This window comes from Microbacterium keratanolyticum (assembly GCF_016907255.1).
In the GTDB taxonomy this organism is placed as follows: Bacteria; Actinomycetota; Actinomycetes; order Actinomycetales; family Microbacteriaceae; genus Microbacterium; species Microbacterium keratanolyticum.
Genome location: NZ_JAFBBQ010000001.1, coordinates 337,056 through 394,726 on the forward strand (window position 1 = coordinate 337,056; position 57,671 = coordinate 394,726).

Annotated in this window: 51 protein-coding genes (2 of these 51 cut by a window edge); 7 read left to right on the forward strand and 44 right to left on the reverse strand. The window is 67.2% G+C overall.

Annotation, left to right across the window (positions count from 1 at the left end; all coding sequences use genetic code 11):
* The 5 genes from JOD62_RS01710 to truB form a co-directional block, all read right to left on the reverse strand.
* Positions 1–797 carry the 5' end (the start) of a DEAD/DEAH box helicase gene (locus tag JOD62_RS01710; RefSeq protein WP_204937613.1) on the reverse strand. It extends 1,345 nt beyond the left edge of the window, so only the first 797 of its 2,142 coding nucleotides appear in the window; it begins with the start codon at positions 795–797; its stop codon lies beyond the left edge, outside the window.
* Between the two features lie 234 nt (positions 798–1,031).
* Positions 1,032–2,003 carry a bifunctional riboflavin kinase/FAD synthetase gene (locus tag JOD62_RS01715; protein WP_204937614.1) on the reverse strand — a complete coding sequence of 324 codons (972 nt, stop codon included), beginning with the start codon at positions 2,001–2,003 and terminating at the stop codon, positions 1,032–1,034.
* On the reverse strand, positions 2,000–2,392 hold the full coding sequence (locus JOD62_RS01720; protein WP_204940010.1) for a hypothetical protein: 393 nt from the start codon (positions 2,390–2,392) through the stop codon (positions 2,000–2,002). Before JOD62_RS01720 ends, JOD62_RS01715 begins: the two co-directional genes overlap by 4 nt.
* Positions 2,393–2,453: 61 nt before the next feature.
* Positions 2,454–2,822, reverse strand: a complete 369-nt coding sequence (locus JOD62_RS01725) for a hypothetical protein (protein ID WP_204937615.1) — start codon at positions 2,820–2,822, stop codon at positions 2,454–2,456.
* A complete protein-coding gene (gene truB, locus JOD62_RS01730; RefSeq protein WP_204937616.1) occupies positions 2,819–3,712 on the reverse strand; it encodes a tRNA pseudouridine(55) synthase TruB in 894 nt (297 codons plus the stop codon). The genes JOD62_RS01725 and truB overlap by 4 nt, the downstream gene beginning before the upstream one ends.
* Positions 3,713–3,776: 64 nt before the next feature.
* Here truB and JOD62_RS01735 point away from each other — a divergent pair, with 64 nt between their 5' ends.
* A complete protein-coding gene (locus JOD62_RS01735) occupies positions 3,777–4,676 on the forward strand; it encodes an A/G-specific adenine glycosylase (RefSeq protein WP_204937617.1) in 900 nt (299 codons plus the stop codon).
* A gap of 99 nt (positions 4,677–4,775) precedes the next feature.
* Here JOD62_RS01735 and JOD62_RS01740 read toward each other — a convergent pair whose 3' ends face one another.
* The 10 genes from JOD62_RS01740 to JOD62_RS01785 all read right to left on the reverse strand — a co-directional run bounded on the left by JOD62_RS01740 (position 4,776) and on the right by JOD62_RS01785 (position 20,510).
* Positions 4,776–6,743 (reverse strand): glycosyl hydrolase family 18 protein, encoded by a 1,968-nt coding sequence (locus tag JOD62_RS01740; protein WP_239526511.1) that lies wholly within the window; start codon positions 6,741–6,743, stop codon positions 4,776–4,778.
* Positions 6,744–6,854: 111 nt separating this feature from the next.
* Positions 6,855–9,545 (reverse strand): glycosyl hydrolase family 18 protein, encoded by a 2,691-nt coding sequence (locus JOD62_RS01745; protein ID WP_204937618.1) that lies wholly within the window; start codon positions 9,543–9,545, stop codon positions 6,855–6,857.
* A 146-nt stretch (positions 9,546–9,691) separates the two neighbouring features.
* The gene (locus tag JOD62_RS14970) at positions 9,692–11,821 is read right to left on the reverse strand and encodes a helix-turn-helix transcriptional regulator (protein WP_271171585.1); all 2,130 of its coding nucleotides are present in this window, start codon (positions 11,819–11,821) and stop codon (positions 9,692–9,694) included.
* A 184-nt stretch (positions 11,822–12,005) separates the two neighbouring features.
* On the reverse strand, positions 12,006–12,431 hold the full coding sequence (rbfA, locus tag JOD62_RS01755; RefSeq protein WP_204937619.1) for a 30S ribosome-binding factor RbfA: 426 nt from the start codon (positions 12,429–12,431) through the stop codon (positions 12,006–12,008).
* Between the two features lie 124 nt (positions 12,432–12,555).
* Positions 12,556–15,291, reverse strand: coding sequence for a translation initiation factor IF-2 (gene infB / locus JOD62_RS01760; RefSeq protein WP_204937620.1), 2,736 nt, complete (start codon positions 15,289–15,291; stop codon positions 12,556–12,558).
* A 61-nt stretch (positions 15,292–15,352) separates the two neighbouring features.
* The gene (locus JOD62_RS01765; RefSeq protein WP_204937621.1) at positions 15,353–15,625 is read right to left on the reverse strand and encodes a YlxR family protein; all 273 of its coding nucleotides are present in this window, start codon (positions 15,623–15,625) and stop codon (positions 15,353–15,355) included.
* 49 nt (positions 15,626–15,674) lie between these two features.
* On the reverse strand, positions 15,675–16,658 hold the full coding sequence (gene nusA, locus JOD62_RS01770) for a transcription termination factor NusA (RefSeq protein WP_204937622.1): 984 nt from the start codon (positions 16,656–16,658) through the stop codon (positions 15,675–15,677).
* Positions 16,659–16,771: 113 nt separating this feature from the next.
* Positions 16,772–17,830, reverse strand: coding sequence for an LOG family protein (locus tag JOD62_RS01775; protein ID WP_204937623.1), 1,059 nt, complete (start codon positions 17,828–17,830; stop codon positions 16,772–16,774).
* Positions 17,831–17,940: 110 nt separating this feature from the next.
* On the reverse strand, positions 17,941–19,695 hold the full coding sequence (locus tag JOD62_RS01780) for a proline--tRNA ligase (protein WP_204937624.1): 1,755 nt from the start codon (positions 19,693–19,695) through the stop codon (positions 17,941–17,943).
* Positions 19,696–19,739: 44 nt separating this feature from the next.
* Entirely contained in the window at positions 19,740–20,510 is a 771-nt protein-coding gene (locus JOD62_RS01785) for an isocitrate lyase/PEP mutase family protein (RefSeq protein ID WP_204937625.1), read from the reverse strand.
* Positions 20,511–20,610: 100 nt separating this feature from the next.
* On the opposite strand from JOD62_RS01785, the gene JOD62_RS01790 reads away from it, so the two are divergent.
* On the forward strand, positions 20,611–22,038 hold the full coding sequence (locus tag JOD62_RS01790; protein ID WP_204937626.1) for an RNB domain-containing ribonuclease: 1,428 nt from the start codon (positions 20,611–20,613) through the stop codon (positions 22,036–22,038).
* Positions 22,039–22,141: 103 nt separating this feature from the next.
* Here JOD62_RS01790 and JOD62_RS01795 read toward each other — a convergent pair whose 3' ends face one another.
* The 3 genes from JOD62_RS01795 to ispG form a co-directional block, all read right to left on the reverse strand.
* Positions 22,142–22,909 carry a lytic polysaccharide monooxygenase gene (locus tag JOD62_RS01795; RefSeq protein WP_239526513.1) on the reverse strand — a complete coding sequence of 256 codons (768 nt, stop codon included), beginning with the start codon at positions 22,907–22,909 and terminating at the stop codon, positions 22,142–22,144.
* A 138-nt stretch (positions 22,910–23,047) separates the two neighbouring features.
* Positions 23,048–23,914 carry an alanyl-tRNA editing protein gene (locus tag JOD62_RS01800; RefSeq protein ID WP_204937627.1) on the reverse strand — a complete coding sequence of 289 codons (867 nt, stop codon included), beginning with the start codon at positions 23,912–23,914 and terminating at the stop codon, positions 23,048–23,050.
* Positions 23,915–23,983: 69 nt separating this feature from the next.
* Positions 23,984–25,135: a flavodoxin-dependent (E)-4-hydroxy-3-methylbut-2-enyl-diphosphate synthase gene (gene ispG, locus JOD62_RS01805; RefSeq protein ID WP_204937628.1), complete on the reverse strand. Its 1,152-nt coding sequence runs from the start codon at positions 25,133–25,135 to the stop codon at positions 23,984–23,986.
* A gap of 205 nt (positions 25,136–25,340) precedes the next feature.
* Between ispG and JOD62_RS01810 the strand changes: the two genes are divergently transcribed.
* Positions 25,341–27,272, forward strand: coding sequence for a chorismate-binding protein (locus JOD62_RS01810; RefSeq protein WP_204937629.1), 1,932 nt, complete (start codon positions 25,341–25,343; stop codon positions 27,270–27,272).
* Between the two features lie 65 nt (positions 27,273–27,337).
* Here the strand turns inward: JOD62_RS01810 and JOD62_RS01815 are convergent, their stop codons facing one another.
* From JOD62_RS01815 to JOD62_RS01825, 3 genes are read right to left on the reverse strand one after another with little or no spacing between them, the layout of a single operon-like run.
* Positions 27,338–28,651 carry a M50 family metallopeptidase gene (locus JOD62_RS01815; protein ID WP_204937630.1) on the reverse strand — a complete coding sequence of 438 codons (1,314 nt, stop codon included), beginning with the start codon at positions 28,649–28,651 and terminating at the stop codon, positions 27,338–27,340.
* Positions 28,652–28,705: 54 nt separating this feature from the next.
* Complete coding sequence (gene dxr, locus JOD62_RS01820; RefSeq protein WP_204937631.1) at positions 28,706–29,788, reverse strand: 1-deoxy-D-xylulose-5-phosphate reductoisomerase; 1,083 nt, start codon at positions 29,786–29,788, stop codon at positions 28,706–28,708.
* Between the two features lie 37 nt (positions 29,789–29,825).
* Positions 29,826–30,791 (reverse strand): FKBP-type peptidyl-prolyl cis-trans isomerase, encoded by a 966-nt coding sequence (locus tag JOD62_RS01825; protein ID WP_204937632.1) that lies wholly within the window; start codon positions 30,789–30,791, stop codon positions 29,826–29,828.
* 143 nt (positions 30,792–30,934) lie between these two features.
* On the opposite strand from JOD62_RS01825, the gene JOD62_RS01830 reads away from it, so the two are divergent.
* Positions 30,935–31,714, forward strand: a complete 780-nt coding sequence (locus JOD62_RS01830) for a lysophospholipid acyltransferase family protein (RefSeq protein ID WP_204937633.1) — start codon at positions 30,935–30,937, stop codon at positions 31,712–31,714.
* 6 nt (positions 31,715–31,720) lie between these two features.
* Here the strand turns inward: JOD62_RS01830 and JOD62_RS01835 are convergent, their stop codons facing one another.
* Positions 31,721–32,242, reverse strand: coding sequence for an OsmC family protein (locus JOD62_RS01835; RefSeq protein WP_378788327.1), 522 nt, complete (start codon positions 32,240–32,242; stop codon positions 31,721–31,723).
* A gap of 82 nt (positions 32,243–32,324) precedes the next feature.
* Here JOD62_RS01835 and JOD62_RS01840 point away from each other — a divergent pair, with 82 nt between their 5' ends.
* Positions 32,325–33,329: an asparaginase gene (locus JOD62_RS01840; protein WP_271171586.1), complete on the forward strand. Its 1,005-nt coding sequence runs from the start codon at positions 32,325–32,327 to the stop codon at positions 33,327–33,329.
* Between the two features lie 6 nt (positions 33,330–33,335).
* On the opposite strand, the gene JOD62_RS01845 is transcribed toward JOD62_RS01840, so the two are convergent.
* The 17 genes from JOD62_RS01845 to prmC form a co-directional block, all read right to left on the reverse strand.
* Positions 33,336–36,206, reverse strand: coding sequence for an FtsK/SpoIIIE domain-containing protein (locus JOD62_RS01845; protein WP_204937635.1), 2,871 nt, complete (start codon positions 36,204–36,206; stop codon positions 33,336–33,338).
* A gap of 57 nt (positions 36,207–36,263) precedes the next feature.
* Positions 36,264–37,091, reverse strand: a complete 828-nt coding sequence (locus JOD62_RS01850; RefSeq protein WP_271171587.1) for a PP2C family protein-serine/threonine phosphatase — start codon at positions 37,089–37,091, stop codon at positions 36,264–36,266.
* Between the two features lie 76 nt (positions 37,092–37,167).
* A complete protein-coding gene (locus JOD62_RS01855) occupies positions 37,168–38,148 on the reverse strand; it encodes an aldo/keto reductase (protein WP_204937637.1) in 981 nt (326 codons plus the stop codon).
* 66 nt (positions 38,149–38,214) lie between these two features.
* Entirely contained in the window at positions 38,215–38,961 is a 747-nt protein-coding gene (locus JOD62_RS01860; protein ID WP_204937638.1) for a large exoprotein, read from the reverse strand.
* 94 nt (positions 38,962–39,055) lie between these two features.
* Positions 39,056–39,811: a YaaA family protein gene (locus tag JOD62_RS01865; RefSeq protein WP_204937639.1), complete on the reverse strand. Its 756-nt coding sequence runs from the start codon at positions 39,809–39,811 to the stop codon at positions 39,056–39,058.
* A gap of 85 nt (positions 39,812–39,896) precedes the next feature.
* Positions 39,897–40,157, reverse strand: a complete 261-nt coding sequence (locus tag JOD62_RS01870) for a F0F1 ATP synthase subunit epsilon (protein ID WP_204937640.1) — start codon at positions 40,155–40,157, stop codon at positions 39,897–39,899.
* Positions 40,158–40,159: 2 nt separating this feature from the next.
* The gene (gene atpD / locus JOD62_RS01875; RefSeq protein ID WP_204937641.1) at positions 40,160–41,614 is read right to left on the reverse strand and encodes a F0F1 ATP synthase subunit beta; all 1,455 of its coding nucleotides are present in this window, start codon (positions 41,612–41,614) and stop codon (positions 40,160–40,162) included.
* A 23-nt stretch (positions 41,615–41,637) separates the two neighbouring features.
* Entirely contained in the window at positions 41,638–42,537 is a 900-nt protein-coding gene (locus tag JOD62_RS01880; protein ID WP_204937642.1) for a F0F1 ATP synthase subunit gamma, read from the reverse strand.
* A gap of 18 nt (positions 42,538–42,555) precedes the next feature.
* Positions 42,556–44,196, reverse strand: a complete 1,641-nt coding sequence (gene atpA, locus JOD62_RS01885; RefSeq protein ID WP_204937643.1) for a F0F1 ATP synthase subunit alpha — start codon at positions 44,194–44,196, stop codon at positions 42,556–42,558.
* A gap of 53 nt (positions 44,197–44,249) precedes the next feature.
* Positions 44,250–45,038 carry a F0F1 ATP synthase subunit delta gene (locus tag JOD62_RS01890; RefSeq protein WP_204937644.1) on the reverse strand — a complete coding sequence of 263 codons (789 nt, stop codon included), beginning with the start codon at positions 45,036–45,038 and terminating at the stop codon, positions 44,250–44,252.
* Positions 45,038–45,583 carry a F0F1 ATP synthase subunit B gene (locus tag JOD62_RS01895; RefSeq protein ID WP_204937645.1) on the reverse strand — a complete coding sequence of 182 codons (546 nt, stop codon included), beginning with the start codon at positions 45,581–45,583 and terminating at the stop codon, positions 45,038–45,040. The genes JOD62_RS01890 and JOD62_RS01895 overlap by 1 nt, the downstream gene beginning before the upstream one ends.
* A gap of 30 nt (positions 45,584–45,613) precedes the next feature.
* A complete protein-coding gene (gene atpE / locus JOD62_RS01900; protein WP_204937646.1) occupies positions 45,614–45,850 on the reverse strand; it encodes an ATP synthase F0 subunit C in 237 nt (78 codons plus the stop codon).
* 45 nt (positions 45,851–45,895) lie between these two features.
* Positions 45,896–46,702, reverse strand: coding sequence for a F0F1 ATP synthase subunit A (atpB, locus tag JOD62_RS01905; protein WP_239526514.1), 807 nt, complete (start codon positions 46,700–46,702; stop codon positions 45,896–45,898).
* A 139-nt stretch (positions 46,703–46,841) separates the two neighbouring features.
* The gene (locus tag JOD62_RS01910; protein ID WP_204937647.1) at positions 46,842–47,387 is read right to left on the reverse strand and encodes a hypothetical protein; all 546 of its coding nucleotides are present in this window, start codon (positions 47,385–47,387) and stop codon (positions 46,842–46,844) included.
* Positions 47,384–48,547, reverse strand: a complete 1,164-nt coding sequence (locus JOD62_RS01915; RefSeq protein WP_204937648.1) for an MraY family glycosyltransferase — start codon at positions 48,545–48,547, stop codon at positions 47,384–47,386. Before JOD62_RS01915 ends, JOD62_RS01910 begins: the two co-directional genes overlap by 4 nt.
* Positions 48,544–49,227 carry an L-threonylcarbamoyladenylate synthase gene (locus JOD62_RS01920; protein ID WP_204937649.1) on the reverse strand — a complete coding sequence of 228 codons (684 nt, stop codon included), beginning with the start codon at positions 49,225–49,227 and terminating at the stop codon, positions 48,544–48,546. The genes JOD62_RS01915 and JOD62_RS01920 overlap by 4 nt, the downstream gene beginning before the upstream one ends.
* Positions 49,228–49,286: 59 nt before the next feature.
* Positions 49,287–50,165: a peptide chain release factor N(5)-glutamine methyltransferase gene (prmC, locus tag JOD62_RS01925; protein WP_204940014.1), complete on the reverse strand. Its 879-nt coding sequence runs from the start codon at positions 50,163–50,165 to the stop codon at positions 49,287–49,289.
* 126 nt (positions 50,166–50,291) lie between these two features.
* Between prmC and cysK the strand changes: the two genes are divergently transcribed.
* The gene (gene cysK, locus JOD62_RS01930; RefSeq protein WP_204937650.1) at positions 50,292–51,230 is read left to right on the forward strand and encodes a cysteine synthase A; all 939 of its coding nucleotides are present in this window, start codon (positions 50,292–50,294) and stop codon (positions 51,228–51,230) included.
* A 3-nt stretch (positions 51,231–51,233) separates the two neighbouring features.
* Entirely contained in the window at positions 51,234–51,803 is a 570-nt protein-coding gene (gene epsC / locus JOD62_RS01935) for a serine O-acetyltransferase EpsC (protein WP_204937651.1), read from the forward strand.
* Between the two features lie 3 nt (positions 51,804–51,806).
* Here epsC and JOD62_RS01940 read toward each other — a convergent pair whose 3' ends face one another.
* From JOD62_RS01940 to JOD62_RS01960, 5 genes are all read right to left on the reverse strand, one after another.
* A complete protein-coding gene (locus JOD62_RS01940) occupies positions 51,807–52,208 on the reverse strand; it encodes a phage holin family protein (RefSeq protein WP_204937652.1) in 402 nt (133 codons plus the stop codon).
* A gap of 59 nt (positions 52,209–52,267) precedes the next feature.
* On the reverse strand, positions 52,268–53,350 hold the full coding sequence (gene prfA / locus JOD62_RS01945; RefSeq protein WP_204937653.1) for a peptide chain release factor 1: 1,083 nt from the start codon (positions 53,348–53,350) through the stop codon (positions 52,268–52,270).
* Between the two features lie 23 nt (positions 53,351–53,373).
* Positions 53,374–55,362 carry a transcription termination factor Rho gene (gene rho / locus JOD62_RS01950; RefSeq protein WP_204937654.1) on the reverse strand — a complete coding sequence of 663 codons (1,989 nt, stop codon included), beginning with the start codon at positions 55,360–55,362 and terminating at the stop codon, positions 53,374–53,376.
* Positions 55,363–55,523: 161 nt separating this feature from the next.
* On the reverse strand, positions 55,524–56,480 hold the full coding sequence (gene thrB, locus JOD62_RS01955) for a homoserine kinase (protein ID WP_204937655.1): 957 nt from the start codon (positions 56,478–56,480) through the stop codon (positions 55,524–55,526).
* Between the two features lies 1 nt (position 56,481).
* Positions 56,482–57,671 carry the 3' portion of a homoserine dehydrogenase gene (locus JOD62_RS01960; protein WP_204937656.1) on the reverse strand. 115 nt of this gene lie beyond the right edge of the window, so the window shows 1,190 of its 1,305 coding nt (coding positions 116–1,305); the start codon falls outside the window, past its right edge; it ends in the stop codon at positions 56,482–56,484.

Genomic DNA, 57,671 nt, shown 5'->3' on the forward strand with positions numbered 1-57,671 from the left:
GCGACGGATGCCGCGAGCACCGACTGTGCGGTCTTTCCGAGACCGGGCTCGTCCGCGAGCAGGAAGGTGCGGTGGCCGGCGCGCACGGACTCGAGGAAGCGCGACTGGTGCACCATGACCTCGAGCCCCTTGGGCGAGATGTGGTCGTACTCGGGAACCGGCGGCAGCTCCATCGAGGCGGCGGCACCTCCGGCCCCCGTCTCGAACGCCTTGTACAGCGGGCTCATGAGCTCCCAGCCATCGAGCCGACGTCGCGGCGTGCTCGTCGCACGGGGCGTCAGGTCGGGCGCGAGGAACGGGTTGGCGAGCTGGCGGGCCTCGATCGACGGCGGGATGACCTGACGCTCGGCGATGGCCGCCGGCACCACGGGCGCCGCGACGGGGGCGATGTCGGTGATGATGAGCTCTTCCGGCGCGAGCTCGGCACCGGATTCGAGCAGCCAGTCGCGTCGCATCCGCTTGGCGACCGGACTCGTGGCCTGGTCGGCTTCCAGCAGCTGGATCAGCGAGGTATCGCGCGCCGCGGTCTTCGCGAGGATCGTTGCAACGCCGTCGAGGCGCTTGAGCAGCTCGGCGCGCGCGGCGTCGGCGATGGTCGCGTCGGCCTTGACCCGCGCACGCTCCTCCCGCACCAGGAACGCGATGACCTGGAACTTGACACGATTGGTGGGTCCGAGCTTTCCGCGCTGGGACTTTGCTTCGATCTCACGCACCTTGCGGGCGAGGATCGGAATCAGCGGCGCCTCATCGTCACGACGTGACGTCTTCTTGCGCCGGGCTGGGGCCGTGGTCGGCATGCTCCTCCTGAGCGTGAATGCCAGAACGCCTGCTGCACAGGCGAACACTGCGAATCGTCGCCCGCATGCGGCATACGCCAGGACTGCGCGGGCTTTGCGTGTCTCTCCGAGCGGGCAAGGGGCACGCAGATCGGAAAGAACCTGCCGTCAGTTTACGGCATCACGCACCAAGAGTCCGCGAAACGTCGCCGGAACGCGCCGATGCTCGAGGAATGCGTCAGGTCTGTGCCCGCGTCACCGCGCGGCGGCGTCGCGGTCTGCCGCATCCGCGAGCAGAGTTCGCGCCTGCACGACATCGCTTGCGATGCTCTCTTTGAGCGCTTCGATCCCCGCGAAGGCGGTCATGCCACGCAGGCGATGGGTGAACTCGACGGTGACGGAATGCCCATAGAGGTCGAGACTCGTCTCATCGATCACGTGCGCCTCGACCTGGCGGGCGTGCACGTCGTCGAAGGTCGGATTGACGCCGACGGAGATCGCCGCCGGATAGCGCACATCGTCGGTGTGATCGACGAGCCAGCCCGCGTAGATCCCGTCAGCGGGGATCATGTCGTCGAGCACCTCTGGCAGGTTCGCCGTCGGGAAGCCGAGTTCGCGCCCGCGCTTGAATCCGTGCACGACCTCACCGCGCACACTGACCGGACGGCCGAGCACAGCGGCCGCGAGCGCCACATCGCCCGCGGCGAGGAGTTCGCGAATCCACGTCGAGGAGACGCGACGGTCAGTTCCCTGCAGGAACACGTCCTCGACGATGTCGACCGTGAAGTCGTACTCGGCGCCCAGTTCGACGAGCAAGGCGGGCGTGCCCGCGCCGCCCTTGCCGAATCGGAAGTCCCGGCCGACCAGCACCGTCGACACGTGCAGAGCGTCCACGAGCAGTGCGCGCACGAAGTCCTCGGCGCTGCGCTCCGCGAGCTGCTCATCGAAGGTGAGCACGAGCACGGCGTCGATCCCGGTCGCTTCCAGAAGTTCGAGCTTGCGATCGACAGTTACGACGTTGTCGGGGCAGCGGTCCGGGCGCAGGATGCTGAGCGGGTTGCGGTCGAACGTCACGGCGACCGTCTTGTGCCCGAGCTGCGCGGCGTCTTCCTTGGCGCGCTCGACGATCGCCCGATGTCCGGCGTGCACGCCGTCGAACTTGCCGATCGCGACGACCGTGCGTCCGAAATCGGCGGGGATCTCGCTCGGGTCGCGGAAGACGATCATCGAGCGTCCCGTCGGGGGTGGTGCATGCGCAGCCACCAGATTCCGAAGACCGGCAGCAGCAGCGGAATGAACAGGTAGCCGATTCCGAACTGCGACCACACGGTCGGGTGCTGGAACAGCGCGGGAAGGATCAGGCTCAGGGCTCCGACCACGATCACGCCGGAAAGTTCGAAGACGATGGCGATCCATGCCACCGTGTACCAGCCGGGCCGCCCGGCCCGTATGAGGGCGACGGTCGCGACGATGTAGACGACGGCGGCGACCGCGGACAGCACATAGGCCAGCGGCGCCTCGTCGAAACGCTGCACGATCTGGACGAACGAGCGCCCCGTCGAAGCCAGCGCCATGACGGCGTACACGATCACCAGAACGCGCCCGATGCCGGTCATGCGGGCGGTCGGTGCGGTCTGCGCGGAATCCTGGGGGGCGATGCTCATAGCGCCTTCCAGTCTAAAGCGCAGGGAGGGTCCAGATGACCTGCATGCGCCAGAGCATCACGGCGACCGAGAGTCCGACCACTCCCATGATGACGGTGCTCCACTTGCTGCGCTCCAGCAGAGCCCACGCGGCCCCGCCGATCGGCAGGAGCGCGGCGGAGATCAGGTACGTCCAGAACTCCAGCAGGTCTCCGGTCGGCGCGTTGCCGACGAACGGTGCGACGATCGCGACGATGATCTGGAGGATGAGTCCCAGCTCGATCAGGGCGAGCGCGCCGACGGAGAAATCGCTGGGGCGACGTCCGAGGAATCCCGCGCCGAGACAGAAGAGGCCGCCGATGACGGCGATCGCGATCTGGACGATCGTGAACCACAGGATCATGCGCTGACCTCCGGCATGTTCATGGCGCTCTTCAGGTCTGCGCCGCGCTTCTCGACGACGCCGACGAGGACGCCATCCGGATCGATCGCGGCGGCCTGGGCATCGGCCATCCGCTCTGCCTGTCTGCTGAGTCGTTTCCCATGGCGCAGATCGCGTGCCTCTTCAGCGGTCACGGTCAGCACCGGCAGCACGCGCGCAGCGGCCTCAGCTGGAGTGAGTGTCGCCGCCCCGCCGAGGGCGTCGATCGCGACGGCATCCGCGACATCGAACGCACCCACGCGTGTGCGGCGCAGCGCCGTCAGGTGCCCACCCACCCCGAGATGTGCGCCCAGGTCGCGAGCGAGCGAGCGAATGTAGGTGCCCGAAGAGCATTCGACGATGACGTCCAGGTCGTGGAATCCCTCTCCCGCACGTTCGGCGATGACCTCGAAGCGCGAGATCGTCACACGACGCGAGGTCAGCACGACGTCCTCCCCCGCCCGCACTCGGTCGTACGCGCGCTTTCCGTCGACCTTGATGGCCGACACCGCGCTCGGCACCTGGTCGATCTCGCCGCTCAACGAAGCGATTCCCGCGGAGATGCGCTCAGCGGTGACCTCGTTCCAGGCGTCCGCCGACGCCGTCTCGGTGACCTCGCCCTCTGCGTCATCAGTGTGCGTGGACTGTCCGAGACGGATCGTCGCGTGGTAAGTCTTGTCGGCGCCGACGATGTAGGTCAGCAGTCGTGTGGCCCCCTCGATGCCGATGACCAGAAGACCCGTCGCCATCGGGTCTAGCGTGCCGGCATGCCCGACCTTGCGGGTTCCGAACGCTCGCCGTGTGCGGGCGACGACGTCATGACTGGTGAGCCCCCCGGGTTTGTCGACGAGGAGGATGCCGGGTGAGACCATGCATCCAGCCTATTCGGTCGGCCGCAGCGCTTCCGCCCGGCCGCACCGGCCATACGCTGGAGAGATGCGTGCGACAGCAGAGGCCCTTCCCGAGGGGATCGACGACCTCATCACCTGGTATCAGGACAACGCGCGCGATCTGCCCTGGCGGCGCGCCGAATTCCACGAGCGCTATGGCGCATGGGGCGTGCTCGTGAGCGAGTTCATGTTGCAGCAGACCCCGGTGAACCGTGTCATTCCGCATCTCGCTGCGTGGCTCGATCGCTGGGCGACGCCCGCGGCGCTTGCCGCGGCCAGCCCCGCGGAAGTGGTGCACCAGTGGGCGAGCCTCGGATACCCGCGGCGGGCGCTGTGGCTGCACGGCGCTGCATCGCGCATCGTCGCCGAGCACGAGGGGCAGACGCCCCGCGATGTCGACGCGCTCCTCGCTCTCCCGGGCATCGGCGACTACACGGCACGGGCGGTGGCGGTCTTCGCATTCGGCGATCATCACCCCGTGGTCGACACCAACACCCGTCGCGTTCTGGCGCGCGCGATGCACGGCCAGCCACAGCCCGCTCCCCCGTCCCGGCGAGATCTCGACGACATGCGCGCCCTGCTGCCCGAGGATGTCGGCGATTCCGCGATCGTGAACGCCGCGATGATGGAGCTCGGTGCCACGCTGTGCACCGCCCGCGCGCCCCGTTGTGCCTCGTGCCCGCTCGCCGCGCAGTGCGCGTGGCGGGCCGCGGGCTACCCGGCGGGCGAGGACCGACGACGAAAGCAGGCCGCCTACGAGGGCTCCGACCGGCAGACACGCGGCGCGATCCTGCGCGCACTGCGCGGGGCTGTCGACCATGCGCTCCCGGCCGAACTCACGATCGCGGATTGGCCGCGACCTGAACAGCGCGACCGCGCGATCGATTCGCTCATCGCCGACGGGCTCATCGAGGCGGACGAAGGGATGCTGCGCCTGCCGCACTGACCCGCGGACGCACGGATGCCCCGAAGAGAGGATCTCTCCGGGGCACCCGCATGGTCACGGTGAGAGGTCAGGAGCGGCCCTGATCTCCCTCACACGGGATCACGCACAGGCGGCGACGAGCTCCCATGCACCCCAGGCGGAAGAGCCGGGACGCTCGCCCTGCGACCACCACTTGGCCTTGTAGTTCGACCCCTGGTAGCTCACGGTCGAACCACCCGGGTAGGCAGACCCCGAGGCCCAGGCTGCGACGCACGCCGTACCGGTCGAACCGTCGGTGGATCCATCCGTTGCGCCGTCGGTCGTCCCGTCCGTCGTACCGTCGGTCGTGCCGCCGTCCGTCGTGCCATCCGTCGTGCCGTCGGTCGAACCGGGTGCGCAGGCGGAGACGAGGTTCCAGACACCGCCGTTGCCGGGGGTCTCGTTCTGCGTCCACCACTTCGCGGTGTACTCGGAACCGTTGTGCGACACCTTCGCGCCACCGGTGTACACCGCCGAGGCCGACCATGCCGGGCTCGTGCAGGCGCCGGTCGTTCCGTCGGTCGAGCCGTCGGTGGTTCCGTCGGTCGTGCCGTCCGTCGTCCCATCCGTGGATCCGTCGGTCGTGCCATCCGTCGTGCCGCCGCCGTTGCCGGGATCCGTCGCAGGTCCTGTGGGCGCAGCGCGCAGCGCATCGGCCATGGTGCCGACGAGCTCGCCCTGACGGTCACCGGTGAGGTCCCACCACATCGCGCCGCCGAGACCGAGGTCCACGAGGTACTGCGCCTTCTGCGCGGTCGTGCGGGTGTCGTCGTAGCTCCACCACTGGTTGCCGTCGTAGCGCCATGCCGCACCGATCGCAGCGTCGTAGTACCCGGTGCCGAGGTTCTTCAGCTTGTCGTAGTCCTCGTTGCCCTTCTCCCACGTGCCAGGGCCGGCCGCCGTCGCAGGACCCCAGGCGTTCGCCGAGGTCGCGCCCTGCCAGCCGCGACCGTAGGCCGCGAGGCCGATGCCGAGCTGCGCCGGGTTGATACCGGTCTTCAGATACTCGCGCACGCTCTTGTCGACGCTGAACTGACGGTGCGCGGGGCGCGTGTCCGTCGGGTCGTCGTACAGGTTGCCCTGGTGCCCGGTGAGCGACGGGTCCCATGCACCGTGAAGGTCATACCCCTGGATGTTGCCGAAGTCGAGGTAGTTGTAGAGCTCGGGGTCGTTCCAGCCACCCGCGTTGATGTCCTCGACGTTCGCCGGGAGGAAGGCGGAGAGCTGGTACTCCTTGCCGGTGGTCGCCGTGATGGCGTCCAGCTGGGTGCGGAACTCCTTCAGCAGCGCCTTGAAGTTGGCCTTGTCGTTGACCTCGTCGACGATGTTGCCGACCTCGCCGTTGTGCGAACCGGGCCACTCCCAGTCGATGTCGAAGCCGTCGAACACGCCGGCGGCGGCACCTGCGCCACCACGACCGTCGATCACCGGCAGGTTGCCCTTGATGTAGAGGTTGATGCAGCTCGAGACCAGCTTCTTCCGCGAGGCATCCGTCGCCGCGGCTGCAGAGAAGTTCTTCGACCAGGTCCAGCCGCCGAGCGACAGCATGACCTTCAGGTTGGGGTTCTTCGCCTTCAGCTGCTTGAGCTGGTTGAACGAGCCGGCGAGCGGCTGGTCCCACTTGTCCGCGACGCCGGCGACCGAGTTGGCTGCCGTGTACCCCATGCCGAAGTCGGCCCAGGCGTCACCGGCGCCGTCGGAGCCGTTGGGGCCCGTCCCCTGCGCCTTGTTGGCGATGAAGCACTCCAGCGTCTGGTGGTGGATGTTGCCGAAGGAGTAGTTGATGTGGGTCAGGTCCGCTGCGGTGCCGGACACATCCAGCTGCTTGGCCTGGAAGTTACGGCCGTACACACCCCACTGGGTGAAGTAGCCGACGTTGCGGTATCCGTTGACCGCGCTCGGCACCTGCGCCTGCGCGCTGACACCCGGCTCGGTGGTGGCGGCTGCAGCGGGAACGCTGGCAACCGTGGCGAACGTCGCGACCGTGGCCGCCGTGGCCAGTGTCGCGATCGCGGCGGCGATGCCGCGACGTGGTTTTCTCAGTGTCATTATCTTCTCTCTCTGAGCGGATGCGGGGGCATCCGCATGGTGTTCCACCCGGCTGACGGCCGAGGGACGTCAAGAAGGTGGGGCGACGTCACCGTCGCCCCACCCGCGTTCTCAGCAGCGAGCGCCCTCGCCCCACACCGCGTTGGTGCCGGGGGTGTCGCCCTGCGTCCACCACTTGGCTGTGTAGACCGAACCGCCGTGGCTGACCTTCGCGCCGCCGGTGTAGACCGCAGAAGCGCTCCAGGCCGCGACCGTGCACGAGCCTGTTCCGCCCGTGCCGCCACCCGGCGTCGTGCCTGCACTCGGCTCGACGACCGTCACACCGCGCGGCAGGTCGTAGAGCGTTGCGAACGTCTGGTCGCCGACCGTGACGCGCAGGTTGGAGATCTGCGTCATCGGCAGACGCCAGGAGAACTTCGTCCACACCGATCCGCCTGCGGGGATGCCACCTGCGGGCACCTTCAGCGAGTAGGTGTGGAAGTCGCCCTTGAGGCCGCCGACATTGCTGCCCGTGTGATCGCTGGACAGCTTGGTGATGCCCCATCCGCCCTGCTCGCCCAGTGCGCCGGTGTCGCTCGTTCCGGTGTCGAAGGTGATCGTCGCGCCGGCCGGGATCGCGGTCGCCGAGTTGTTCGTGAAGGTCACCTTGGGATTGATTGGGTAGTTGTTGTCACCCAGCGCGAACTCCGTGAACTTCACATCGAGCTTGATCGCCTTCGTGGGCATCGCCACGTTGGCCTTGGCCGCGTCGTACGGCTGAGAGGCCGACAGGCGCGTGTGCAGGATGTCGACGAGCGTGGAACCCATCTCGTACTGCCCCTTGGCCTGGTTGTAGCCGTAGTCACCGGCGAGCTCCCAGATCATCACGCCGCCGATGCCGTTGTCGGCGACGTAGTTCGCCTTGGCCGTGGTCGCCTGGTCGGCGTCACCCGAGAGGAACGTCTTGGTGGTGTTGTTCCACCACCACTCGACCTTCGTCGTCGGGTCGAAGTGACGCGTGTACGAGCCGTTCAGGGTCGTCGGTGCGCCGTAGGACGCCGCGTAGTCACCGGCGATGCCGTTCTCGAGGTTGAGCACGTGCCAAATGGGGTTCGCACCCGCGCCGATCTCACCGCCGTGCTTGTCGAGGTCCCGCCACAGGTTGTTGATCCCCACGGCGCCGGCGCCGCACTTGGAGTTTCCGCCGTTCGACGGACCGGTTCCCGGAGGGCACTTCGACTGATCTGCCAGCGGCGCCGAGCCGTAGAGACCGTTGGTCCCGCCCTGCACGCCATCCCAACCGCGCGTGTACATCGGCATGCCGATGTTGATGCGGCCCGCCGGCATCGCACCACGGAAGTAGTGGTACGCCCAGTCGGTGTTCAGGTAGCCGATGTTGCTGTAGGCGTTGTAGACACCGCCGGCTGCGAGCTCCGGATCCTTGCCGTCATCGAACAGCGCACCGTTGCCGCCGACGAAGTTGTTCCACGATCCGTGCAGGTCGTAGCTCATGATGTTGACGTAGTCGAGGTACGGGAGGATCTGGTGCACCTCCGCACCGCGCAGCAGCCAGCCGGAGGCGGGAGCTGCGACCGTGAGCATGTAGTGCTTGCCGTCGGCAGCGCCCGCGACGTCGAGCTTCTCGCGCAGCGTCTTCATGAGTGCTTCGTAGCCCGACCACAGCTTCGCGCGGCGCGGCTCGGAGAACGAGAAGTCATCCGGGCTGCCGGCCTTGCCGTTGCTGTTGGCGTATTCGTAGTCGATGTCGACGCCGTCGAACCCGTAGGTGCGGATGAACTCGACCGCGGAGGTCGCGAAGGTGTCGATCTTCGCCTGCGTGTCGGTCATCGTGTAGAAGCCGCCGTCAGCGACGCGGTTGCCGTCCGCCCCGAAGTGGCCTCCGGTCTCAGCCCACCCGCCGACGGAGACGAGCGCCTTCACGCCCGGGTTCTGCGCCTTGTAGGTGTTGAGCATGTTGAAGTGCCCCGTGTACGGAAGCGACGCGGTCATCGCAGCGCCGGGCTCTTCGGGCCAGGTCATGTCGGTGGCCGCGTTGCCGGGGACCTCCGCGTTGACCGAAACCTTGCCCTGCGAGTTGATGTGCGCGAAGGCGTAGTTGATGTGGCTGAGCTTCTTCCATGGAATGTCGCTGGCCAGGTAGCTGGGCTGGCCGTTCTTTCCGGTGCGCCAGCTCGTGAAGTAGCCGATCACGCGGTGCTCGAGACCGTTCGGAAGGATCTCGCGACCGTTCGTGTCGTAGATCGAGCAGTAGGGGACGTTGACGCCCGGGGTCTGGTAGAGACCATCGGGGCGGCAGGTCTCGTCGGGATTGGAGGTCCACGGCGTGCCCTCGGTCGCCCCGTCGGTGCTGCCATCTGTGGTGCCGTCGGTGGTGCCGTCCGTCATCCCGTCCGTCGTCCCGTCCGTCGTCCCATCGGTGGTTCCATCGGTCGCACCATCGGTGGTGCCGTCGGTCGCACCATCGGTGGTGCCGTCGGTCGTCCCGTCCGTCGTCCCGTCGGTCGTCCCGTCCGTGGTTCCATCGGTCGTGCCCGTGCTGCACGCCCCCTGGTTCTCCCACGCGCCCCAGGCACTGCTGCCCGGAACCTCGTTCTGAGTCCACCACTTCGCGCGGTAGTTCACCCCGTTGTGGGAGGCGAGTCCGCCTCCCGTGTACACGGCGGTTGCTGACCACGGCGTCTGGCACTCCGCTGTCGCCGCGGAAGCGGCGGTGCTCGTCGCGACAGCGAATCCTGCTGTCACGATCGCGGCGGTCGCCAGCGCGCCTATGCGCAGGCGAACCGATGAGCGTTGTCTTGCCATGAATGACCTTCTCTACTCTGGCTGCGGCGCCCGCGAAATGACGGGTCGTGATTGCAACCTAGTGAGAAGGATCCGGGGCGCACATTAGGGGTTTCCACATTCCTTGCAACGCCGATATATCAGAATGCGCGGCAGTGAGCAGCGGATCAGGCGTGCTGGTTCGTGCGGTGTGCCAGTGCGGTGAGCTCGCCGCGGCTCTTCACATCGAACTTCGTGAACAGCCGCCCGATGTACACCTCGACCGTGCGCACGGAGACGCGCATCTGCTCGGAGATCTCCCGGTTCGTCCGCCCTTCGGCGACGAGCATGGCTGTCGCGAGTTCCCGCTCGGTCAGCAGCGGCTCCCAGGCGGCCCGACAGGTGGCCAGCGGCTCTGCGGATGCCACGGCAATGGGCATTGTGGGAAGCTGCAGGTTCTCGGCCAGCTGCTCCCCCAGGCGCGCGAGACGCACCTCGATCGCCGCACGCCATGCCCCGGCGCCCGCCTCGGTGAACAGGCTCTGCGCGGCACGCAGATGGCGCTGCCCTGCGCCGCGATCGCCGCGGGTGACACAGGTGATGCCGAGCATCGCCTCGACCCGCCCGCGCTCGAACGGCGAGACGATACGGCGACTCTCTTCCGCGGCATCCTGATAGTCCTGCATCCACGCGTTTTCCCGCGCGGAGCGAATTCGCAGCCGCACGGCACGCGCACGCGCAACATCCGGCGGTTCGATGACGGAAGGAGGATCGATCGGCCCGACCTCATCCAGGCCAGGAAGACCCAACGGCGCTGTGGGCGCACCGCGCTCCGCCCACAGCCGCACATGCACGGCCGCCTCTTCCACACGCCCGGAGAGATAGCTCTCGAGGCCACGGTCGACCAGCCGGTCCTGCGGCAGGGGTGTCGGCAGAGCCGCGGTCAACGACTCGGAGAGCGGACCGGTGTGCCCGTCGATCGCCAGTTCGAGGCGGCGCGCGAGCTGCACGCCGAGCCCCGCGAAGGGCAGAGCGAGCGGCAGCGTGTAGGCACCCTGCTTGAGCGTGCGGGATGCGCCGGTCACGTCGCCCTGCCACAGCCGCAGCAGCGCCTCGATCACAGCCCTGTGCGCCCGCGCGTAGGGACTGCGTCCGAAACCGAGCGCGAGAGCATCTTCCAGATCGACGCAGGAGCCTTCATCGTGGAGGACGATCTGCAGACCGCCGGCGATGTCGCCTTCGAGTGCCAGGCGCAGCGCGCGGCAGAGGTTGTCGATCAGTCCCTGGCGCTCGTCAGCGTTCAGCTCGTCGATCGGCTCGCCCAGGAACAGTGAGCTCCATCCGACTGCCGGCTCGCGCAACGCGCCGTCCGCGCCCGCGGCGGCATCCGCCTCTCGCGTCGCCGCCAGCCAGGTCCGACTCTCGCTCTTCGCCCCACGCTCCGCACAGAGTCCCGCCGCGAGCCCCGCAGCCCGGCCGTAGGAGAACCACTGCTCCGCATCCGCCGTCGTCGGGCGATGCTGAGCCAGATCGGCCGCCGGCACGACACCCGCCTGAAGCGTCGCCGCGACGATGTACGACGGCAACGTCATGGCGCGGGCGGCATCACCGCCGGAGATGATGACGGGCGACAGCCAGTCCAGCGCATCCGCGACCCATCCTGCGTTGAGCGCTGCCCGACCTGCAAAGGAACGCGCGGCATCGACACACGTCTCGTCGGCGTGGCTCGCCGCCTCCCGCGCGATCACATACGCGCGCTCGGCGTTGCCGCTCTCCAGCTCTTCTCGTGCCACATCGAGCATCGCCGGAACGATCGACGTATCGCCGCTCATCGAGCTCAGCGCCCGGTGCCACAGCGCGCGTGCATGATCGCCCTGCTCCTCGTAGATCTCCAGGAGAGCATGGTGCAGCCGGGTGCGCTCCCCCAGGCTCGCGCTCTCATGCACCCAAGTGCGCACGCGCGCGTCGGCGAAAGCGAAGCGTCCCGCGACCATCATGAGCAGCCCACTCAACGGACTCTCGATGAGCGCGTCCATCGACCGCTCCGCGATCGCGAGCAGCACATCGATGCGATCGTCGACGCACACAGATGCAGCCAGAAGCGTTCGAGTCTCCCAGGCTTCGAGCGAGACCTCGGAGAAGTGCTCCACGATCGCCGGAACGAGCGGAAGCGGATCCGGCAGACACCGTTGCCCCGCGCGCTGGTCTGCCGTCAGGCGCTCGACGGTCTCGAGGAAGGCCTGAGGATCGCCATGACATCCGGCGACCAGCCGCGCCACGACGGTGGGCGCCGAACGGTGCCCGTGCGCGCGCAGCAAGGCATGCGCTTTCGCGAAGGATGACAGCGAACGACTGGAAGAAGAAGATGCCCCGAAGTCATTGCCACGCGGAACTGCGAATGTCGTAACCACGCTATCCCCCGCTCACTCCATTGGACCGTGAGCGATATGTTAGCAAGCTTTACAAAGCAGTGCCGGATTTTGTCCGACGCGCCGCGACGACCTACTCTTCGTCGTCGCTGCGGATGTACGGGTCTTCGTCACCGGCGGGTTTCGCCCCCGCTGCGAGACGCGAAACCTCGGCGTCACGCTCGCGCGCCTCACGCAGCAGACCGGAGATGTGATCCGCGTTCTCCGGCAGTGCGTCGGCGATGAACTCGAGCGTCGGCACCAGTCGCACGTTCAGGTGACGGCCGACCTCAGAGCGAAGCATCCCCGTCGCCGACTTCAGCGCCTCACCGCTGGCGACACGCTCCGCGTCATCACCGAGCACCGTGTAGAACACCGATGCGTGCTGCAGGTCGCCCGTCACGCGGACATCCGTGATCGTGACGAAACCCAGGCGCGGGTCGCGCAGTCCCTTGTCGAGACGCTCCGCAAGAATCACGCGGATGCGATCCGCCAGTCGTGCCTGTCGTTCCCCGGCCATGGCCTTCTCCTTCGTTGCTGCTTTCGTGCCCGAGCATAGCCCGAGGCCACGGATGCCTCGCCCTCCGCAGCGCGGAGAGACGAGGCATCCGAATGGGTGTCGCTGATCTCTCAGCGATGTGCGATCAGGCGCGCGGCTTCTCGACCATCTCGGTGGTCTCGATCTCGTCGCCGATCTGGATGTCGTTGTACTTGCCGAGGCCGATACCCGCCTCGTAGTCCGTACGCACCTCGGTGACGTCGTCCTTGAAGCGACGCAGCGACTCGATAGCCAGGCCGTCTGCGATGACAACGCCATCGCGGATGACGCGTGCCTTCGCGTTTCGCGTGATCGTTCCCGAGCGGACGATGACACCGGCGATGTTGCCGAACTTGGAAGAGCGGAACACCTCGCGGATCTCGGCGACGCCCGACTGGACCTCTTCGAACTCCGGCTTGAGCATGCCCTTGAGCGAGCTCTCGATCTCTTCGATGGCGTGGTAGATCACCGAGTAGAAGCGGATGTCCACGCCCTCACGGGAAGCACGCTCACGTGCCTTCGTGTCGGGACGGACGTTGAAGCCCACGATGATCGCGTTGTCGATCGTCGCCAGGTTCACGTCGGACTCCGTGATCGCACCGACGCCGCGGTGGATGATGCGCAGCTGCACCGAGTCGTCGACCTCGATCTTGAGCAGCGACTCCTCCAGCGCCTCGACGGCACCGGACACGTCGCCCTTGATGATGAGGTTGAGCGACTCGACCTTGCCCTCTTCGAGAGCGCGGGTGAAGTCCTCGAGCGAGATGCGCTTGCGGGCCTTGGCCAGCTGTGCGTTGCGCTCGACAGCCTCACGCTTCTCAGCGATCTGGCGAGCCATGCGGTCTTCGTCGGTGACGATGAACACGTCACCGGCGCGCGGCACGGAGTTCAGACCCTGCACCTGGACCGGACGGGACGGTGCCGCCTCGGCCACAGCCTCGCCGTTCTCGTCGATCATGGCGCGGACGCGGCCGTAGGCCGTACCTGCCACGATCGCGTCGCCGACGCGGAGGGTTCCGGACTGGATGAGGACGGTCGCCACCGAACCGCGGCCCTTGTCGAGCTTTGCCTCGATCGCGATACCGCGCGCTGCCTTGTTCGGGTTGGCCGTGAGGTCCAGACCTGCGTCAGCCGTGAGCAGCACGGCGTCGAGGAGCTCCTGGATGCCCGTGTTCTGGCGTGCCGAGACGTCGACGAACATGACGTCGCCGCCGTACTCCTCTGCGACCAGACCGTACTCGGTGAGCTGCTGACGCACCTTGGCCGGGTTGGCTTCGGGCTTGTCGACCTTGTTCACCGCGACGACGATCGGCACACCGGCCGCCTGCGCGTGGTTCACAGCCTCGACCGTCTGCGGCATGATGCCGTCATCGGCCGCGACCACGAGGATCGCGAGGTCGGTCACCTGCGCACCACGGGCACGCATGGCGGTGAACGCCTCGTGACCCGGGGTGTCGATGAAGGTGATCGCGCGCTCGATGCCCTCGTGCTCGGTCCAGACCTGGTAGGCACCGATGTGCTGGGTGATGCCACCGGCTTCGCCCTCGATGACGTTGGTCTTGCGGATGGCGTCGAGGAGGCGGGTCTTACCGTGGTCGACGTGACCCATGACTGTCACGACCGGCGGACGGATCTCGAGGTCGTCTTCGCTCTCTTCCTCCAGCTCCTGCTCGAGGTTCAGACCGAAGCCCTCGAGGAGCTCCTTGTCTTCGTCCTCGGGCGAGACCATCTGGATCTTGTAGCCGAGCTCAGCGCCCAGCACCTCGAAGGTGGCCTCATCGAGCGACTCCGTCGCCGTGGCCATCTCACCGAGGTTGAAGAGGATCGTGACGAGGGTTCCCGGCTGCACGGTGTAGCCGGTGAGATTCTCGATCTTGTCCGCGAAGTCTGCGATCGAGGCGCCGCGACGCATGCGGATGACCTCGCCGTTGCCGCGCGAGACGTTGACGCCACCGACGACCGGGGCATCCCGCATCTCGAACTCTTGCCGCTTCGCCCGCCGCGACTTGCGCTGCTTGCTCTTGCCGCCGCCCTTACCGAACGCACCAGCGGTACCTCCACCGGGACCACGGCCACGGCCGCCGCCGCCACCGGGACGACCGGCGAAGCCGCCGCCACCGGGACGTGCACCGGGACCGCCGGCACCGGGGCCACCTGCACCGCCGGGACGACCGGGACCGCCGGGACGCTGCTGGAACGGAGCGCCGGGACGACCGCCGCCACCCGGGCGCGGTGCGCCGGGACGCGGAGATCCGGGGCGAGGAGCACCCGGGCGCGGTGCGCCGGGACGCGGTGCCTGCGGACGGGGGATGTTGCCCGGAGTCGGGCGCTGGCCCATGCCCTGCTGCGAGGCGAACGGGTTGTTACCCGGACGCGGTCCTGCCGGACGCTGGCCCATGCCCTGCGACGAGGCGAAGGGGTTGTTGCCCGGACGCGGTGCGCCGGGACGCGGTGCGTCGCCCTTGGGACGCTCGTCTGCTGCCGGAGCCGGAGCTGCCGGAGCCGGAGCTGCGGGCGCCGGAGCGGGAGCAGCCGGAGCCGCCGCCTCGGGGGCGGGTGCCGCGGGAGCGGGCTTCGCGGGTCCTGGACGCGGGCCGGGCTTGGCCGTCGTCGCGGGGGCCTTTGCCGCGGCCGGAGCCGCGGGTGCTGCGGACTCCTTCGCTGCGGGCTTCGCGGAGCTGTCAGCCTCGATCGCCGCTCGCAGCTTGCGGGCGACGGGGGGCTCGATGGTCGAAGAGGGGCTCTTGACGAACTCGCCGAGCTCCTTCAGCTTTGCAAGTGCGAACTTGCTGTCGACGCCGAGTTCGGCGGCAATCTCGTGTACGCGTGGTTTGGCAGCCACAATTCTCCTGTCTGAGGGTGGTCAGCCCCAGACAGGGCAGACCATTAGTCGTGGAAGGGACTCATTTCGAGCCGTTCACTTTGGTTCCATAGCCGTTCAGCCGTTTCTCGATGGTCTGCGTGCTCAGCTGCGCTGACACGCGGAGTGCTCGTGCGAAAGCATGACGCTTGAGAGCTGCGTCGATGCACTGCTGAGTCGGATGCACCCACGCGCCCCGCCCGGCCATGACAGCGCGCTCATCGAAGATGAGTTCGTTGTCTTGGGAAACCACCCTGAGCAGGGCGGTCCGAGAGGCACGCATGCGGCAACCGACGCATGTTCGTACGGGTTCCATCCTACACCTCGCCTTCGACGGGGACGTTCGCCCCACCGGTGGGCACCGCTTAGGAGTCCAGGATGCTGTCGGGCTGGATGTCGATCTTCGCGCCCGTCAGCTTGGCCGCGAGGCGCGCGTTCTGACCTTCCTTGCCGATCGCGAGCGACAGCTGGTAGTCGGGGACGAGCGCGCGCACGGCCTTGGTGCCGGCGTCGAGGACGAAGGCAGATGTGACCTTCGCCGGAGACAGCGCCTGGGCGACGAACGTCGCGAGATCCGGGTTGTAGTCGACGATGTCGATCTTCTCGCCCGCGAGCTCCTCCGTGACGGCACGAACGCGGCGGCCCAGTTCTCCGATGCAGGCGCCCTTGGCGTTGATGCCGGGCTCCTTCGCAACGACGGCGATCTTGGAGCGGTGTCCGGCCTCACGAGCCAGGGCGACGATCTCGACGATCCCACTCGCGATCTCCGGGACCTCGAGCGCGAACAGCTTGCGGACGAGACCGGGGTGCGTGCGAGAGACCGTGATCTGCGGCCCCTTGTTGCCCTTGGCGACAGACGTCACATACACGCGAAGGCGCGAGCCGTGCGCGTACTCTTCTCCGGGCACCTGCTCCTCGGGGGGAAGGATCGCCTCGACCGTGCCGAGGTCGACGTGCACCATCCGCGGGTTCGGACCCTGCTGGATGACACCGGCGACGATGTCGCCCTCCTTGCCGCGGAACTCGCCGAGCACCGCGTCATCCGCGATGTCGCGCAGGCGCTGGCTGATGACCTGCTTCGCCGCGAATGCGGCGATGCGACCGAAGTTGTCCGGGGTCGCGTCTTCTTCGCCGATGACCGCGCCTTCATCGTCCGTCACGGGGACCAGGACCGAGACGTGGCCGCTCTTGTCGAGCTCGACCCGTGCGGCGACGGGCTCTTCGCCCATGTCGGAGATGTGCTTCTGGTATGCCGTGAGGATCGCCTGTTCGATGATCGCGACGAGTTCGTCGAGAGGGATCTCCTTCTCGCGCTCGATCGTTCGCAACAGTCCGAGATCAATGTCCATCGGAAACCTCCGTATTCAGCTCGCGCATCCTGCACGCACGATATCCGTCTAACGGTACCCGATTCCTGAACATCCAGCGCCGCGGGACCGGCGTCACCCGCCGCGACGGCGCGCTACTGCGCCGAAGGAAGGGCGTTGATCGCGTTGATCAGGCGGTAGAGCGATCCCACCTGACGCTGCGCCAGCGTGAGCACAAGTCGGGGAAGAGTCAGCGCGTCGCGGTCGGCGCGCTCCGGTCCGAGCGGCTCACTGCGCATGATGCCGCCGGTGGCGCAGAGGGATCCGAACTCGGCGTTCAACTGCTCGATCTCCGCGTCGGTCGGCGCTGTGCGCAGGCGCAGCACCAGTTGATCGCCCACCCAGCGCAGCGAATCGTAGTTCCGCCAGAACCCGGTGATCGCGGCGGCCGCCTCCTCGACCGAATCCGTGATGAGCACGCGATCGAAGTCGCCCGGCGAGATCACCCCGGACGGCATCAGGTACTCGTCGACGAATCGCTTGAGCCCGTGCCAGAACGTCCCGCCCGCCGCATCCAGAAGCACGATCGGCGTCGGCTCGGCCTTGCCGGTCTGCTGCAGAGTGAGCAGCTCGAACATCTCGTCGAGTGTGCCAAAGCCTCCGGGGAGGCAGATGAATCCCCGCGACTCCTTGATGAGCATGAGCTTGCGCGTGAAGAAGTACTTCATCGCGACGACCTGACCGCCGTCGGCGAAGAAGCCGTGCGCCTTCTCTTCGAACGGCAGGCGAATGGACACCCCGAGAGTCATGTCGGCCCCCGCGCCCTCTGCCGCGGCCAGCATGATGCCTGGCCCTGCGCCGGTGACGGCCATCCAGCCGTCGGAGGCCAGCGCCTGCGTGACATCACGTGCCTGAAGATAGAGCGGGTCATCCGTGCGCGTGCGTGCCGAGCCGAAGACGGTCACCTTCGGAACGTCGTGGAACGGCGCGAAGAGTCGGAACGCCTCACGCATCTCCGCGAGCGCGGCAGACGTGATCTTGAGGTCGAGACGCTCGGTCTGCTCCTGCCCGAGCTGAATCCCCGTGGAGAGGATTCGCGCGACCAGCGTGCGGTTCGTCGTGATGCCCGCGTCGGTCATCAGACGGTCGATCGCCTCGACGATCTCCGGCGCGAGCAGTGGCTGCGAGGGCTGGGGAGTGAGCTCATCAGTCATGATGACTCCACCCTGTCATGTTCTATGGTGCGATGTGCGGCTCGCACCGCAGACGGGGAACGCCGCAGACCCGAGGGCACCGCGGCGTTCTCCACACGCTCTTCCGCGCGTCAGCGGGTGAGACGGGCGATCGCCTCGTCGACGCTGAGAGCGTCGCGCTCCCCCGTCGCCCGGTCCCAGAGTTCGACCTGGCCTTCTGCCGCACCACGACCGACGATGACGATCTTCGGCACGCCGACGAGCTCGGCATCTCCGAACTTCACACCGGGCGAGACCTTGACACGGTCGTCGTAGAGCACATCCAGGCGCGCCGCTTCGAGCTGCTGCGCGATATCGGCGGCGACATCGAACGCGACCTGGTCGCGGCCGGCGGCGACGACGTGCACGTCGAACGGGGCGACCGACGAAGGCCAGATGAGTCCCTTGTCGTCGTTGTTGAGCTCGGCGATGATCGCGAGGATGCGCGTCACGCCGATCCCGTACGACCCCATGGTGACGGTCGTGAGCTTGCCGTTCTCATCGAGCACCTTGAGCCCCAAGGCGTCGGCGTACTTGCGGCCGAGCTGGAAGACGTGACCGATCTCCATACCGCGTGCGAGGTGCACAGGGCCGGAGCCGTCAGGAGCCTCGTCACCGTCACGTACGTTCGCGATCTCCACGACACCATCGGCGGCGAAGTCGCGCCCGGCGACGACCGAGTGCACGTGCTTCTGGTCGATGTTCGCGCCCGTGATCCAGCGAGTGCCCTCGGAGACGCGGGGATCCACGAGGTAGCGGATGCCCGTCGCCGACTCTTCGCCGAGGATGGCCCCCTGCTCAGACCAGGGCCCGATGTAGCCGCGCACGAGCAGCGGGTGACGGGCGAAGTCGCCGTCGTTCGCGGGCTCGACCTCGGCCGGCGCGAAGGCCACCTCGGCACGCTTCGTGTCGACCTCGCGGTCACCGGGAATGCCGACGACGACGAGCTCTCGCGTGCCATCGAGGTGCGTCAGCGCCAGCACGACGTTCTTCAGCGTGTCTGCCGCGGTGACCTCTTCGTCGAGGACAGTGTTCGTGTGCGCCACGAGCGTCTCGATCGTGGGCGTGTTCGGCGAATCGTAGATCGTGGCTGCAGGAGCATCCGACCAGTCGATCGGCGCGGGGATCGCGGTCGTGAACGCCTCGACGTTCGCCGCGTATCCGCCTTCGCTGCGCACAAAGGTGTCTTCTCCGATCGGGGTGGGGTGCAGGAACTCCTCGCTGCGCGAACCGCCCATGGCGCCGGCATCCGCCTGCACGATCGCATACTCGAGGCCCAGACGCTGGAAGATGCGCTCGTAGGCGTCGCGCTGCGCCTGGTAGCTGGCATCGAGTCCGGCATCCGAGGCGTCGAAGGAGTAGGCATCCTTCATCGTGAACTCGCGTCCGCGAAGGAGGCCAGCGCGGGGACGCGCCTCATCGCGGTACTTGTCCTGGATCTGGTAGAGCGTGATGGGCAGATCTTTGTACGACGAGTAGAGGTCTTTCACGAGCAGGGTGAACGCCTCTTCGTGCGTGGGCGCGAGCAGATAGTCGCCGCCCTTGCGGTCGTTGAGACGGAACAGCAGATCGCCGTACTCTTCCCAACGGCCGGTCGCCTCGTACGCCTCGCGCGGCATCAGAGCCGGGAAGTGCACCTCCTGCGCACCCGCGTTCGACATCTCCTCGCGGATGATCGTCTCGATCTTCGCCTTCACCCGCAGGCCGAGTGGCAGCCACGCGAAGATGCCCGCGGCCTGCGGTCGGATGTACCCGGCCCGGATGAGCAGCTTGTGGCTGGTGACCTCGGCGGCAGCCGGGTCTTCACGGAGAGTGCGGAGGAAGAAATTCGAGAGACGGGTGATCACGCAACGATTCTAGCGAGGCGTGATCAGCCGCCTGTCACGGGCCGTCAGTTGAGGGGACGGATGCCCTCGGGCAGCACGCCATCCGCGTACAGGCTGGTCGCCAGGTCCTGCAGGGCCCCCAGGGCGACGCGCTGCGTTGTCGGCCCGTAGGAGATACGGGCGACACCCAGCGCCTCGTATTCGGCTGCGGCGAGCGCGCCGGGAAGCCCGATGACGCTGACCTTGCCTCGGCCGATCCCCTCGACGAGCTGCCGCGTGACCTCGGCGTTGAGGATGCCCGGAACGAACACGCTCGTCGCGCCTTCCGCCACGAAGGCACGTCCGCGTGCGATGGCATCCGCGATCGACTCCTCAAGAGGACGCTCGCCGCCGCGCACGAAGGCGTCGGTGCGGGCGTTCAGCGCGAACGCGACTCCTTCCGCCTCAGCCGCGCGCACGATCGCGCGCACCGTCGCGACCGAGTCCTCGAACGGCGCGAGACGGTCTTCGACGTTCGCGCCGACGATGCCGACGCCGATGGCAAGACGCGTGGTCTCACCCGCGTCGCCGTAGCCGTCGTCGAGGTCGGCGGAGACGGGGAGGTCGACGGATGCTGCGATGCGGCCGACCATGTCGAGCATCAGTTCGCGCGGGATCGCTCCGTCGGAGTATCCGAACGATGCCGCGATCGAATGCCCGGCCGTCGCCAGCGCCTTCGTCTCGGGCAGCGCCGCGATCGCTTTCGCGGACACGACATCCCACACGTTCACGACGCGGAGGATCTCCGGGGCGTCATACAGGGCGGTCAGGGTCTGGGCCTTCTGCACGGTCGTCATATTCCCACGCTAGCCGTGGCTCACGGCATCCGGCGGAAAACGACGAATCATTGCCGCTCGGACGCACGGATGCCCTCATCCGCACACCTAGTGTGGAGGCATGCCCCAGCGCCGTTCTCATGTCGCCCCATCAGCCGCCCAGAGTGAGCTCGCCGCCGCGCTCGTGGCGCTGCGAGAGGGCCTCGACGCGCCGACGGAATTCTCCCCGGAGGCACTCGCCGAGGCCGAGACGGCATCGGCGCCAATGCCCGACCTCGATCTGCGTGAGGTGCCATTCGTGACGCTCGACCCGCCCGGATCGCGTGACCTCGACCAGGCGCTGCATCTGGAGCGTCGTGGCTCCGGGTATCTCGTCCGCTATGCGATCGCCGATGTTCCGGGGTTCGTGCGGCCCGGCGGCGCGATGGATCTGGCCGCGCGTGAACGCGGACAGACCCTGTACGCCGCGGACGGTTCGATCCCCCTCCATCCTCGCGCTCTCAGCGAGGATCGCGCCTCGCTGCTCGCGGGCGTCGAGCGGCCCGCACTCGTGTGGACCTTCGACCTGGACGCCGCCGGGACGCTGGAGAGATTCCGCCTGGAACGTGCGCTCGTGCGCTCGCGCGCACAGCTTGAGTACGCCTCGGCGCAGGCGAGTCTCGATCGCGGCGAAGACTCCCCCCTCGCGCTCCTGCCGGAGATCGGCAGACTGCGTCAGGAGCAGGAGCAGCAGCGCGGTGGTGCCAGCCTGAACCTTCCTGATGAGGAGGTCGTGCAGCTCGAGGACGGCAGCTACGCGATCGAACGCCGACGCCCGCTGCCGGTAGAGGACTGGAACGCCCAGCTCTCGCTCCTGACCGGCATGGCCGCGGCGTCACTCATGATCGATGCGCGCGTCGGGATCCTGCGCACGATGCCCCAGCCCGATGACCGCGCCTTCGCGACCTTCCGCCATCAGACGGCAGCACTCGGTCGCCCCTGGACGAGCGGTACCTACGGCGAGTACCTGCACGCGCTGGATCGCACCGACCCCATGACCCTGCCCGTGCTGGAAGCGGCCGCAAGTCTGTTCCGCGGCGCCGGATACGTCGTCTTCGACGGTGACGTGCCCGCCGAGCAGACGCAGGCGGCGATCGCCGCACCCTATGCCCATGCCACCGCGCCGTTGCGTCGTCTTGTCGATCGCTGGTCGCTGAGCATCTGCCTCGCGATCTCCACCGACAGCGACATCCCGCAGTGGGCTCGGGAGTCGCTGCCCGAGCTGCCCGGGCTGATGCAGGCGTCCGGCCAGCGTGCCTCACGGCTCGACAATGACACGATCAATCGCGTCGAAGCCGCGCTGCTGACGCCTCTCGTCGGTCAGACCCTGCCCGCTGCCGTCGTCGAGATGCGCGGCGCGGACCGCGCGCGGATCCAGATCGCCGATCCTGCGGTGACGGCGACCGCCCCGGTTCGCGCCGGGACTAAGCCCGGCGACACCGTGCACCTGGTCCTCACCGGTGCCGAGATCGCCACCGGCGCACTCGAGTTCACCGACGCCGCAGCCTGAGCCTGGGTTCTCACACGGAAACGGGCACCGCACGAAGGATCGTGCGGTGCCCTTCGATCCGCGAATCCGAAGATTCAGTGGATCAGAACAGGATGCTCAGCACTCAGGCTGCGCAGGCTCCGTTGTCCGTCCAGACACCCCATTGTCCGGTGGAACCGGGGGTCTCGCCGCGCGTCCACCACTTGGCGGTGTAGGAGCGACCGTTGTGGTCGACCTTGGCACCGGTCGTGTAGACAGCGTTCTTGTCCCAGGCTGCGCCACACGCAGGAATCGTGGTGCCGTCGGTCGAACCGTCGGTGGTGCCGTCCGTCGAGCCGTCGGTCGAACCGTCGGTGGTGCCGTCCGTCGAGCCGGTGCCGCCCACGTTGACGTCGATGCAGCTGTAGAACGCGTTGGTGGTGTCCGCGATCGTCCAGCGCGCGAGGATCGTGTGCTTGCCGGCCGGAAGGTTCGGCAGCACGTGGGTGACGGATGCGGCCGGCTGTGCACCGTGGTCGTTCACCGTCTTGAACAGCTGACCGTCGACGAAGTACTCCCACGACGCGGTGGCGTGACGCGCGGTCAGCTTCCACGTGATGCTGAGGTCGGACGACACGTTCTTCACCGGCCAGGGGCGGGAGTTGTCGTCGAGGATCCCGAAGGCTGCGTTGCCTCCGGAGCACTTCAGCGAGCCCTTGGGGGCTTCGACGCTCTGCGGCTCGTACTTGATCGAACCACAGTCGAACGACGTGCTGCCGGTCGAACAGAGGTCCTGGCGGCTCGGCGGGTCGGTGACCCAGCCGTGCGCGCTGGCGCTGCTTGCGACGCCAGCGCCTGCGATGATCCCGGCAACCACTGCCAGGCCCGCGAATACTGTACGCATACGCTTCATGTGTTCTTCTCCAGTCATCAGTGACATATTCCGAGTGAAGGCGCCTCCCCCGTCGCTTCACCTGAACTCACGCTAACCAGAAACACCGTGCCGATATCCCGGCACAGCCGGGCAATGTGGAAACCACGTAGGGCCCCTCTAGGCGCTCGCGCCCCGCGCCGTCGTCGTCATCACCAGCAGCTGCGGGTCACTCAGATCGAGCGAGACGGTGATCTCTGCGAACTCGGCCAGGGAGGCCACATGTGTGCCTCCGCACAGGAACGCGACTTCCCTCTCTGGCAGCGCGCAGCGCCACTGTCGGCGATCGACGATGCTCGGCCCGTCAGTGTCGATGCGGCTCGTCGCCGCAGAGGCGACCCAGCGCGCGAGCGTGTCGTTGACGTGCTGTTGACGCTCGGCCAGGGTCGCTGTCAACGTCTCCGTGTCGAAGCCCGCCTTGCGCAGACTCTTGCCCAGGCGATATTCGTCGACGCTGCCGTCCTCGTGGATGCGACTGGTCTGATTGGCGCGCGCTTCGAAGTCGGGACTCCCGAGTGGATCAGAGCCGGGGTCCTTGCGCCACAGGTCCGCAAGTGCCAGGTCGAGCGCGAGCGACGCCAGATGACAGGCCGTGTGTCCGCGGCTGAGAGCCGCGCGCAGCGCCGCATCCACCCGCAGGTCCACCTCGGCGCCCGCGACCAACCACGACGGCGCCGCACCTTCGAACGGGTGTGCGACCTGCCAGGTCCAGCCCTCAGTCCCGCGCCGCACGGGAATCGCCGCTCCCGTCGCGAACACGCCGTCGTCGCTGAGGGCCGCCATGACCGCTTCTGTGACTGCGATCGACTCTCCGCTCGCCGTGATCGTGCCACGGTCTCCAGGCTGGTCTGGCCACGTGTGATCCACCGGATGGAACGGCGTGCGATCGACGATCACGACGCCGCCATTCTCCGCCTCATGCACGGCCAGCACTGTGGCGTGCCCTTCAGTCGTGCCGTTCGGGAAGGTGACGAGGGTATCGCTCATCTGTTCAGTCTGCCAGCCCCTGCAGAAAGCTGGGAAAACCGGAGCGGCGCACGTCTGCCCAGTGTGCCGTCAGGACGTGACGACCTGCGCGGTGCCGATCGGGGCGTCCGGGCCCATCTCGGCAGCGATGCGATTGGCCTCTTCGATGAGCGTCGCGACGATCTCGGACTCGGGAACGGTCTTGATGACCTCGCCCTTGACGAAGATCTGACCCTTGCCGTTTCCGGAGGCGACGCCGAGGTCGGCTTCGCGCGCTTCGCCGGGCCCGTTCACGACGCAGCCCATGACCGCGACGCGCAGCGGCACCGTCATGTCTTTCAGGCCCTCGGTCACGTTATCGGCGAGCGTGTAGACGTCGACCTGCGCACGACCGCAGGAGGGGCAGGAGACGATCTCAAGCTTGCGCTCGCGCAGGTTCAGCGACTGCAGGATCTGGTGACCGACCTTGACCTCTTCCGCGGGCGGCGCAGAGAGCGAGACACGGATCGTGTCGCCGATGCCCTCCGAGAGGAGGATGCCGAAGGCGGTGGCCGACTTGATCGTGCCCTGGAAGGCAGGACCTGCCTCGGTGACGCCGAGGTGCAGGGGCCAGTCGCCCCGCTCGGCGAGCATTCGATATGCCTTGACCATGACGATCGGGTCGTTGTGCTTCACGGAGATCTTGAAGTCGTGGAAGTCGTGCTCTTCGAACAGCGATGCCTCCCAGACAGCACTCTCCACGAGCGCTTCGGGCGTGGCCTTACCGTACTTCTCGAGCAGGCGGCGGTCGAGCGAACCGGCGTTGACGCCGATGCGGAGAGAGACTCCGGCGTCCTTCGCGGCCTTGGCGATCGCCCCGACCTGGTCGTCGAACTTGCGGATGTTGCCCGGGTTGACGCGTACCGCTCCGCAGCCCGCGTCGATCGCCTGGAAGACGTACTTCGGCTGGAAGTGGATGTCCGCGATGACGGGGATCTGACTCTTCTTCGCGATGATGTGCAGCACATCGGCATCATCCTGCGACGGCACGGCGACGCGGACGATCTCGCACCCGGAGGCGGTGAGTTCGGCGATCTGCTGCAGTGTGGCGTTGATGTCGGTCGTCGGCGTCGTCGTCATCGACTGGACACTGACGGGCGCGTTTCCGCCCACGAGAACCTTGCCGACAGAGATCTGACGCGTCTTGCGGCGGGGGGCGAGGACTTCGGGGACCTTGGGCATCCCCAGATTCACAGCTGGCACGCTCCCAGCCTACCTTTGCGACACACGATGAGTCTGGGCGCCGCCCGTGTGATAGTTTCGCCCCATGTCCGCGACCCGCTCCTGGTGGCCCGCCTTCTAGGCGGTCAGTTCGCGTACCCACGAATCCCAGACCGCCCTCCGAGGCGGTTTTGTTTGTCGTGCCGCACCGGATGCCCGATTTCACGAGACACCGATGGAGACACACATGACGAAGAACGCGGCTTTCACGGCCACGGACCCGGCCACGCTGCAGGCGCGCCTCGCCGCCCTGGTGGATGACCCTGCGGCATCCGTCGTGCTGCTCGCGCGCGAGAACGCGACTGTCGTCGAACTGCTCACGGGGGACGTGCGCGACGTCGACCTCCTCGCGGATATTCCTCTGCAGAGTGATGGCACCGCGCGCGAAGTGTTCGCCATGGTCCCCTACCGCCAGGTCCGCGAACGGGGCTTCTCGGCCCAGGACGACGGTGCGCCGCTGCGGTGCCTTCTTGTGGAGGAACACCTCGCCACCCCGGTCGCGGATGCACTGACCATCCTGCCGTCGGACCCGATCGCACTCCAGGACGCCGGCTTCGACGTTCCCGACGAGGAGTACGCGCAGATCGTCGAGCGCGTCATCGCCGATGAGATCGGGCGCGGCGAAGGCGCCAACTTCGTCATCCGGCGGGATTTCACCGCACGCATCTCCGTGGACGAGCGTCACGCGGCGCTCACCTGGTTCCGCGCCCTGCTGACCCACGAACGCGGCGCCTACTGGACCTTCGCCGTGGTCACGCCCGGCGTCATCGCGGTGGGCGCGAGCCCCGAGGCGCATGTGATCGCCCGCGACGGCATCGTCACGATGAACCCGATCTCCGGCACGTTCCGCCACCCGGCGGGTGGCGCGACGAAGGAGTCTCTCACCGAGTTCCTCTCGTCGACGAAGGAGACCGAGGAGCTCTTCATGGTCGTGGACGAAGAGCTCAAGATGATGAGCGCGGTCTGCTCGGATGGCGGACGCATCACCGGCCCTCATCTGAAGCAGATGTCACGTCTGACGCACACCGAGTACATGCTGCGCGGTCGGAGCCGCATGGATCCGCGAGACATCCTGCGCGAGACCATGTTCGCGCCCACTGTCACCGGGTCCCCCATGCAGAATGCCTGCACCGTCATCGGACGCCACGAGCGTAAGCCCCGCGGGTACTACTCCGGCGTCGCCGCCCTCTTCACCCCCAACGCCGAGGGCGGACACGATCTCGATGCGCCGATCCTCATCCGCACGGTCTACGTCAAGGACGGCGAGCTGAGCGTGCCGGTCGGGGCGACTCTCGTACGCCACTCGGACCCGGCCGGCGAGGTCAGTGAGACCCACGGCAAGGCTGCGGGTGTGCTCGGCGCGATCGGCGCGATCGAACGCGATCACGCCGCAGAGGCCCGCGAGGACGCCGATGCTCCGGATGCCGCCGAGAACGACCTCGCAGCGGATCCGACCGTCGCTGCTCTGCTCGCCTCACGCAATTCGCGTCTCGCCGAATTCTGGATCAATCCGCAGACGGATGCGGTACACGTCGGTCCCTTCAGCGGACGCACCGCCCTTGTCGTCGACGCCGAAGACCGCTTCACCACGATGCTCGCCCACCAGCTGCGCCACCTCGGCCTGGATGTGCGCATCGCCCCCTGGAGCGAGGTTACGGACGCGGATGCCGCCGCCGTCGACCTTCTCGTCGCCGGGCCCGGTCCCGGTGACCCGCGTGACGGCGCCTCACCGCGTATCGCCAGGATGCGCGAGGTCGTAGCCGCGCGTCGGGCCAGCGGATCCCCGCTGCTTGCGGTGTGCCTCAGCCATCAGATCCTGGCGGACACGCTGAACATCGGCCTCGCACCGCTCGCTTCGCCGCATCAGGGGCTGCAGAAGTCCGTGCCGGTGTTCGAGCGGGATGCATCGATCGGCTTCTACAACACGTTCACGGCGCGGGTCGCACCCGGCACCGCCCGGGTCGGTGTCGCCGAGGTCTCCGCGGACGCAGAGACCGGCAATGTGTACGCGCTGCGAGGCCCGGGCTTCGCCTCCGTGCAGGGCCACCTGGAGTCGATCCTGTCGCGCGATGGGATGGGGACGCTCGAACGGCTCGTCGCACACGCGCTCGACGCGTAGGGCTTTTGACAGGAGGGTTGTGTCGGTTCTGATCTTTCAGAACCGACACAACCCTCCTGTGCTGTCTAGCCGAAGAGCTTGACCGGGTTGAAGAGGTCGGCAACGAGCAGCAGCGCTCCCATTCCGATCAGGAGCACCGCCACGATGACCGTGAGAGGCACGAGTCTCGTGGCATCGACGGGCGCAGGCGGCGGGCGACGGGCGAGCTTCGCCCAGGCGCGACGCAGACCGTCCCAGAGGGCGACGACGACGTGCCCCCCGTCGAGCGGCAGGAGCGGGATCAGGTTGAACACGAAGAGCGCGATGTTCAGAGACCCCATCAGACTCAGCAGGAAGACGAGGCGGTTCGTCACCGGCGCATCCGTCGCAGCAACCTCGCCCGCGATACGGCCAACGCCGACCACACTCAGCGGGCCGTTCGGGTCTCGCTCGGATCCCGTGAAGAGAGACACCCCGACGTCCCAGAGACGCGCCGGCAGGTTGATCACGAGGGACGCGACCGCACTGACGTTCTGCGCGGCAAGCTCCGGTCCTGCTGTCAGGGGCTGTGGCACGAAGCCGATCTGCGCACCGAGTCCCGCATATCCGACCGTCTTGGTCACGCGGTCACCGTTCTCGTCGAGAAGGGGCCGCCCTGCGTCATCCGACATCGGACGCTCCGCGGCGATCGGAGTCAGGGTGAGCGTCTGCTGCTCCCCCGCCCGCTCGACCACGACCTCCAGGGGCACACCCGGCGATGCCTGCACGATCGCCGTGGCCTCGGCGAAATCATGCATCGGTTCACCGTCGACGGAGATCAGCGTGTCGCCGGGCATGAAGCCCGCCTCCGCCGCAGGCGCTGCGGGATCGTCGGGGGTGCACATCGTCTGCGTGGAGCCGGCCGGAAGCACGCACTCCGACACCGTGGCGATTCTGGTCGTACCCTGCTCAAGGCCGATCCCCGAGAGAAGCACCGAGAAGATCACGACCGCGAGGGCCAGGTTCATGAACGGGCCACCGAGCATCACGATGATCCGCTTCCACACCGGAAGCCGGTAGAAGACGCCGCTCTCATCGCCGTCGACGATCGTCTCGTCATTGGCGGATCGCGCGTCCTGCACCAGCGTGCGGAACAGTCCCCGTGCAGGCTTGCCAGCGGTTGACGGCGGGTACATGCCCGACATCGAGATGTAGCCGCCCAGAGGGAGCGCCTTGAACCCGTACTCCGTCTCACCGAACCGGCGGGACCAGACGCGCGGCCCGAAGCCGATCATGTACTGCCCCACGCGAACGCCGAACAGCTTCGCCGGAACGAGATGCCCGATCTCGTGCAGGGCGATCGAGACGGCAAGGCCGACCAGCATGAACAGCAGGCCGCCGATGTAGAGCAGGGTTTCCACCCTCACACGCTAGTGGTGCGGGATAGGAAAACGCCGAACGCGCGAGGAAGCGAATCAGCCTGCGGCGATCAGCGCATCCGCGGTCCGGCGCGCCCAGTCCTCCGCCGCCGCGAGCGACTCGACGGTGAGCACGGAAGGCGGCTCATGGGCGTCGATGACGCGAGCGATGGTGTCGACGATCCCGAGGAACGACAGTCGTCCCTCGTGGAAGGCGTCGACAGCCTGCTCATTGGCTGCGTTGTAGACCGCCGGGTACGTCAGGCCTGCGCGTCCGACCTGCTTCGCGAGAGAAACTGCGGGGAAGGCGGTCTCGTCCAGAGGCTCGAAAGTCCACGATGTGGCCTTCGTCCAGTCGAGGGGTTGCCCGATGCCGCCGACGCGGTGCGGCCAGTCGAGCCCCAGCGAGATGGGAAGCCGCATGTCGGGAGGGGACGCCTGCGCGATCGTCGAGCCGTCGACGAACTCCACCATCGAGTGCACGATGGATTGCGGATGCACCACGACGTCGATTTCGTCGTAGGCGATGTCGAACAGCAGATGAGCCTCGATCACCTCGAGGCCCTTGTTGACGAGCGTCGCGGAGTTCGTGGTGACCACGCGTCCCATGTCCCAGGTGGGGTGCGCCAGCGCCTCCGCGGGTGTCACATCGCGCAGTTCCTCGCGAGTGCGCCCACGGAACGGGCCCCCCGAGGCGGTCACGACGAGTCGGCGCACCTCCGCGTGCGTGCCTGCGCGCAGGGCCTGCGCGAGCGCCGAGTGCTCGGAATCGACGGGCACGATCTGCCCCTCAGCGGCGGCCGCCGTGACGAGGGCGCCGCCGACGATGAGCGACTCCTTGTTCGCGAGGGCGAGAGTGCGGCCGGCCTTCAACGCGGCGAGTGTGCTGCCCAGGCCGATTGACCCGGTGATGGCGTTGAGGACGACGTCCGCCTCGACGTCACGCACCAGCTGTTCAGCTTCCGCCGCACCCAGTGCCGTGTGCTCCAGCCGGAACTCACGCGCCTGCTCATCAACCATCTCCCGATTGGATCCGGCCGCGAGGCCGACGAGCTCGAATCGCCGGGGGTTCGCCCGGATGACGTCGAGAGCCTGAGTGCCGATGGAGCCGGTGGACCCCAGAACGATGATGCGCCGCATGCGTTCAGCCTACGCGTGCGGCGGCCATCGGAATCGTCTACTGCGCGGGCTGGACGGGGGTCGTCGCGAGGATGTCGACGACGAAGACGAGCGACTCGCCCGAGAGCTCGTGCGTGCCGCCGGCCTCGCCGTATCCGTCGGCCGGCGTCATGGCGACGAGCACCTGAGAACCGACCTTCTGGCCCTCGAGCGCCAGGCGGAATCCGTTGACGACCTGGTTGGTCTGGAACTGGGTGGGAGTCGCCTCACGGGACCAGCTCGAGTCGAACTCCTCGCCGTCGGACCACTTCACACCGCGGTACTGGACGACGACGAGGTCGCCGGGCTGCACCTCGGCGCCGTCGCCCTGCTGCAGCATCTCGACCCGGGTCTCCGCGGGCGGCTCTGTGCCCTCGGGGATCGTGATCGTCGGCGCGCCGTCCTTGTCCAGCTTGACCGTGGGCATTCCCTCTGCCGGGTCGACTGGGGTGCCGGAGGCAATCGTCGGGAGCTTCCCGACCGACTCCGCGTAGACGACGAGAGACTGCGCGCCCTCGCCGCCGAGAACAGAAGCCGGCAACGCGAGCACAGCGGTCGACCCGAGCGGCTCGCACTCAAGGGCAGCCACGAACAGAGAGGAGGACTGCGGATCCATCAGGACGGGAAGCACACCACCCTCGCCACGCTCGCTCGAGTCGAGAACCTCGTTCGTCTCGGCGTTGACGACCTGGTAGCGAATCGAGAGCAGGTCTCCCGCGAACACATCGTCGCCGTCGCCCTCGGTGACGATCGTGCGCTCCAGCGCCTCGAACGGCAGATCGGCGGGAACCTCGACGGTGGCGTCTGCGCCGCTGCCGGAGATCGTGATGGCGTCAGATGTCTTGCCCGGTTTCGCGTCGAGCAAGCACTGCGCGTCTGGCGTCGGGCTGGACTCCGGAGCAGTCTCGGGCGCACCGGAGCAACCGGCGAGCAGGAGTGCCGTCACGGCGACGGCGGAGACAGCAGCGAACGGGCGGATGCGCACAGTGATACCTCAAGTCTGTTTCGGGAGCGTCTCTATCTTGACGCACTCGGCTTTGCCCACGCTGAGAAAGTCTGTGCGCTCTCTCGACACTTCGGGCGGCGCCCATTCCGCGACGGGAATGAATGCCGGGATACGCTGGTCTGATGACTTCTGAGCCCGTGGATGACACCGCTACGACGACGGCTCCGGCTCAGACCCCGAAGCGCGCGGGCTTCACGTACGCCGCAGGACGCTTTGTCATCAGCGCGCTTGCCCGGCTGATCTACCGGCCCCGCATCGAAGGCCGCGAGAACGTTCCCCTGCACGGGCCGGTGATCTTCGCGAGCAATCACCTGTCGTTCATCGACTCTCTCGCCATTCCGGTCGCTGCTCCTCGCCCCGTGCATTTCCTCGCGAAGTCGACCTACTTCGAGGGAACCGGAGTGAAGGGCTGGATCAGCCGCACGTTCTTCGAATCGATCGGCGCCATCCCGGTGCGTCGCGGCGCAGGTCAGGCAGCTCTGGACGCGCTCGACCAGCAGCGCCAGCTTCTGGATGACGGATTCGCCGTGGCGCTGTACCCGGAGGGAACCCGCTCCACCGACGGGCGTCTCTACAAGGGCCGCACGGGCGTCGCCTTCCTCGCTCTGCAATCCGGCGCACCGGTCGTGCCCGTTGGTCTCATCGGCACGGACAAAGCGATGCCCGTCGGTGCGAAGATGCCCTCACTGAGCGCCCGGATCACCGTGCGCTTCGGTGAACCGCTCGACCTGTCGCGGCACGGTGCGGCGAACTCAGGACGAGCTCGACGCCTGGCGACCGACGAGATCATGGCGGCGATCCACGCACTCTCCGAGCAGGAGCTCGCCAACGCCTACAACGAGGTTCCCGCGCACGGCGCGATCGAGAAGATCAAGCAGGCGCTCCCGCACGAGCGCCGCTGAGGCCTCTCACTCCTCCCGAGCGTCGGTCTCGCCGGCGACGAGGATCGTCGCCTCGTGTCGGACGGGGAACGAGACCGAATTGGCGATGAAGCACCAGGCGTTCGCCTGGGCGTGGGCGTCGTGCGCCGCATCCACCATCGATGCCTCTGCGACCACGACCGTCGGACGGAGCATCACCTCTGTGAAGGCGCCACCACCCTGCCCGTCTTCCTGCATATGGCCGGTCGCCTCGTCGCGGTAGTCGACCACGACGACCCCCGCCTGAACGCAGGCGTGAAGGTATGACAGGAGGTGGCATTCGGAGAGCGCCGCCAGCAGAAGGTCTTCGGGGTTCCATCGTTCCGGATCGCCACGGAACGGTTTGTCCGCTGACGCGAGAATGTCGGGCTTTCCGCCGACCTGCAGGGTCACATCGCGCGCGTAGTCTCGGTAGCCGCTCGTCCCTGTTCCCCGGTTGCCGGTCCAGGTGGTGGTGAGGGCGTAACGGTGCTGTCCGAGGGGAAGACGCGACGAGTCCATGGAACTCATCGTGCCACGCAGGAATTCATCGTGCCACGCGGCTTCCGCGCGCGCACCGCACGGAGTTCGGCGCGGCGTTAGGCTTGCTGTCGTGCTGGAAACTCTCACCGTTGCGGATGCTGTCGAACTTGCCGTTGCCGAGCGGAACGGATTCATCGAATCTCGTCACGCGGGTGCCGCGGTCGTCCTCTCCCCCGAGGGTGAGGTCGTGCTCACGCTCGGCAATGCGAGTGCGCTGGTGCTTCCCCGTTCGAGCCTGAAGCCGCTGCAGGCGATCGCGAGCGTGACGACCGGCGCTGCGCTCGAGGGTGAGCAGCTCGCTCTGGCTACGGCGAGTCACGCCGGCACCGACCGCCATGTCGAGGTCGTCCGGGCGATCCTGCTCGAGGGCGGTCTGACGGAAGACGATCTGGCCTGCCCGCCGGCATGGCCGAGCGACAGCGATGCGCGTGACGACCTCGTTCGCGAGCACGGTGAGCAGACACGAATCCGCATGAACTGCTCGGGCAAGCACGCGGCGATGCTGCGCGCGTGCGTTGCGACCGGGTGGCCGACCGAGGGCTACCTCTCTCCCGATCACCCGCTGCAGGTTCACACGCGCGAGGTCATCGAGCGTCTCACCGGCGAGAAGGTCGCGGCGACCGCGATCGACGGGTGCGGCGCACCGATCTACGCGATGACTCTGACGGGACTCGCTCGCGCGATCCACCGCATCGGATCCGCATCCGGCCGCTCCCCCTTCGCTTTGCACCGCGTCGCCGGCGCGCTGGTCGCAGCGGTGCGACAGAACGCCTGGACCATCGACGGTCCCGGGCGAGCGGACACGATCGCGATCGAGAAGCTCGGCGTCTTCGCAAAGGGCGGCGCGGAGGGCGTGATGGTCATGGTGGCACCCAATGGTGCGACCGTCGCGCTGAAGATGCTCGATGGTTCGGCCCGTGCGACGACGATCGTGGCAGCGACCCTGCTCGCTCGTGTCGGTGCCCTCACTGCCGCGCAGATCGAGGACCTCAGCGCGGCCCTGCCGCTGGATGTTCTCGGCGGTGGCGAGCCGGTCGGCAAGATCCACCCCGGCGCCGGAATCATCGGCCTCTGACGGCATTCACTCGATCCGTCTCTCCCTGCGCATGTGCGGCTGACCGACGCGCGTCGTGAGCGCTCCGATCCTCGTGCGCTCCGGCGGGTTTCCCCCGCGGATGAGCCACGCACGTCCCGCGTTCGAAACGGCATAGGGCGGCAGGTCGCGCATCCCGAGCAGCGTGCGCATCTCGCGTGTGCACTCGCTGGACACAAGCACCTCACCCTCTGCACGGCTGAGCTGCCACAGCGACCATTGCCGCTGCCACGCGTCGGCGTCTCCGAGCAGGACGAGTGGACTCGACGTCGAGCGTTCCTCACCGCGCAGCGTCTGCCGCACGTCGTCCAGGGCGCGGGCCGCCGCAGCAGTGTCAAACTCGCCGACGAGGCGGACATCGGCGTCTACACAGGTACGGCGCAGCGCCGTCGCCACCTCGGAGGGCCGCGTCGTGATGATCGCCGTCGTGGCGGACGTCGGCCACCACTCCGAGGGATCCGGCGCACCCGCCTCCGCCCCTCGGGCACCATCCGTATGGGCGGTCAATGCGAACTGCACCTCTCTCCCGTCCCACTGTGCGCGCCCTTCCGGCCGGTCCGCACGATACGCGCCCGGCTCCCCGCCCGCTGCAAGATGCTCACTCCGCGATCCCAGTCGCAGCACCGCACGTTGTCCGATCAGGTCGGCCAGCGGCGCGAGGGCCCCTGTGAGCCGTGACAGGCTGACGACGATCGTGGATGCTTCCGCGGCGCTGCGTCGCACGACCTGTTCCCACGCTCCGAGCCACTCGGCGGCGTAGTCGGGCGGGAACGCCGAAACTCGGGCGTCGAGATCGTCGCAGAGAAGCACAGGCGGCAGCGGACGTCGAGCCTGCGCGAGATCAGCCAGCAGGCTCCATGCGCCCTCCGGATCGCGGGGCACCTGAATCGCCTCCGGATGCTGAGTGCTCACCGCGCGGAGGACACTGCTCTTCCCCGTACCCGGACCGCCGATGACGACGAGTCCACGATCACCTCCGACGCGCAGCGCCCGGAGGGTCTGCCTCTGCTCGTCCGGTTCATCGGCCAAGCCAAGGATCAACCTGTCAGATGTCGCGACCTCGCCGGTCATCGAGAGCAGTTCACTGACCGTCACCTGGCTCGGCAGCGGCGGACGCCACGGGCTCCGCGCCCATCGGGCGTGCGCATGTCGCATTCCGATCCGACGGAGATCGCTCGCCCGGGTGAGGACGACGCGAAAAGGCACCGGCTCCGCATCCCGCGGACGGCGCGCCAGCGCGAGTCCGCGTCCGGCCGCGTCCCCGGGAAGGTGCGCGGCGTCGTCGACGCCCAGCACAGCCAGACTGTCGCCCGGGGAGCTGACGCGCAGGCTGACCCTCAGCGGGCAATTCGCGGCGAGCGCGTCGCGAATCACTCCGGAGGCGCGTTGCGTCCCCAAGATGAGGTGCATGCCGAGCGCCCGTCCTCGAGCAGCGATATCGGTGAAGACGGCGCCGAGATCAGGATGCTCCTGGAGAAGCGCGGCGAACTCATCGACAACGATCACCAGGCGAGGAAGGTCGGCTGAAGGATCGGTCACATTGCGTGCACCCACCGCCGAGAGAGCACGCTCACGACGACGCAGCTCGGCGCGCAGGCTCTGCACACCTCGCTCGGCCCCATCGCCGTCGAGATCGGTGATGACCGCGGCCACGTGCGGCAGTTCCCTCAGTGGGTCGAACGCGGTGCCCCCCTTGAAGTCCGCAAGCACGAAGACGACATCTTCTGGCCGGTACGCATTCGCCAACGCGACGACCCAGCTCACGAGCAGCTCGCTCTTTCCGGAGCCGGTCACGCCCGTGACGATTGCATGCGGGCCGTCCTCCACGAGATCCAGCACAAGCTCATCGCGCGCCTGACGCCCGAGAGCGGCGCGGAGTCCCCCGTCAGCCCGCAGCGGAGCATCCGTCTGCAGGTCATCCCAGCTGACGTGTGCAGGCAGTTCTTCGTCGATGTCATCCGCATGAGCGATCGCCTGGATGAGCGCCTCCGCCTGGGCTCGTGAGATCCCCTCGACGGTGCACTCACGCACTCCCGTCGCCGTGCGCAGCGAAGCGCCGAGAGGATCGGCGACATCGAGCACCGCCGCATAGCCCGGCGGCGTATCTGCTCCGCCGTCGAGCATCAGGATGCGCCCGTTCGCGGTGACCGCATCGGATGCATCATCAGAGACACCGAGCACCCAGGCAGTGCGCCGCGTACCTCGCAGATGAGCGAGTCCGGCGAGTCCCAGCTGCTCCGCCAGCGCACCGGTGATCCGCAACGCCTGCGGCGAGTACCGAAGACAGATCTGCACGATCAATCCGCGCACAACGGCACCTGCGATGGGAGCAGGTCCGCGAACACACACGCCGTCGGCCAGCGACACTGTGAGGGGCGCCGCATCCACTTCTCTCGCCCGCTCGCGAAACTCTCTCGCACGCTCCCCGTCGCCGCCAGTGACACGAAGGCTGCTGACCGTCGCGCCTCGTCCCATGGTCAGCGAAACTCCTGATTCGACGCTCGCACGTCGCAGTGTCTCCTCCTGCAGAAGGCTCGCGACATCCGGATGCGTCCGCAGCAGCGTGACCCGCTCCTGCTGCCGCCGCTGCGTGTGCTCGCGCTCGACACGCTCCCACTCTTCATCGTGCTCGGCTTTCGCACGTCGACTCTCGCGTCTGCGCTGGCGAGCGCCGTCGACGAACGAGGCCAGCAGCATCAGCGGACCGAGCGCTGCGAAGCAGAGGGAGAACAGCGAGCCGGTGACACCCCACAGCACGACACCGGAGACGACCGGCACAAGCGCCGCGAGGATGGGCAACGACGGCCGACGGGCTTCCTGCGGTGCGGTGGGAAGAGCAAGGGGTTCGGACAGATCCATCTGTCCAGTTCAGTGGCTCTGGCTGACGAGCGGTCCCGTCCGTCCGTGATCTGTGGATCAGTCCAGAACCGGGCCCGCTGGGGAGGATTCGTCGACGCGGGCGACATTCACGACGATCACCGTGACGTTGTCACGCCCACCGTTCTCCAGCGCCGCAGTCATCATGGCGTCGACAGCCGCCGCCGGATCGGCATTCTCGTTGAGAAAATGCTGGATCCCGTAGTCCGTCAGCTCTTTGGTCAAGCCGTCCGAGCAGATCACGAAGCGATCCCCGTCGTGCACGGCGAACTCACGGTAGTCCGGAGGAGCCTGCTCGCTCACGCCCACCGCGCGTGTGATTACGTTCGCGTACGGGTGGCCTTCGGCCTCCTCGGGGCTCAGCCGCCCCGCCGCCATGAGCTCCTGCACAACAGAGTGGTCTGTCGTGACCTGAGTCATCGCCTGGTCGCGCTGCAGGTACACGCGTGAGTCGCCGATGTTCATAGACACCCACCGCGCCGTGGCCTTCTCGCCCTCGTCCGCGGATGCCTGCACATCCAGATAGACGCCTGTGAGCGTGGTCCCGGTACCCTCGTCGGTGGTCTCCGGGTGATCCCGGATGTCCCCGACGGCCTTGTCGATCGCCTGCTCGATCGCAGATGCGGAGAGCGCTCCGGCCTTCACCGCAGCATGCAGTCGTGCAACCGTGCGCCGGCTCGCGACCTCTCCTCCGGCGTGTCCGCCCATGCCGTCCGCGACGACGAAGAGAGGGAACTCGGCCAGGAACGAATCCTGATTGCTGTCTCGGCGACGGCCGATGTCGGTGCGTCCTGCCCAGGTGACGGTGATCCGATCACCCGCGCCGAGGTCGACTTCCTGAGATGTAGCAGTCGACGCGTCAGTCACGGGATGCCTTTCGGAGTTCGAAATGAACGGCGGCCAAAGCCTCACCCATCGTAGTCGATGGGGTTCTGCCCCGACGTCACGCGGCCGGATCGGTGGGAAGCGGGAAGATCTCGTCGATCGCCGCGAGATCCGCAGCGTCCGGAGTCCATGCGCTCCCGGCACGCGCATTGTCCTCGATCTGAGCCGCGGACGTCGCACCCGCGATCACTGACGCGACTCCGGGCTGAGCGAGCGTCCAGCCGAAGGTCGCCTCCAGCATCGTGATGCCGCGTGCGTCGCAGAAGTCGCGATACGCGTCGAGCGCATCCCAGGGAGCGTTCTCCCAGAGATGCGAACGCGTGCGCATGATGCGGCTCTCCGCGGGTCCTCCGTCGCGTGTGAACTTTCCGGTGAGGAGGCCGTTATAGAGGGGGAAGTACGGGAAGACGCCGAGTCCGAATCGCGAAGCAGCCGGCAGCACCTCGCGCTCAGCGCCCCGCGCGAGCAGGGAATAGTGGTTCTGCGAGGAGATGAAGCGCCCGGTCGAACGGGCCTGGGCGGTGAGCTCGGCTTCAGCGATCTGCCACCCCGTGAAGTTCGAGTGACCGTAGTACCGGATCTTTCCCTCGCGCACGAGCTCGTCCAACGCGTCGATCGTCTCGGCGATCGGCGTCAGCACATCCGGCGTGTGCAGCTGGTACAGGTCGATCCAGTCCGTGCCCAGTCTCTGCAGCGACCGTTCCACCGCGTAGCGCACATAACGGCGGGAGCCGAGGCCCGCGGGGAACTCATACCCCATGGGCAGTTCGTTGTGGCCGAACTTCGTCGCGAGCACGACCCGATCCCGGCGCCCCTGGAGTGCCTCCCCCATCAGCGTCTCGCTGAGGCCGGGCTCACGACCGTAGATGTCTGCGGTGTCGAAGAAGGTGATGCCGCTGGCGATCGCGGCATCGATGACCTGTCGCGTGCCATCCAACGACTCGCTCGCCGTGCCGGCGCGGCCGAAGTTGTTGCACCCCAGCCCTACCGCAGAGACGATCAGACCAGAGGAACCTACGCGCCGTGAGAGTGCCGTCATGACTCCACGCTACCGCCTGAACGGCGAAGCCCCCGTTCCGAGGAACGGGGGCTTCGCACAGTGACGTCAGGCCGAAGGCTTGTTCGGGTCCACCGGAGGCACGGGAGGTGCCGGCGGGACGGGAGGTGCCGGCGGCGCCGGAGGCGCGGGCGGAGCCGGCGGCACAGCGGGGCCAGCGGCGGGGTCGACCGGAGCGGCCGGTGTCGTGTAGCCCTGCGGAGCGGGCGGAGCATAACCCTGCGGCGCCGGCGGAGCGTAACCCTGCGGAGCAGGAGCTGCGTAGCCCTGCGGCGCTGCCGCAGCCGACGGCTGAGCCGGGATGCCTTCCCAGACCGTCCGGTCACCCAGGAAGGCGTTTCCGCCCCACGGTGCCGGCGCGATCGCCGTGTTCCAGCGCGACTTGTCGAAGGCGTTGATACCCAGCCAGACGAGGGAGAGCAGGACGTAGAGCACGACCCAGACCGCTTCCTTCTGCAGCTTCAGGCCGACGCGCCATGCCGCGAGTGCCGTCAACGCCAGAATCGCGAACGGGATGAGCTGACCGACGACGGGGAGCCAGCTGAGGACTAACGATGCGCCGATGCCGTAGAGAACAAGCCACGGGCTGAGATCGCCGAGCTTGAAGAAGATCATGGTGTTGTACACAGGCACCCATGCACGCCACTTGCCCTGCACACCCGCCTTTTCGAAGATCTTCATGAGGAAGAGCGACCCGATGACGTAGAACGCCAGGCCGAAGAACGTGAAGAAGATGGCAAAGGCGGCCAACAGGGCCAGCGCGCCGCCATCGTAGCCGTAGCCGTAGTCAGGCATGGGTTCCTCCCAGGAGTAGTCACGCGAAAGGTTGCTTTCGCGCCCCTCAGATTAGCGGTAGAGCGCAGGGCGCCGATACCCCGTGCATAACGCGTTACGCCGGAACGACGAGTTCGATCGTTTCCGCAGCGTCCGTCGGACGCAGCGTCACATCGCTGTGGTCGGCCCAGGCGAAGAGCGCGTTCACAGAGTCGATGCGCGGTCGGTCCTCTGCCAGGCGACGCACCAGCGCGCCCTTCGCGTGCTTGTTGAAGTGATTGAGGGCACGCGTCGAACCCTCCTCGTCGGTGACGACGCGCACGTATGCGGATGCCACCGAATCCGGAATGGGACCCAGTGCCACGTACGCCTCGGAACGAAGATCGAGGATGAAGCGCGGATGCGACGCCGCGATCGACTCCGAGACCGCATCCGCCCACACCCGCCGCAGCGGCGGCACCCCGGGCAGGGAGACAGCGGCGCCCAGTCGGTAGGCGGGGATCGGATCGAGTGCTCCGACGGGACCGAACGGCGCACTGTGGATCCAGACGTGCTGCCCCAACCAGCGCCGCGCCGCGGCGGCGAGTGTCGACGCATCCAGCGCGTCGAAGAGCACGCCGGTGTAGCGGTCCACGGCCGGCATCGTCGCGGCCTCGCGCAGCGCCGCGTTGTGCGTGATCTCCCCGCGCTGGCGCGCGCTGAGCTTCAGCACGCGACTCGCGGCCTCCGGATCGGCCGCGAGTGCGATCAGCGCGTCCACCACACGATCGCGCTGCGGCTGTAACGAGGGCATCGCCAACGCGGCGGGCGACCACGGGGCCCCGGTGCCGCCGATGCGCTTCGTCTCGGACGGCGGAAGCAGGATCTTCACAGAGCGCTCCTTCAGGAACAGACCAGAACGGAAAGAAGCGGCGGGAAGACTCCGAAGAGCCTTCCCGCCGCTTCTGTTCAGAGAATCAGGCGATCAGTGCTGCGTTGCCCGCGACGATCGTGACGACGTTTCCCTCGCTGGAGAGGAAGCCGTCCTGAGCATTCGCGAGAACCTTCGTACCATCGGCCTGCGTGATACGAACCTGGCCCTCGGCAAGGATGGCCAGCATCGGCTCGTGTCCGGCCATGATGCCGATTTCGCCCTCGACGGTCTTGGCGACGACGAGCGTCGCCTCCCCCGTCCAGACCTCCGCCGTTGCGGAGACAAGGCTGACCTGAAGCGCCATGATCAGGCGTTCTCCTTCTGAATCTGAGCCCAGCGCTCTTCGACGTCGGAGATGCCACCGACGTTGAAGAAGGCCTGCTCGGCGACGTGGTCGAAGTCACCCTTGGCGATCGCGTCGAACGACTCGATGGTCTCCTTGAGCGGAACCGTCGAACCCTCGACACCGGTGAACTTCTTCGCCATGTAGGTGTTCTGCGAGAGGAACTGCTGGATACGACGGGCGCGAGCCACGACGATCTTGTCCTCTTCGGAGAGCTCGTCGACACCGAGGATGGCGATGATCTCCTGCAGTTCCTTGTTCTTCTGGAGGATCTGCTTGACGGTGGTCGCAACGCGGTAGTGGTCCTCGCCCAGGTAGCGGGGGTCCATGATGCGCGACGTCGAGGTCAGCGGGTCGATGGCCGGGTACAGACCCTTCGATGCGATCTCACGCGAGAGCTCGGTGGTCGCGTCGAGGTGCGCGAACGTGGTCGCAGGAGCCGGGTCGGTGTAGTCATCGGCCGGCACGTAGATCGCCTGCAGCGAGGTGATCGAGTGACCACGCGTCGAGGTGATGCGCTCCTGGAGGAGGCCCATCTCGTCGGCGAGGTTCGGCTGGTAACCCACGGCCGACGGCATACGACCGAGAAGCGTCGACACCTCAGAACCGGCCTGCGTGAAGCGGAAGATGTTGTCGATGAAGAGCAGCACGTCCTGCTTCTGCACGTCACGGAAGTACTCCGCCATCGTCAGAGCCGAGAGGGCGACGCGCAGACGCGTTCCCGGCGGCTCGTCCATCTGGCCGAAGACAAGGGCGGTCTTGTCGAAGACGCCCGCTTCTTCCATCTCGTGGATGAGGTCGTTGCCCTCACGGGTGCGCTCACCGACACCGGCGAACACCGACACACCACCGTGGTCCTGCGCCACGCGCTGGATCATCTCCTGGATGAGGACGGTCTTACCGACACCTGCACCACCGAAGAGACCGATCTTTCCACCCTGCACGTAGGGGGTCAGGAGGTCGATCGACTTGATGCCGGTCTCGAACAGCTGCGTCTTGGACTCGAGCTGGTCGAAGTTCGGAGCCTCGCGGTGGATCGGCCAGCGCTCGGTGATCTCGATCTGCTCACCGGGCTCGGCGTTGAGCACCTCGCCGATGACGTTGAAGACCTTGCCCTTGGTGACGTCACCGACGGGCACCGAGATCGGAGCACCGGTGTCGCGAACCTCCTGGCCACGGACGATGCCGTCCGTGGGCTTCAGGGCGATGGCGCGAACCAGGTCGTCACCGAGGTGCTGGGCAACCTCGAGCGTGATCTCCGTCGAGGACTCACCGATCGTGATGGTCGTCTTCAGAGCGTTGTAGATGTCAGGAATCGAGTCGTGCGGGAACTCGATGTCGACGACGGGTCCGTTGACGCGCGCGACGCGCCCGACGACCGCAGTCGTGGCCTGCTCGGCCGTGGCGGTGGAAGTCATTTCTTCGTCTCTTTCGTGAGGGTCTATTTGCTCGACGCCAGAGCGTCGGCGCCACCGACGATCTCGGCGATCTGCTGAGTGATCTCGGCCTGACGTGCGTTGTTGCGCAGGCGGGTGTAGTCGGTGATGAGCTTGTCGGCGTTGTCGCTGGCCGACTTCATCGCCTTCTGCGTCGCGGCCTGCTTTGCGGCCGACGACTGCAGCAGCGCGTTGAAGACGCGGCTCTGGATGTACACCGGCAGGATCGCGTCCAGCACCGTCTCGGCATCCGGCTCGAACTCGTAGAGCGGGTAGACGGCGCTGGAAGCCTCCGTCTCATCCGACTCGACGATCTCGAGCGGGAGCAGGCGGACCGTCTCCGGCGACTGCGTCATCATGCTCACGAAGCGGTTGAAGACGAGGTGGATCTCATCGACGCCACCTTCCTCACCGCCGCGCGAGAATGCCTCGAGCAGCGTCGCCGAGATCTCCTCTGCGGTCTGGAACTGCGGAGTGTCGGTGTCACCCGTCCACTCAGCAGCTGCCTCCAGGCCACGGAACTGGAAGAACCCGACAGCCTTGCGGCCGACCAGGTAGAACACCGGCTCCTTGCCCTGCGAACGCAGCAGCTCGGCCACCTCGAGGCCCTCACGGAGGATCTGCGAGTTGAACGCGCCGGCAAGACCGCGGTCCGAGGTGAAGATCACGACCGCAGAGCGGCGGATCGTCTCGGGCTCACGGGTGAGCGGGTGATCGACGTTGGAGTGCGTCGCGACGGCGGACACAGCCCGGGTCACGGCACGCGCGAAGGGTGACGACGCCTTGACGCGTGCCATCGCCTTCTGAATGCGCGAAGCCGCGATGAGCTCCATCGCCTTCGTGATCTTCTTGGTCGTCTGAGCAGAAGAGATCTTCTGCTTGTAGACCCTAAGTTGAGCGCCCATAGTTCGTCTCCAGCGCGATTAGGCGCGACGACCCTTGACGATCTTCTCCTGGTTGACGTCCTCAGCATCGGCAGCGCCGTGCTCCTCGTGACCGGGAGCACCGATCGCGTGGCCCTTGCCGCCCTGGAACTCCACGATGAACTCGTCGGTGCGCTTCTCCAGCTCGGCAACCGTGGCGTCGTCAAGAACGTTGGTCTCGCGCAGGGTGTCGAGGATCGAGGTGTTGCGACGCAGGTAGTCGAGCAGCTCGCGCTCGAAGCGCAGCACGTCTTCGACCTCGATCGTGTCGAGCTTGCCGTTCGTGCCGGCCCAGATCGAGACGACCTGGTCTTCGACGGGGTACGGCGAGTACTGCGGCTGCTTGAGCAGCTCGGTCAGACGCGCACCACGGGCAAGCTGACGACGCGAAGCCGCGTCGAGGTCGGATGCGAACATCGCGAATGCCTCGAGCGAGCGGTACTGCGCCAGCTCGAGCTTCAACGTACCCGAGACCTTCTTGATCGACTTGACCTGAGCGTCACCACCGACACGCGACACGGAGATACCCACGTCGACTGCGGGACGCTGGTTGGCGTTGAACAGGTCGGACTGGAGGAAGATCTGGCCGTCGGTGATCGAGATCACGTTGGTCGGGATGTACGCCGAGACGTCGTTGGCCTTCGTCTCGATGATCGGGAGACCTGTCATCGAGCCTGCGCCGAGCTCATCGGAGAGCTTTGCGCACCGCTCCAGCAGACGGGAGTGCAGGTAGAAGACGTCACCCGGGTATGCCTCACGGCCCGGCGGACGACGCAGGAGGAGCGACACGGCGCGGTAGGCCTCGGCCTGCTTCGACAGGTCATCGAAGATGATGAGGACGTGCTTGCCGCCGTACATCCAGTGCTGACCGATAGCCGAGCCGGTGTAGGGGGCGAGGTACTTGAAGCCGGCGGGGTCCGACGCGGGAGCGGCGACGATCGTCGTGTACTCCATGGCGCCGGCCTCTTCGAGCGCGCCCTTGACGGAGGCGATCGTCGAGCCCTTCTGGCCGATGGCGACGTAGATGCAGCGAACCTGCTTGTTGACGTCGCCCGACGCCCAGTTGTCCTTCTGGTTGATGATCGTGTCGATCGCCAGAGCGGTCTTACCCGTCTGACGGTCACCGATGATCAGCTGACGCTGGCCACGGCCGACGGGGATCATGGCGTCGATGGCCTTGACACCGGTCTGCATGGGCTCGTGCACGCTCTTGCGCTGCATGACGCCCGGCGCCTGCAGTTCGAGCTCACGCACACCCTCGGTGGCGATCTCGCCGAGACCGTCGATGGGCTGACCCAGGGGGTCGACCACGCGGCCGAGATAGCCGTCGCCGACGGGGACCGAGAGGACCTCGCCGGTACGGGTGACTTCCTGGCCGGCCTGAACGCCGGTGAAGTCGCCGAGGACGACGACACCGATCTGGTGCTCGTCGAGGTTCAGCGCGAGGCCCTTGGTGCCGTCCGCGAACGTGACGAGCTCGTTTGCCATGACGCCCGGCAGCCCCTCAACGTGAGCGATGCCGTCGGCTGCGTCGATGACCGTGCCGACCTCGGTCGCCGAAGCGCCGGTGGGCTCGTAGGCGGCGACGAAGTCCTTCAGCGCGTCACGGATGACGTCGGGGCTGATCGATAGTTCTGCCATTGTCTTCCCTTTGGTTCTAAGAGGGGTGCGCGGTCACCCGCGCGAAGTCTGAGTTAGCCCGCGAGCTTCTGACGAAGATCGGCGAGCCGCGCGGAGATGCTGCCGTCGATGACATCGTCTGCGACCTGCACACGCAGACCGCCGACGACCGAGGAGTCGATCACCTGGTTGAGCGACACCTGCGCACCGTAGCGACGCGAGAGGCTCTCGCCGAGGCGAGCGCTCTGCTCCGCGGTGAGCGGGGATGCCGTGTGCACCGTGGCGACGATGCGGCCGCGCTGTGCCGAGACGATGCGCATGGCACGGCTCAGCAGCTGACGGACGCGACGCTCACGGGGGTCACGGACCAGCGACGAGACGATGAGCGCGGATGCTGCGCCGACCTTGCCTGTCAGCAGGCGCTCGATCAGCGCGCTCTTCGCCGCGCCGTCTCCGAGCCGGCTGCCGAGCGCAAGCTCGAGCTCCGGGTTCTCGGCGACGATGCGCAAGACGGCGAACAGCTCGCTCTCGATGTCACTGGAGGGCTCGCCGCTTGCCGCTGCGCGGATGGCGAGCTCTTCGATCCCGTCGACCAGGTCCGCGGCGCTGGACCAGCGCTGTGCGACGACGACCGCGAGTGCCTCCTGAACCGTTGCGGATGCTCCGGAGAAGACAGTGGTGATGACGGCGGCCCGGGCCGAAGCCGGAGCAGCCGGATCTGCCAGCGCGCCGCTCAGCTGGGAGGTCTCCCCGATCAGCCGAGCAGCTGCGAACAGCTCACCAGCGGTCTCGAGGGTGACGCCCTTCGCTGCGGCAAGCGCCTCTGTGGATGCCGCGAGTGCCTGAGTGGTCGCGCTGCCCATTACTGAGCCGCCTTCTCGGATGCCTCGAGGTCAGCGAGGAAGCGGTCGACCACGGCCGACGCGCGAGCGTCGTCCGACAGCGTCTCGCCCACCACGCCACCGGCGAGGTCGAGCGCAAGCGTTCCGACCTCCGAGCGCAGCGAGACGAAAGCGGCCTGGCGCTCTGCCTCGATCTGCGAGCTGGCGGCTGCGGTCACGCGTGCGGCCTCGACGGTCGCAGCGGTCTTGGCCTCGGCGACGATCTTCTTGCCGTCCTCACGGGCAGCCTCACGGATCTCGCCGGCCTCGACGCGTGCCTCGGCGAGCTGGCGGGTGTACTCCTCCAGCGCGGCCTCAGCCTGCTTCTGCGCCTCGTCAGCCTTGGCGATGTTGCCCTCGATGGCAGCAGAGCGCTCATCGAGCATCGTCGTGAGTCGCGGGATGATGACCTTCCAGAACGCCACCAGGATGATGACGAAGCACACCGCCGACCAGATGATGTCGTAGTACGCCGGAAAGAGCGGGTTGGGCGCCTCTTCCGCGGCAATGACAAGAGTGCTCAGCATCCTGTCTCCTTAGGTGTTTTGGTCGCTGGATCAGAAGCCGAAGATGAAGCCGGCAGCGATGCCGATGAAGGCGAGCGCCTCGGTGAAGGCGATACCGATCCACATGAGGACCTGCAGGCGACCGGCGAGCTCGGGCTGACGGGCGACACCCTCGATCGTCTTGCCGACGACGATACCCACACCGATAGCCGGGCCGATGGCTGCGAGGCCGTAGCCGACCGCTGCGAGCGAGCCAGAAACATCTGCAAGAACCGTAGTTGCGTCCACGGGGGTTTTCCTTTCGATTGGTGGGCAGGCGAGCGCCTGTCCCCTTTAGTGCTCTTCTGCGACTGCGAGCTGGATGTAGACCGCAGTCAGGATGGTGAAGACGTAGGCCTGGAGGAACGCCACCAGGAGTTCGAACAGCGTGAAGGCGAGGCCGAAGGCGCCGGTGCCGACACCGAGGGCGGCCCAGAACCCACCGAGTCCGAAGATGAAGAACTGCGTGGCCGAGAAGAACAGGACGAGCATGAGGTGCCCGACGATCATGTTCATCAGCAGACGCAGCGTCAGCGTGACCGGACGGATGATGAAGGTCGAGAGGAACTCGAGCGGCGTCACGATGAGGTAGAGCCCCTTGGGCACACCGCTCGGGAACAGCGCGTTCTTGAAAAAGCCCTTGGGGCTCTTCTTGATACCCGCATAGATGAAGGTCACATAGGAGACGATCGCAAGCAGGAGAGGAACCGCGATCACCGAGGTACCGGCGATGTTGATACCCGGAATGATGCCCGTGATGTTCATGAACAGGATCATGAAGAACATCGTCATGAGGATCGGCAGGAACCGATCTCCGTCCTTGCGTCCGAGCAGATCGTGCGCGATGTTGACGCGAACGAAGTCGAAGCCCATCTCGGCGATGCTCTGGAAGCGAGTCGGGACGAGACGCAGCTTGCGAGTCGCAAGGAGGAAGATCACCAGCAGAACGACCGTGGCCAGGATCTGCGCGAGGTTGATGCGCGTGAACGCGAACGGAGTTCCTTCAAACGCGATGATCGGGGGGAAGAACTCCCAGATCGACGGTGGGTGGAACGTCGGATCCTCAGTGGCGGTAGCGATGAGAGTCGCGGCTTGAGTCAACGTTGTGGCTCCAGCTTCGTATGCGCCGAACGAAGTCGGAGCGAAGGGCGGATGAGAGTCGTCCGCGGCGGCGCTGTCACACGAAGGTCCGGCACACTGCCAGCGGGAACAAGTTCAGCCTAGCAAACGTTCAGCGTGCTCACGAACCGAGCGAGGGCTTTTTCGGCTCGCTTTCCTCGATCGTATGCGGCTGCTCGGCGGCATCCGCGGCAGAGGCCGCAGCGAGGTCCTCCGCTGTCGGAAGCGTGACATCGCTGACGTGCGGCAGACGACTGCGCGTCAGGACGACCACGTCGATCACCAGGGTCACCAGGATGCTCACGACGACGGCGATGAAGAACACGAGAGGGTGGATCCAGTCCTGCCCGCGCAGAACGAACAGGACCACGAGGAACAGCACGAACTTCAGCAGCCATCCCCCGAGCACCGCGCCGAAGAAGATCGGCACATAGAGCGCATCGCCGTACCACCGGTTCGCGATGAGGATGCTGATGCCGGTGATCCCGAGGAAGATCGCGGCCAGGATGATGCCGGCCAGCGCGCTGAAGAGCCCTGGAGTCCCCGCGAGAGTCACTCCGAGGATGGCGCCGACGACGGCGAGGACCAGGGTGGCTACCGCGCTCCACAGCAGGGTCCGCCGCAGGATCGGCGTGCTCGTGACGGGGCTGGTGGACGTGGCGTTCATGCAGACTCCTGCGTTGTCGTCCGCGACCGGGCAGGTCGCGAGGCGTGTGAGGGAAGGAAGGTGACGACGAGGCAGGCAGCGACGCCCACCACTCCGAAGGCGACACCGGGCAAGTAGTCGCCGATCCACGCTTCCCGCGTACCGAGGTACATCAGCAGCACCGCGATCGAGATGACCGCGGTCCATGCATAGAAGATGAGGACGGCGTCGCGATCACGGTGGCCGAGATCCAGCATCCGGTGATGCAGGTGCTTGCGATCGGGCGAGAACGGAGAGCGCCCCGCTCCCATCCGGCGGAGCACGGCGAGCCCGAAGTCGAGCAGTGGCAACAGGACCACTGCGACAGGAAGCAGGATCGGGATGAACGCACCGAGCAGCTGGGAGCGCCCGAACTCCTCGGCGTTCAGCATGGTCGGGTTGACCTCGCCGGTGATGGCCACGGCGGATGTCGCCATGAGCAGTCCGAGCACAAGGGCGCCAGAGTCCCCCATGAAGAGCTTCGCCGGGCTCCAGTTCATCGGAAGGAAGCCGATGCAGGCGCCGATCAGCACCGCGGCGAGGAAGGAAGCGAGGTTGAAGTAGCTGCTCGCCCCTGTGTCACGCGCGAGCATGTAGGAGTAGGCGAAGAACACGCCGTTGGCGATCAGTGCCACACCGGCGACGAGTCCATCGAGACCGTCGATGAAGTTCATCGCGTTCATGACGATCACGATCGCGAACATCGTGATCACGATGCTGAGCCAGCTCGAGCCCACGACGAGCTCGCCGAGCGGCAGCGAAAGGATCTGGAGGCCGCCGACCACGGTGATCAGGCCCGCGGCGAGGAACTGCGCCCCGAGCTTGATCATCCAGTCGACGTCGAGAAGGTCGTCGATCACACCGATCACGGCGATCAGGAGCGCGGCGCTGAGGATCGCCCACATCGTCTCAGGCCGGGCCCAGAGGTTGCTGAAGAACGGATGCGCCGCAGAGACGCCGAACGCGGCGGCAATCGCCAGGAACATGGCGACACCGCCCAGGCGCGGCGTCGGAGTTGTGTGGACGTCGCGTTCACGGATCCCGGGATACAGCTTGAAGCGCAGGCTGAGCTGCCAGACGCCCCAGGACATCGCCAGCGTGATCGCGGCCGTCAGGATGATCGTGAAGAGATACTGCTTCACGCTGGCTCGTCCGGTGCCTCGAGGATGTCACCGAGAACGCGGTGAAGCTCATCGCGGCTCACTGCTCCGAGGCGCAGGATGCGCACCTTCGCGTCTTCTCCCCCGGGACGCACCAGTGAGGTGGCGTCGACGATGGTGGATGCAATGCCCGTGGCGCTCGGCCCGTTGTCGAGGTACACCGAGACGCTCTCACCGAGCATCTGCTTCGCCGCGGTCACGGCAATCGCTGCATCGCGTCCGGTGAGGTTCGCGCTGGACACGGCAAGCGGACCGGTCTCTTCGAGCAGCTCGAGCGTCGCGTGCAGGTCGGGCATGCGCACAGCCACGGTTCCCTGGGTGTCGCCGAGATCCCACATCAGAGACGGCTGCGCGGGCAGCACGATCGTCAGCCCTCCGGGCCAGAACTCCTCGACGAGCCGCTCGACGGGTTCGGGGACCGACTCGGTGAGCGCCGTCAGCGTCGCGCGCCCCGGCACGAGGACGGGCGGTGGCTGGTTGCGACCGCGGCCCTTCGCGTCAAGCAGTCGCTGCACGGCGGCGGGGTTGAAGGCGTCAGCGCCCACCCCGTAGACGGTGTCGGTGGGGAGCACGATGAGCTCACCCCGGCTGATGGCCTGGCGCGCATGGCGCAATCCGGTGAGGAGCTGATCTGCGTCACGGCAGTCGAAGACAGAGGACATGGCGACGCCATTCTACGCGGGGCGGCCTCGGAGCGCGCTGCGCGCGGCGCTTCGGGCCATCAGCGGGGCGGACGGATCGCGGTGGTCGCGCGGTCACGCTGGGTGAGGTCACGATGCGTGGCCGTCGCCAGCCAGCCGTCCGCGTCGAGGATGGCCCGGATCGCCTCCCCCTGCAACTCACCGTGTTCCAGGACGAGGGTGCCGCCTCCGTGAAGCAGGAACTGCGCCCGCGTGCTGAGCACACGCACGATGTCCAGACCATCGGGTCCGCCGTAGAGCGCCATCGCCGGATCGAACAGGCGCACCTCCGGATCGCGCGGAATCGCGGCATCCGGAACGTACGGCGGGTTCGAGATCACGACCGTGGCCTGCCCCTCGAGCTCGTCGAACGCGGACGCGAGGTCGGCGTGCACGAGAGTGAGGTTGTCCGCCGCCGCGGTGTTGCGCGACGCCCACGGGAAAGCGTCCGGTGAGAGCTCCGCAGCGAAGATCCGGGCGTGGGGCACCTCCGTCGCCATGGCCAGGGCGATCGCCCCGCTGCCCGTGCCGAGGTCGATCCCGATCGGATCCGCGGATGCTGCCGCCTGCAGCGCATCGATCGCGTACTGCACGACCACCTCCGTCTCCGGACGCGGGACGAAGACGCCGGGGCCGACGGCGAGTTCGAGATGCCGGAACGCCGCGACGCCGGTGATGTGCTGCAGCGGCTCGCGGGCAGCACGGCGGTCGACCAGCGCCGTCAGTCGCGCAGCATCCGTCTCGGTCATGACGTCGCCGCGGATCATCGCGGCCTGGACTCCGCCGCGGGACATGCCGAGCACATGCGCTGCGAGCAGTTCCGCGTCGACGGACGCGTCGACGATGCCGACCTCGCTCAGGCGCTGCGCGACGCCGCGGAGAAGGGCTGCAAGAGAAGTGTCTGAGGAGGATGGCACGATTACTCAGCCTAGCGACCGCTTATTTTGGCGTCATATTCGCCCCTCTGAAAGGCGGCTCGCCTAGGCTGATCCGGCACGACAGTCCCGCATCGCCGCGTCCGGCGCACGTACCCGAAAGGCACTTCCATGGCAGGCATTCACTCCGACATCACGACGGCCTTCGGCAACACTCCTCTGGTGCGCCTGAACCGTGTGACCGAAGGACTGGGCGCCACCGTCCTGGTCAAGCTCGAGTCCTACAACCCGGCTTCCAGCGTGAAGGACCGCATCGGCATCGCCATGATCAACGCCGCAGAGGCGTCGGGCGAACTCCAGCCCGGTGGGACGATCGTCGAGTCAACCAGCGGCAACACCGGCATCGCCCTGGCGATGGTCGGTGCGGCGCGTGGCTACCGCGTGATCCTGACGATGCCCGCGTCGATGTCCAAGGAGCGTCGCGTCCTGCTCAAGGCGTTCGGCGCTGAGCTCGTGCTCACCGACCCCACCAAGGGCATGTCCGGTGCCATCGAAGAGACGAAGCGCCTCGTCGAGGAGATCCCGGGCGCCGTCTGGGCCCGCCAGTTCGAGAACGCCGCCAACCCGCAGATCCACCGCGAGACCACCGCTCAGGAGATCCTGCGCGACACCGACGGCGACGTCGACATCTTCATCGCGGGCGTCGGCACCGGCGGCACCGTCACAGGCGTCGGCAGCGCGCTGAAGGCCGCGAAGCCCGGCGTGCACATCATCGCCGTGGAGCCGAAGGACTCCCCCGTCCTCAGCGAAGGCACCCCCGGCCCGCACAAGATCCAGGGCATCGGACCGAACTTCGTCCCCGCGATCCTCGACCGCGACGTCATCGACGAGATCGTGACCGCAGACTTCGACGAGTCGCTGCGTGTCGCCCGCGACCTCGCCGCGAAGGAAGGCCTCCTCGTCGGCATCTCCTCCGGCGCCGCCGTCTCCGCGGCTCTGACAGTCGCGGCCCGACCGGAGAACGCCGGCAAGACGATCGTCGTCGTCGCTCCTGACACCGGGGAGCGCTACATCTCAACCGCTCTCTTCGAGGACCTCCGCGAGGACTGACACTTGGCACTGCTGGCGCGAATGCGCGAAGACGTTGCTGCGGCACGACTTCGCGATCCGGCCGCGCGCACTGGCTTCGAAGTCGCGGTCCTGTACCCCGGGTTGCACGCGATCTGGGCGCATCGCGTCAATCACGCGCTCTGGCGGCGTGGTCTGCGGTTCCCGGCGCGGCTGGGATCGCAGATCACCCGCTGGCTGACCGGAATCGAGATCCACCCCGGCGCCCAGATCGGCCGACGGTTCTTCATCGACCACGGCATGGGCGTCGTCATCGGAGAGACCACGGAGATCGGCGACGACGTGATGCTCTACCACGGCGTGACTCTCGGCGGTCGCCAGCGCTCTGCGGGCAAGAGGCACCCCACCATCGGCGACCGGGTCATGATCGGCGCCGGAGCGAAAGTCCTCGGGCCCGTTGTGCTCGGCGACGACGCCATGGTCGGCGCGAACGCGGTCGTGACGAAGGACGCACCGGAAGGGGCAGTCCTCACTGGAATCCCTGCGAAGGCACGTACCCGCAAGCCGGACGACGACACGGTCGCCCTGCTGACCGTGCCCGACTACGCCATCTGAGGCTCAGCGCTCGCGGCGCTCCTCCACCTTCTTCTTCAGGAAGATCAGCGGCAGCAGGATCGCGCCGAGAGCCGTGACCACCCACACGATCACCGCGCCCAGAATCCACGCCAGCGCACCCGAGATGCGCAGACCGCCGATCGGCAGCAGCACGACGACGATCAGCGACACCAGCGTGGAGATGATGCCGATGCCGCCGAGCAGCACCGGCGCATAGCGCTTGGCCATCACGGTGATCCACGGCGCCAGCACGCTCTGCAGCACGGTGAAGATCACGATGCAGATGACGAAGCCCCACCACTTGTCCCACTCGATTGTGAACCCGTCGAGCAGCAGGTCGGCCGCGAGGAGTCCGAGCCCAGCCGAGACGATCAGGATCAGAGTGCGAAAAAGGAAGGTGATCACAGGGCTGAGCCTAGCGGCGCGCTCCCCCGCCTGTCACGGACGGCGCGCGGGGACGGACCTCAGTTGTCGTCAGAGCCGATCGCGGCAAGCTGCGCCTCTTCGTCGGCGCGGATCGCCGATTCGATGAGCGGGTCCAGAGCACCGTCCATCACCTGGTCGAGGTTGTAGGCCTTGTAGCCGGTCCGGTGATCCGCGATGCGGTTCTCCGGGAAGTTGTAGGTGCGGATCCTCTCGGAGCGATCCATGCCCCGAATCTGCGACTTGCGTGCGGCGGATGACGCCGCATCCAACTCTTCCTGCTGGCGGGCGAGGATGCGCGCACGGAGCACTCGCATCCCGGCCTCGCGGTTCTGCAGCTGCGACTTCTCGTTCTGCATCGACACGACGATGCCGGTGGGCAGGTGCGTGATGCGCACGGCGGAGTCGGTGGTGTTCACGGACTGCCCGCCGGGGCCAGACGAACGATAGACATCGATCTTGAGGTCATTCGCATTGATCGCGACCTCTTCGGGCTCGTCGACCTCGGGAAAGACGAGCACCCCGGTCGTCGAAGTGTGGATGCGCCCCTGCGATTCGGTCGCGGGGACACGCTGCACGCGGTGCACGCCACCCTCGTACTTGAGGTGCGCCCACACTCCCTGAGCGGGGTCGGACGAGGATCCCTTGATCGCGACCTGCACGTCTTTGTAGCCGCCGAGGTCGGACTCGTTGCGCTCCAGGAGCTCGGTCTTCCACCCCTTTGACGCGGCGTACTGGATGTACATGCGCAGAAGATCGGCAGCGAAGAGCGCACTCTCCGCGCCGCCCTCGCCACCCTTGATCTCCAGGATCACGTCTCGCGCGTCGTCCGGATCCCGCGGGATCAGCAGGCGGCGCAGCTTCTCCTGTGCCGCCTGCAGCCCCTCTTCGAGTGCGGGGATCTCCTCGGCGATCGACTCGTCGTCGCGCGCCAGCTCACGCGCCACCTCGAGATCGTCGCCGGCGGCGATCCAGTCCTCGTGCGCTTTGACGATCTTGCTCAGCTCGGCGTACCGACGATTGACGCGCTTGGCGCGCGCCGCATCAGCGTGCACTTCGGGGTCGGAGAGCTCTTTCTCGACCTCTTTGTGCTCTGCGATAAGAGCCTGGACTGATTCGAACACGAGGGATCCCGATCAGCGCGCGATCAGCGGATGCTGTTCTCGTGACCGTGGCTGTGCCCGGTCGCGGGAGGCGTCGGGATCGACTTCTGCATCTGCACGAGGAACTCGACGTTCGACTGCGTCTCCTTGAGCTTTCCGAGGACGACTTCGAGTGCCTGCTGCGGGTCGAGGCCTGCGAGGGCGCGACGCAGCTTCCAGGTGATCTTGACCTCGTCGGGCGAGAGCAGCATCTCTTCGCGGCGCGTGCTCGATGCGTTCACATCGACCGCGGGGAAGATCCGCTTGTCGGCCAGCGCACGCGACAGACGGAGCTCGCTGTTGCCCGTGCCCTTGAACTCCTCGAAGATCACGTCGTCCATCTTGGAGCCGGTCTCGACGAGCGCGGTCGCGAGGATCGTGAGGGATCCGCCGTTCTCGATGTTGCGCGCGGCTCCGAAGAAGCGCTTGGGCGGGTAGAGCGCCGAGGCATCGACGCCACCGGTGAGCACGCGACCCGAGGCGGGAGCCGCCAGGTTGTAGGCGCGACCGAGGCGGGTGATCGAGTCGAGGAGCACGACGACGTCGCGACCGAGCTCCACGAGGCGCTTGGCCCGCTCGATGGCGAGTTCAGCGACCGTGGTGTGGTCTTCTGCCGGACGGTCGAAGGTCGAGGCGATGACCTCACCCTTGACCGTGCGCTGCATGTCGGTGACCTCTTCGGGGCGCTCGTCCACGAGCACGACCATGAGGTGCACTTCGGGGTTGTTCTGCGCGATCGCGTTCGCGATCTGCTGCAGGACGATCGTCTTACCGGCCTTGGGCGGTGCGACGATGAGGCCGCGCTGGCCCTTGCCGATGGGAGCGACGAGGTCGATGATCCGCTGCGTCAGCTTCTCGGGTGCCGTCTCCAGGCGCAGGCGCTCCTGCGGGTACAGCGGCGTCAGGTTGCCGAACTCCACGCGCGTAGCGGCGTCGTCGACGGAGAGGCCGTTGACCGAGTCGACCTTCACGAGAGCGTTGTACTTCTGGCGCCCCTGCTGCTCGCCCTCACGGGGCTGCTTGATGGCGCCGACCACGGCATCGCCCTTGCGCAAGTTGTACTTCTTGACCTGGCCGAGCGAGACGTAGACGTCGCTCGGGCCCGACAGGTAACCGGTCGTGCGCACGAAGGCGTAGTTGTCCAGGACGTCGAGGATGCCCGCGATCGGGATGAGGACGTCGTCCTCACCGATCTCGGTCTCGAACTCGTCGGATGCCCCGCCACCGCGGCGCTTGTTGCGCTGACGGCCACGGCCGGAGCCCTCGTCATCGGAGTTGGACGAGTCCTGCGCACCGCCCTGACGGCCGCTCTCGTTGTTCTGCTGGCCGTTGCCGTTGCCACCGCTGTTGCGGTTGCGGCTGCGGCTGCGGCTGCGGCTGCGGCTGCGGCCGGTCGACTCCTCGCCGTCGGACTCTGCGCCCGACGCGCTGTCGTCGCCGCCGGCAGCGGGTGCCGTGGTGTCGTTCTTGGCGTCGGAGTTCGACGATTCGGTGCTGCTGTTATCGGCTGCCTGGTCTGCGGCGGCATCTGCGGCCGGCGCATCCGTCTTCTTCGCACCGCGGGCGTTGCGCGCGGGACGCTTTTTCGGCTCGGCGTCAGCGTCAGCGGCAGGCGCCTCGGGCGCCGGCTCGGTGGCCGGAGCCTCAGCCGTGGCCTCGGCGGCCTTGGTGGCGCGGGTCTTGCGGGCACGAGGTGCCTTGGCCGGTGCTTCCTCAGCGGCGGCCTCGGCGGGCGCCTCAGCTGCCGGGGCTTCAGCGTCATCGGTCTTCTTCGCACGGGGCGCGCGACGCGGGGCCTTCGCCTTGGGTGCGTCCTCGGCCGCGGGGGCATCCGCCGCCGGCGCGGCAGCAGCGGGCGCGGCCTCGGTGGCCGCAGCCTCGGTGGAGGCCGTAGTCGCGCGACGCGGAGCGCGCTTGCGCGCCGGCGCCTTGGTCTCTGCTGCCTCAGCGGCAGGAGTCTGAGATTCGTTCTGGGTCTCGGAGATTGTCTCCACGAGTACTCCTCTTGTAAGTCGTGGGTATGAGCATGACGCGCAGAGATTGCTGCGCGCGGCCGCACGATTTCACGCGCCGGATAGAACAGTCAGCGCATGCCATCGTGGCTCGAAGAGCCGGACGGAAGGTGCGGGTGTCGCAGAGTGCGATGAAGGCCGAGTCACGATCGTGACGAAGAAGCCTCCGCTCGGTTCTTTACTGTACCACCCCGCACATCGACGGCGACCATTCGATGCTCCCAGGGAGTGTCGGTGACCGTATCGGCCACACGCGCCGCTTCGAGACGCTGCCCCGGGCCATCCGCAAGCACGAGCACGCTGGGTCCTGCACCCGAGACGACCGCCGCGAAACCATGCGCCCGCAGCGCCTGCACGAGACGATGGGTCTCCGGCATCGCCGAGGCACGGTAGTCCTGATGCAGGCGGTCGGCCGTCGCATCCAGGAGCAGTTCGGGGCTCTGCGTGAGCGCCGCGATCAACAGCGCAGATCGCGAGAGGTTGAAGACCGCGTCCTCTCGCGGCACCTGCAGAGGCTGCAGACTGCGCGCCGCCTTGGTGGACATCGTGTATCCGGGGACGAGGACGAGCGGCGAGACTCCGCGGTGCACCAGCAGCTTCTTGTGCTGCGGGAACCCGTCGTCGCCCATCCAGGCGATCGTGAGTCCGCCGAAGAGCGCGGGAGCCACATTGTCGGGGTGTCCTTCGAGCTCGGTCGCGAAGCGCAGCAGGTCGTCATCGCTGAGCTCGACGTCTCCGGCGAGCAGCCCCTTCGCGGACAGCACACCCGCGGCCACGGCCGCACCGGACGATCCGAGTCCGCGACCGTGCGGTACCCCGTTGACCGCTTCGAGGCGGATGCCGGGCATCTCGCGTTTCACGTCGGCGAAGACGTGCGCGATCGAGCGCACGACCAGGTTCGACGCGTCGCGAGAGATCTCCTCCGCGCCGGAGCCCTCGACCTCGATCTCGACGCCCGGATGCGGCAATGCCGTCACCAGAACGTCGTCGTACATGCTGAGCGCGAGACCGAGTGTGTCGAATCCCGGGCCGAGATTGGCGCTGGTCGCCGGAACGCGCACGGCGACGCTCCGGCCGATCATCGGAGCCGCTGGGCTCATTTCACTCCCCTTCTACGCGCAGCACCGATGCCACGCGCGTGACCACAGAACTCTCCGCGAGGCGCGTGACCGTGTCGCTGAGAGCCTGCTCCGTTGCCTGGTGGGTGCCGATCACCAGGCGCGCGGTGGCGTCGCCTGCGTTCTCGACCGTTTGCATCGCGGTGGCGACGGAGACCTGCTCTTCGCTGAGGATGCCAGCGACAGTTGCCAGCACGCCCGGAAGGTCGGCGACCTCGAGCGTGATCTGGTAGCGCGTGGTGATGCGCCCGATTCGTGCCGTGGGCAGGCTCTGGCGGGGCGTCTCGCCCACACCGACACCGCCTGCGATGTGCCGACGGGCCGCCGAGACGACGTCGCCCAGCACGGCGGAGGCTGTCTGCACGCCACCCGCACCTGCGCCGTAGAACATCAGCGGGCCCGCTGCCTCTGCCTCGACGAAGACGGCGTTGTTTCCGCCGTGAACGCTCGCGAGCGGGTGCTCACGGCTGATGAGCGCCGGGTACACGCGCACCGAGATCGCCTCGCCTTCGGCATCCGCGATGCGCTCGCAGACCGCGAGCAGCTTGATGACGGAACCCGCGCGGCGCGCGTCCTCGATCATGTCGGCGGTGACGTCGGAGATGCCCTCGCGATACACGTCGTCGATCTCGACGCTCGTGTGGAACGCGAGGCTCGCGAGGATCGCGGCCTTCTGCGCGGCGTCGTACCCCTCGAGGTCGAGCGTCGGATCGGCTTCGAGGTAGCCGAGCTCCGTCGCGATGCGCTGCGCCTCTTCTGCCGACAGGCCCTGGCGGTCCATGCTGTCGAGGATGAAGTTCGTGCTGCCGTTGACGATGCCGAAGATGCGCACGATGCGGTCACCGGCGAGCGAGTCGCGCAGCGGACGGATGATCGGGATGGCGGCCGCGACCGCGGCCTCGTACGACACGGATGCACCGACCTGATCGGCGAGCTCGAAGATCTCGGCGCCGTGCGTGGCGAGAAGCGCCTTGTTGCCGGTGACGACATCCGCGCCGGAGCGGAGCGCGGCGAGCACGTGGGTGCGCGCAGGCTCGATGCCGCCCATCAGCTCGATGACGATGTCTGCACCGAGGATGAGCGACTCCGCGTCGGTCGTGAGGAGCTCACGAGGAAGCGGCACGTCGCGCGGAGCATCCGGATCGCGCACCAGGATGCCGGCGAGCTCCAGCC

Excerpts from the sequence above, each read along its gene's own strand:
- JOD62_RS01890 (WP_204937644.1), bottom strand. The coding sequence starts at position 45,038 with ATGGGCAGCGCGACCACTCAGGCACTCGCGGCATCCACAGAGGCGCTT.
- atpD (WP_204937641.1), bottom strand. The coding sequence starts at position 41,614 with ATGACTTCCACCGCCACGGCCGAGCAGGCCACGACTGCGGTCGTCGGG.
- JOD62_RS01790 (WP_204937626.1), top strand. The coding sequence starts at position 20,611 with ATGCCCCAGCGCCGTTCTCATGTCGCCCCATCAGCCGCCCAGAGTGAG.
- JOD62_RS01735 (WP_204937617.1), top strand. The coding sequence starts at position 3,777 with ATGCGTGCGACAGCAGAGGCCCTTCCCGAGGGGATCGACGACCTCATC.
- JOD62_RS01775 (WP_204937623.1), bottom strand. The coding sequence starts at position 17,830 with ATGACTGATGAGCTCACTCCCCAGCCCTCGCAGCCACTGCTCGCGCCG.
- thrB (WP_204937655.1), bottom strand. The coding sequence starts at position 56,480 with ATGAGCCCAGCGGCTCCGATGATCGGCCGGAGCGTCGCCGTGCGCGTT.
- JOD62_RS01830 (WP_204937633.1), top strand. The coding sequence starts at position 30,935 with ATGACTTCTGAGCCCGTGGATGACACCGCTACGACGACGGCTCCGGCT.
- atpA (WP_204937643.1), bottom strand. The coding sequence starts at position 44,196 with ATGGCAGAACTATCGATCAGCCCCGACGTCATCCGTGACGCGCTGAAG.
- JOD62_RS01765 (WP_204937621.1), bottom strand. The coding sequence starts at position 15,625 with ATGGAACCCGTACGAACATGCGTCGGTTGCCGCATGCGTGCCTCTCGG.
- JOD62_RS01895 (WP_204937645.1), bottom strand. The coding sequence starts at position 45,583 with ATGCTGAGCACTCTTGTCATTGCCGCGGAAGAGGCGCCCAACCCGCTC.
- JOD62_RS01835 (WP_378788327.1), bottom strand. The coding sequence starts at position 32,242 with ATGAGTTCCATGGACTCGTCGCGTCTTCCCCTCGGACAGCACCGTTAC.
- nusA (WP_204937622.1), bottom strand. The coding sequence starts at position 16,658 with ATGGACATTGATCTCGGACTGTTGCGAACGATCGAGCGCGAGAAGGAG.
- JOD62_RS01860 (WP_204937638.1), bottom strand. The coding sequence starts at position 38,961 with ATGCCTGACTACGGCTACGGCTACGATGGCGGCGCGCTGGCCCTGTTG.
- JOD62_RS01740 (WP_239526511.1), bottom strand. The coding sequence starts at position 6,743 with ATGACACTGAGAAAACCACGTCGCGGCATCGCCGCCGCGATCGCGACA.
- cysK (WP_204937650.1), top strand. The coding sequence starts at position 50,292 with ATGGCAGGCATTCACTCCGACATCACGACGGCCTTCGGCAACACTCCT.
- JOD62_RS01720 (WP_204940010.1), bottom strand. The coding sequence starts at position 2,392 with ATGACCGGCATCGGGCGCGTTCTGGTGATCGTGTACGCCGTCATGGCG.
- JOD62_RS01845 (WP_204937635.1), bottom strand. The coding sequence starts at position 36,206 with ATGGATCTGTCCGAACCCCTTGCTCTTCCCACCGCACCGCAGGAAGCC.
- JOD62_RS01910 (WP_204937647.1), bottom strand. The coding sequence starts at position 47,387 with ATGAACGCCACGTCCACCAGCCCCGTCACGAGCACGCCGATCCTGCGG.
- JOD62_RS01855 (WP_204937637.1), bottom strand. The coding sequence starts at position 38,148 with ATGACGGCACTCTCACGGCGCGTAGGTTCCTCTGGTCTGATCGTCTCT.
- JOD62_RS01920 (WP_204937649.1), bottom strand. The coding sequence starts at position 49,227 with ATGTCCTCTGTCTTCGACTGCCGTGACGCAGATCAGCTCCTCACCGGA.
- JOD62_RS01745 (WP_204937618.1), bottom strand. The coding sequence starts at position 9,545 with ATGGCAAGACAACGCTCATCGGTTCGCCTGCGCATAGGCGCGCTGGCG.
- rbfA (WP_204937619.1), bottom strand. The coding sequence starts at position 12,431 with ATGGCCGGGGAACGACAGGCACGACTGGCGGATCGCATCCGCGTGATT.
- JOD62_RS01785 (WP_204937625.1), bottom strand. The coding sequence starts at position 20,510 with ATGACGACCGTGCAGAAGGCCCAGACCCTGACCGCCCTGTATGACGCC.
- JOD62_RS01725 (WP_204937615.1), bottom strand. The coding sequence starts at position 2,822 with ATGATCCTGTGGTTCACGATCGTCCAGATCGCGATCGCCGTCATCGGC.
- dxr (WP_204937631.1), bottom strand. The coding sequence starts at position 29,788 with ATGCGGCGCATCATCGTTCTGGGGTCCACCGGCTCCATCGGCACTCAG.
- JOD62_RS01880 (WP_204937642.1), bottom strand. The coding sequence starts at position 42,537 with ATGGGCGCTCAACTTAGGGTCTACAAGCAGAAGATCTCTTCTGCTCAG.
- JOD62_RS01800 (WP_204937627.1), bottom strand. The coding sequence starts at position 23,914 with ATGAGCGATACCCTCGTCACCTTCCCGAACGGCACGACTGAAGGGCAC.
- JOD62_RS01715 (WP_204937614.1), bottom strand. The coding sequence starts at position 2,003 with ATGATCGTCTTCCGCGACCCGAGCGAGATCCCCGCCGATTTCGGACGC.
- JOD62_RS01795 (WP_239526513.1), bottom strand. The coding sequence starts at position 22,909 with ATGAAGCGTATGCGTACAGTATTCGCGGGCCTGGCAGTGGTTGCCGGG.
- truB (WP_204937616.1), bottom strand. The coding sequence starts at position 3,712 with ATGGTCTCACCCGGCATCCTCCTCGTCGACAAACCCGGGGGGCTCACC.
- JOD62_RS01870 (WP_204937640.1), bottom strand. The coding sequence starts at position 40,157 with ATGGCGCTTCAGGTCAGCCTTGTCTCCGCAACGGCGGAGGTCTGGACG.
- JOD62_RS01810 (WP_204937629.1), top strand. The coding sequence starts at position 25,341 with ATGACGAAGAACGCGGCTTTCACGGCCACGGACCCGGCCACGCTGCAG.